General features: G+C 41.7%; 41 protein-coding genes. 10 read left to right on the top strand and 31 right to left on the bottom strand.

The genetic code is table 11. The annotated features are described in order from the left end of the window. The coding region (locus tag H8Z82_RS13850) for a LacI family DNA-binding transcriptional regulator (protein WP_186995427.1) at window positions 1-915 on the bottom strand (915 nt) is incomplete at its 3' end. Window positions 916-1,346: 431 nt separating this feature from the next. Here H8Z82_RS13850 and H8Z82_RS13845 point away from each other — a divergent pair. After that, the gene (locus tag H8Z82_RS13845) at window positions 1,347-3,782 is read left to right on the top strand and encodes a GH36-type glycosyl hydrolase domain-containing protein (protein WP_186995426.1); all 2,436 of its coding nucleotides are present in this window, start codon (window positions 1,347-1,349) and stop codon (window positions 3,780-3,782) included. A gap of 54 nt (window positions 3,783-3,836) precedes the next feature. On the opposite strand, the gene H8Z82_RS13840 is transcribed toward H8Z82_RS13845, so the two are convergent. The 3 genes from H8Z82_RS13840 to H8Z82_RS13830 all read right to left on the bottom strand — a co-directional run bounded on the left by H8Z82_RS13840 (window position 3,837) and on the right by H8Z82_RS13830 (window position 6,571). Continuing rightward, a complete protein-coding gene (locus H8Z82_RS13840; protein WP_019161165.1) occupies window positions 3,837-4,712 on the bottom strand; it encodes a LysR family transcriptional regulator in 876 nt (291 codons plus the stop codon). Window positions 4,713-4,849: 137 nt separating this feature from the next. Beyond that, window positions 4,850-5,860 (bottom strand): GGGtGRT protein, encoded by a 1,011-nt coding sequence (locus H8Z82_RS13835; protein ID WP_117844979.1) that lies wholly within the window; start codon window positions 5,858-5,860, stop codon window positions 4,850-4,852. Between the two features lie 18 nt (window positions 5,861-5,878). Further along, window positions 5,879-6,571 (bottom strand): iron-sulfur cluster assembly scaffold protein, encoded by a 693-nt coding sequence (locus H8Z82_RS13830; protein WP_019161164.1) that lies wholly within the window; start codon window positions 6,569-6,571, stop codon window positions 5,879-5,881. A 252-nt stretch (window positions 6,572-6,823) separates the two neighbouring features. Here H8Z82_RS13830 and H8Z82_RS13825 point away from each other — a divergent pair, with 252 nt between their 5' ends. Next, entirely contained in the window at window positions 6,824-7,564 is a 741-nt protein-coding gene (locus H8Z82_RS13825; protein WP_186995425.1) for a TraX family protein, read from the top strand. 110 nt (window positions 7,565-7,674) lie between these two features. On the opposite strand, the gene H8Z82_RS13820 is transcribed toward H8Z82_RS13825, so the two are convergent. The 11 genes from H8Z82_RS13820 to H8Z82_RS13770 form a co-directional block, all read right to left on the bottom strand. Continuing rightward, window positions 7,675-8,343, bottom strand: coding sequence for an LbetaH domain-containing protein (locus tag H8Z82_RS13820; RefSeq protein ID WP_173743425.1), 669 nt, complete (start codon window positions 8,341-8,343; stop codon window positions 7,675-7,677). 2 nt (window positions 8,344-8,345) lie between these two features. Beyond that, window positions 8,346-10,451 carry a DNA topoisomerase gene (locus H8Z82_RS13815; protein ID WP_186995424.1) on the bottom strand — a complete coding sequence of 702 codons (2,106 nt, stop codon included), beginning with the start codon at window positions 10,449-10,451 and terminating at the stop codon, window positions 8,346-8,348. Window position 10,452: 1 nt separating this feature from the next. Continuing rightward, a complete protein-coding gene (locus H8Z82_RS13810) occupies window positions 10,453-11,208 on the bottom strand; it encodes a formate/nitrite transporter family protein (RefSeq protein ID WP_019161160.1) in 756 nt (251 codons plus the stop codon). A gap of 170 nt (window positions 11,209-11,378) precedes the next feature. After that, window positions 11,379-12,416 (bottom strand): selenide, water dikinase SelD, encoded by a 1,038-nt coding sequence (selD, locus tag H8Z82_RS13805; RefSeq protein ID WP_186995423.1) that lies wholly within the window; start codon window positions 12,414-12,416, stop codon window positions 11,379-11,381. Window positions 12,417-12,519: 103 nt separating this feature from the next. Further along, window positions 12,520-12,756, bottom strand: coding sequence for a DUF3343 domain-containing protein (locus H8Z82_RS13800; protein ID WP_186995422.1), 237 nt, complete (start codon window positions 12,754-12,756; stop codon window positions 12,520-12,522). Between the two features lie 85 nt (window positions 12,757-12,841). Continuing rightward, entirely contained in the window at window positions 12,842-13,927 is a 1,086-nt protein-coding gene (gene asd, locus H8Z82_RS13795; protein ID WP_173743430.1) for an aspartate-semialdehyde dehydrogenase, read from the bottom strand. A 150-nt stretch (window positions 13,928-14,077) separates the two neighbouring features. After that, entirely contained in the window at window positions 14,078-15,457 is a 1,380-nt protein-coding gene (argH, locus tag H8Z82_RS13790) for an argininosuccinate lyase (RefSeq protein ID WP_019161156.1), read from the bottom strand. A 110-nt stretch (window positions 15,458-15,567) separates the two neighbouring features. Then, window positions 15,568-16,191: an epoxyqueuosine reductase QueH gene (locus H8Z82_RS13785; RefSeq protein WP_186995421.1), complete on the bottom strand. Its 624-nt coding sequence runs from the start codon at window positions 16,189-16,191 to the stop codon at window positions 15,568-15,570. Window positions 16,192-16,194: 3 nt separating this feature from the next. After that, a complete protein-coding gene (gene asd / locus H8Z82_RS13780) occupies window positions 16,195-17,079 on the bottom strand; it encodes an archaetidylserine decarboxylase (protein ID WP_186995420.1) in 885 nt (294 codons plus the stop codon). Window positions 17,080-17,099: 20 nt separating this feature from the next. Continuing rightward, window positions 17,100-17,720, bottom strand: coding sequence for a CDP-alcohol phosphatidyltransferase family protein (locus tag H8Z82_RS13775; RefSeq protein ID WP_186995419.1), 621 nt, complete (start codon window positions 17,718-17,720; stop codon window positions 17,100-17,102). A 3-nt stretch (window positions 17,721-17,723) separates the two neighbouring features. Beyond that, the gene (locus H8Z82_RS13770) at window positions 17,724-18,761 is read right to left on the bottom strand and encodes a lysylphosphatidylglycerol synthase transmembrane domain-containing protein (protein ID WP_019161152.1); all 1,038 of its coding nucleotides are present in this window, start codon (window positions 18,759-18,761) and stop codon (window positions 17,724-17,726) included. A gap of 199 nt (window positions 18,762-18,960) precedes the next feature. Here H8Z82_RS13770 and H8Z82_RS13765 point away from each other — a divergent pair, with 199 nt between their 5' ends. Continuing rightward, complete coding sequence (locus tag H8Z82_RS13765) at window positions 18,961-19,728, top strand: ABC transporter ATP-binding protein (RefSeq protein WP_019161151.1); 768 nt, start codon at window positions 18,961-18,963, stop codon at window positions 19,726-19,728. Further along, window positions 19,721-20,512: an ABC transporter permease gene (locus H8Z82_RS13760; RefSeq protein ID WP_334298261.1), complete on the top strand. Its 792-nt coding sequence runs from the start codon at window positions 19,721-19,723 to the stop codon at window positions 20,510-20,512. Before H8Z82_RS13765 ends, H8Z82_RS13760 begins: the two co-directional genes overlap by 8 nt. A 136-nt stretch (window positions 20,513-20,648) precedes the next feature. Here the strand turns inward: H8Z82_RS13760 and H8Z82_RS13755 are convergent, their stop codons facing one another. Beyond that, window positions 20,649-21,587 (bottom strand): nucleotidyltransferase family protein, encoded by a 939-nt coding sequence (locus tag H8Z82_RS13755; RefSeq protein ID WP_186995428.1) that lies wholly within the window; start codon window positions 21,585-21,587, stop codon window positions 20,649-20,651. Window positions 21,588-21,837: 250 nt separating this feature from the next. On the opposite strand from H8Z82_RS13755, the gene H8Z82_RS13750 reads away from it, so the two are divergent. Further along, window positions 21,838-23,418 (top strand): hypothetical protein, encoded by a 1,581-nt coding sequence (locus tag H8Z82_RS13750; protein ID WP_186995417.1) that lies wholly within the window; start codon window positions 21,838-21,840, stop codon window positions 23,416-23,418. Between the two features lie 65 nt (window positions 23,419-23,483). Here the strand turns inward: H8Z82_RS13750 and H8Z82_RS13745 are convergent, their stop codons facing one another. The 3 genes from H8Z82_RS13745 to H8Z82_RS13735 are packed head-to-tail and all read right to left on the bottom strand — an operon-like array spanning window position 23,484 to window position 26,095. Then, window positions 23,484-24,221 (bottom strand): hypothetical protein, encoded by a 738-nt coding sequence (locus tag H8Z82_RS13745; protein ID WP_019161147.1) that lies wholly within the window; start codon window positions 24,219-24,221, stop codon window positions 23,484-23,486. 30 nt (window positions 24,222-24,251) lie between these two features. Beyond that, window positions 24,252-25,298, bottom strand: a complete 1,047-nt coding sequence (locus H8Z82_RS13740; protein WP_147641555.1) for an acyltransferase — start codon at window positions 25,296-25,298, stop codon at window positions 24,252-24,254. A 53-nt stretch (window positions 25,299-25,351) separates the two neighbouring features. Then, window positions 25,352-26,095, bottom strand: coding sequence for a DUF3825 domain-containing protein (locus H8Z82_RS13735; protein WP_019161145.1), 744 nt, complete (start codon window positions 26,093-26,095; stop codon window positions 25,352-25,354). 281 nt (window positions 26,096-26,376) lie between these two features. Here H8Z82_RS13735 and H8Z82_RS13730 point away from each other — a divergent pair, with 281 nt between their 5' ends. The 4 genes from H8Z82_RS13730 to rfbD all read left to right on the top strand — a co-directional run bounded on the left by H8Z82_RS13730 (window position 26,377) and on the right by rfbD (window position 30,760). Further along, window positions 26,377-27,558: a MerR family transcriptional regulator gene (locus H8Z82_RS13730; RefSeq protein ID WP_186995416.1), complete on the top strand. Its 1,182-nt coding sequence runs from the start codon at window positions 26,377-26,379 to the stop codon at window positions 27,556-27,558. A gap of 176 nt (window positions 27,559-27,734) precedes the next feature. Next, window positions 27,735-28,631, top strand: coding sequence for a glucose-1-phosphate thymidylyltransferase RfbA (gene rfbA, locus H8Z82_RS13725; protein ID WP_019161143.1), 897 nt, complete (start codon window positions 27,735-27,737; stop codon window positions 28,629-28,631). 155 nt (window positions 28,632-28,786) lie between these two features. Next, window positions 28,787-29,815: a dTDP-glucose 4,6-dehydratase gene (gene rfbB, locus H8Z82_RS13720; protein ID WP_173743444.1), complete on the top strand. Its 1,029-nt coding sequence runs from the start codon at window positions 28,787-28,789 to the stop codon at window positions 29,813-29,815. Window positions 29,816-29,818: 3 nt separating this feature from the next. Further along, window positions 29,819-30,760, top strand: a complete 942-nt coding sequence (gene rfbD, locus H8Z82_RS13715; protein ID WP_186995415.1) for a dTDP-4-dehydrorhamnose reductase — start codon at window positions 29,819-29,821, stop codon at window positions 30,758-30,760. A 105-nt stretch (window positions 30,761-30,865) separates the two neighbouring features. Here the strand turns inward: rfbD and H8Z82_RS13710 are convergent, their stop codons facing one another. From H8Z82_RS13710 to H8Z82_RS13700, 3 genes are read right to left on the bottom strand one after another with little or no spacing between them, the layout of a single operon-like run. Beyond that, entirely contained in the window at window positions 30,866-31,057 is a 192-nt protein-coding gene (locus tag H8Z82_RS13710) for a hypothetical protein (protein WP_207724680.1), read from the bottom strand. Between the two features lie 25 nt (window positions 31,058-31,082). Beyond that, window positions 31,083-33,050 carry a TRAP transporter permease gene (locus tag H8Z82_RS13705; RefSeq protein ID WP_019161139.1) on the bottom strand — a complete coding sequence of 656 codons (1,968 nt, stop codon included), beginning with the start codon at window positions 33,048-33,050 and terminating at the stop codon, window positions 31,083-31,085. A gap of 5 nt (window positions 33,051-33,055) precedes the next feature. Continuing rightward, a complete protein-coding gene (locus H8Z82_RS13700) occupies window positions 33,056-34,057 on the bottom strand; it encodes a TAXI family TRAP transporter solute-binding subunit (protein WP_019161138.1) in 1,002 nt (333 codons plus the stop codon). A gap of 181 nt (window positions 34,058-34,238) precedes the next feature. Between H8Z82_RS13700 and H8Z82_RS13695 the strand changes: the two genes are divergently transcribed. Beyond that, window positions 34,239-34,853 carry a cytidylate kinase-like family protein gene (locus H8Z82_RS13695; RefSeq protein ID WP_186995413.1) on the top strand — a complete coding sequence of 205 codons (615 nt, stop codon included), beginning with the start codon at window positions 34,239-34,241 and terminating at the stop codon, window positions 34,851-34,853. A 175-nt stretch (window positions 34,854-35,028) separates the two neighbouring features. Here H8Z82_RS13695 and H8Z82_RS13690 read toward each other — a convergent pair whose 3' ends face one another. From H8Z82_RS13690 to H8Z82_RS13650, 9 genes are all read right to left on the bottom strand, one after another. After that, window positions 35,029-36,423, bottom strand: a complete 1,395-nt coding sequence (locus H8Z82_RS13690) for a glycine--tRNA ligase (RefSeq protein WP_022380971.1) — start codon at window positions 36,421-36,423, stop codon at window positions 35,029-35,031. Window positions 36,424-36,496: 73 nt separating this feature from the next. Beyond that, window positions 36,497-37,249: a DNA repair protein RecO gene (recO, locus tag H8Z82_RS13685; protein WP_186995412.1), complete on the bottom strand. Its 753-nt coding sequence runs from the start codon at window positions 37,247-37,249 to the stop codon at window positions 36,497-36,499. 20 nt (window positions 37,250-37,269) lie between these two features. After that, window positions 37,270-38,178, bottom strand: a complete 909-nt coding sequence (gene era, locus H8Z82_RS13680; RefSeq protein WP_186995411.1) for a GTPase Era — start codon at window positions 38,176-38,178, stop codon at window positions 37,270-37,272. Window positions 38,179-38,244: 66 nt separating this feature from the next. Then, complete coding sequence (locus H8Z82_RS13675; protein WP_186995410.1) at window positions 38,245-41,169, bottom strand: insulinase family protein; 2,925 nt, start codon at window positions 41,167-41,169, stop codon at window positions 38,245-38,247. Between the two features lie 50 nt (window positions 41,170-41,219). Further along, complete coding sequence (locus H8Z82_RS13670) at window positions 41,220-41,819, bottom strand: DUF6553 family protein (protein WP_186995409.1); 600 nt, start codon at window positions 41,817-41,819, stop codon at window positions 41,220-41,222. Window positions 41,820-41,871: 52 nt separating this feature from the next. Then, on the bottom strand, window positions 41,872-42,987 hold the full coding sequence (gene glf / locus H8Z82_RS13665; protein WP_173743451.1) for a UDP-galactopyranose mutase: 1,116 nt from the start codon (window positions 42,985-42,987) through the stop codon (window positions 41,872-41,874). A gap of 165 nt (window positions 42,988-43,152) precedes the next feature. After that, window positions 43,153-44,769 (bottom strand): sodium/proline symporter PutP, encoded by a 1,617-nt coding sequence (gene putP / locus H8Z82_RS13660; protein ID WP_330607977.1) that lies wholly within the window; start codon window positions 44,767-44,769, stop codon window positions 43,153-43,155. A 332-nt stretch (window positions 44,770-45,101) separates the two neighbouring features. Then, entirely contained in the window at window positions 45,102-47,579 is a 2,478-nt protein-coding gene (locus H8Z82_RS13655) for a leucine-rich repeat protein (RefSeq protein ID WP_186995407.1), read from the bottom strand. A 1,153-nt stretch (window positions 47,580-48,732) separates the two neighbouring features. Beyond that, the coding region (locus tag H8Z82_RS13650) for a leucine-rich repeat protein (RefSeq protein WP_186995406.1) at window positions 48,733-50,757 on the bottom strand (2,025 nt) is incomplete at its 5' end.

Raw genomic sequence — 50,757 nt, 5'->3', positions numbered from 1 at the left:
CAGCTTCTCCGCAGCTATCCTGCCAATTGCCGCTGTGTCCTGACAAAGGGTGGTGAGCTTTGGCTCCAGAATTTTCGCAATATCAATTCCATCATAACCTGCAATAGAAATATCATCAGGAATTCGTAATCCTCTTTCTCTGATCTCGTTAATTCCTCCAATAGCAGCATAATCATCCGGATAAATAATACAGGTAGGAGGATCCGGAAGTTCCAGCAGTTCACCGGTTGTCCGTGCTGCACTGTCTGCATCTCTGTATGGGCTTTCTTTTACATATTCATCCGGAATCTGAACCCCCAATCTCTGCACAGTTCTGTAAAAACTGGTGAGACGCATCCTGGTAACAGAGGTATTGTCACCGTGGATATAGGCAATCTTTCTGTGACCCTGCTCGTAGATATAGCTCACCAGCTCCTCCATACCCTGACTGTTGTTGGAAACCACTGCAATATTCCCGTCAAAAACATGGTCAATCGTCACCACCGGAATCTCTGAGCGGATCAGTTCCTGCACTTCATCTGTATAAAAGTCAACACAGGCGATCACCACTCCGTCTACCCCTCTATAGCGACAATGTTCATAATAGCTTAACTTCTGTCCTGAGATTTTACCGCTGGTAAAGGTAATATCATAACCTCTCTCCTCTGCAGTCCGTTTAAAGCTTTCAAGCACATGATTAAAATAATTATGGGTAAGTCCGCTGCGTGCTTCATCTACAAACATAACTCCAATATTGTAGCTTCTCTTTGTCTTTAATGTTCTGGCAGAGGAATTGGGCAGATATCCCATTTCCGAGGCAGTTTTCAAAATCAGTTTCCTCGTCTCTTCACTGATATCTGAATAACCGTTCAGCGCTTTGCTTACGCTTGCCACAGAAACATTACATTTTTTTGCAATTTCTTTCATGGAAACCATATTTACGCCTCAATCTGTCACTATACACTCCGTGAACAGTAACTCCTTTCCTTCTAAAATTTTCGTAATCGTTTTCGTGCTTTTATTTATATCTATTGTATAACTACTCACACAATTTTTCAAGATAATATTTTCTATTTTTGTGCAATATTTACTATTTTCGTATGGTTGCACAATTTTCCCATCCTATTTTTTCCTTTTATTACAAATCAGTTTCATCATTTTAACGAAAATTCATCTATTATTTTGGACAGTTATTTTTCCTGAAAACAGTTGATTTTCTTATTTTATTCCGCTATACTAAGGAAAAACAGCAGAATATCTCACGATTCCATGTCGTTCCTTTCTGAACTTATTCGTTTTCGTGATTTAATTTTCTGTATTTTCAGTAAACATGTTATATCTCACTACAACAAATAGGAGGATTTTTTATGAAATTCGGTTATTTTGATGACCAGGCAAAAGAATATGTCATCACTACCCCTGACACCCCTCTTCCATGGATCAACTATCTGGGAACTCAGGATTTCTTCTCCCTGATTTCCAATACCTGCGGAGGCTACAGCTTTTATAAGGATGCCAAGCTTCTGCGCATCACACGCTACCGTTACAACAATATTCCGGTAGATTCCAACGGCAAATATTATTACATCCATGATGGCGAAGATATCTGGAATCCAGGTACAATGCCTTCCAAAACACCTGTGGATTCCTATGAATGTCATCACGGAATCGGATACAGCCGTTTTCTCTCTTCCAAAAACGGATTAAAGGCTGATCTTCTGGCTTTTGTACCGGTAAATACTTCCTGTGAAATCAATAAACTGACTCTTACCAATACCACTGACAAACCCAAGACTTTCTCTCTTTTTTCTTATGTAGAGTTCTGTCTCTGGAATGCAGTTGATGACAGCACAAACTTCCAGCGAAACTTAAGTATTGGTGAAGTTGAAATCGAAGGCAGCACAATTTATCACAAAACAGAGTACCGCGAACGCCGCAAACATTACAGCTTCTTCAGTGTAAACTGTCCGGTAGACGGATATGACACAAGTAGAGATGCTTTCCTAGGACATAATAACGGAAATGCTTTCCCTGACGCTGTAAAGAAAAACAAAGCAGGTAATTCCGTAGCCAGCGGCTGGTACCCTATTGCAAGCCATCAGATTAATCTTACACTTTCCGCCGGAGAATCCCGTGATCTGGTTTTCGTTCTTGGCTACAGCGAAAATCCTCAGGATCAGAAGTTCCTTGCTCCTAATGTAATCCGCAAGGATGGGGCTCACAAAATCCTGGAACAGTTCCAAACAACACAGCAGGTTGATGCAGCATTTGCAGAGCTGAATGCTTACTGGTCCAAGCTGCTCTCCCGTTACCATGTAGAAAGTAAGGACGAAAATGTAAACCGTATGGCCAATATCTGGAATCAGTACCAGTGTATGGTAACTTTCAATATGTCCCGTTCTGCTTCCTATTACGAATCCGGCACAGGCCGCGGTATGGGATTCCGTGATTCCTGCCAGGATCTTCTTGGTTTCGTACACCTGATCCCGGAACGTGCAAGAGAACGTATCCTGGACATCGCAGCTACTCAGTTTGAAGACGGAAGCGCTTACCATCAGTATCAGCCTCTTACCAAAAAGGGAAATCTTGATATCGGAAGCGGTTTCAACGATGACCCCCTTTGGCTGATTGCTGCAGTTTCCGCATATCTGAAGGAAACCGGTGATTTCTCTATTTTAAACGAAATCGTTGACTTTGACAACCAGAAAGAAAAAGCAGCTCCACTGTATGAACATCTTCGCCGTTCTTTCGAATATACCAGCACTCACCTGGGACCACATAAGCTGCCTCTCATTGGACGCGCAGACTGGAACGATTGCCTGAACTTAAACTGCTTCTCCACAGAACCTGGAGAACCTTTCCAGACAACCGGGCCTTCTGAAGGACCAGTTGCCGAATCAGTCTTTATTGCAGGAATGTTTGTGAAATACGGTAAGGAATTTGCTCAGATCAGCCGTCATATGGGAGATAACGAAACAGCCACAAAGGCAGAACAGGAAGTAGCTGCCATGTATCAGGCTGTATTGGATGCAGGCTGGGATGGTGAATGGTTCCTCCGCGCATATGACGCACAGTCCCAGAAGATTGGATCAAAGGAATGCAAAGAAGGACAGATTTTCATTGAGCCCCAGGGCTTCTGCGTTATGGCAGGAATCGGTGTCAAAGAAGGACTTGCTGAGAAAGCTCTGGATTCTGTCAAAGAGCGTCTGGATACAAAATACGGTATCATGATCCTGCAGCCGGCTTATACCCAGTATTATCTGAATCTGGGAGAAATTTCCTCCTATCCGCCAGGATATAAAGAAAATGCAGGTATCTTCTGCCACAATAATCCATGGGTATCCATTGCAGAAACAGTGATTGGCCGCGGCAACAGAGCCTTTGAAATTTATAAAAAGACCTGTCCTTCCTATATTGAAGACATCAGCGAAATCCACTGTACAGAACCTTATGTTTATTCTCAGATGGTAGCAGGCGCTGACGCAGTTTACCATGGTCAGGCTAAAAACAGCTGGCTCACAGGTACTGCAGCATGGACTTTCTGGAATCTTTCCCAGGCTATTCTGGGTGTACAGCCATCTTATGACGGATTATGCATCGATCCATGTATTCCGGAAGGCTTTGGAGATTTCACACTCACCAGAACCTTCAGAGATGCTGTTTATCATATTGATGTGAAAAACCCGGATAATGTACAGAAAGGGGTTAAGAAAATCAATGTGGATGGCAAGGAATATGAAGGCTGTCTGATTCCTTTTGAAGAAGGCAAAAAAGAATATCACGTAACTGTATACATGGGCTAAAATCCCAAAACAGCCATATCATTTTCTGTGATATGGCTGTTTTTTGTTACTTTATTATATCATCTCCGGCAGGATTTTCTGAATGCATTCAATAAATTTCTGTGCTGCAGGAGTAATACTTTCCGCATTACGCAATGCAATTCCCAGTTCTCTGGTCACAGAAGGTTCAAGAGGAAGGGTCTTTATCGCTTCCTGAGTATGGCCGATCACAAGTTTCGGAAGAATACTCACACCAAGATGGCTGGATACCATTGAGAGGATTACATGGTCATCTTTTGATGAAAACTTGGTATCCGGAGTAATATCAGCGATTTCCAGTGCTTCATGCACATCATAATCTACGCCTTCAGCAGAAATAATAAAGGACTTCCCGGCCATTTCTGAGATAGGAAAAGCCTCTCTTCCCATTGTGTCATAATCCTCAGGAACTACTGCCAGCAAAGGATCTTCATACAACGGAATCCAATCCAGGCAACCAATGTTTCTTTTACTCAGCAGCCCAAAATCTGCCTGGTTATTTTCCACCCACTGCACAATATCATCTGTACCACCCTCCATCAAGGCAATATCGATACCTGGATATTCCTGCTGAAAAGCATGGATGATCTCCGGTAGCCAGTTTCGTGCTATGCTTGCAAAAGAAGCAATGGTAAGCCGTCCTGTTGTCAATCCATTCAGAGAACTGATGGTCTGCTCCAACTGTTCATTAATGGACAGTAGCTGACGTACCAGAGGCAGGATGGTCTCTGCATTGGTGGTAGGAATTACCCCTTGTTTGGTTCTGATAAAAAGAGGAAAACCAAATTCAGCTTCCATCCCTTTCAGAATATGACTCACACCAGGCTGAGTATACCCCATCCGCTCTCCTGTTTTTGTAAAATTTTTAGTATCTGCCACATCGGCAAATAAAGCATATTTATTAATCTCCACTCCGAATCCCCTCATTTTCCGGTCGCAAACTATACATTTTAGCGCAAAAAGGGGAGCTACTCAATTAAGAATAACTCCCTTTTTATTATTTTTATTACTCCGTTTGGACACGATAAATGCTTATTTTAAGCTATTTATTAGAATTTACCAGCTTTAGCAGCTTCCTCAATGGAAACAGCTACTGCAACTGTCATACCAACCATCGGGTTGTTACCAGCGCCGATGAGACCCATCATCTCTACGTGAGCCGGTACGGAAGAAGAACCAGCGAACTGTGCATCAGAGTGCATACGTCCTAATGTATCTGTCATACCGTAGGAAGCTGGACCTGCTGCCATGTTGTCTGGGTGAAGTGTACGTCCTGTACCACCGCCGGAAGCAACAGAGAAGTATTTCTTTCCTGCTTCAAGACGTTCTTTCTTGTATGTACCTGCAACCGGATGCTGGAAACGTGTCGGGTTTGTGGAGTTACCTGTGATAGAAACGTCAACGTCTTCTTTCCACATGATAGCAACACCTTCCGGAACGCTGTTAGCGCCGTAGCAGTTAACTTTTGCACGAAGACCTTCAGAATAGGATTTTCTGAATACTTCTTTCACTTCGTTCTTGTATGGATCGTATTCTGTCTCTACATATGTAAAGCCATTGATACGGGAAATGATCTGAGCAGCATCTTTTCCAAGACCGTTCAGGATAACACGTAATGGTTTCTGACGAACTTTGTTAGCTTTCTCAGCGATACCGATAGCACCCTCAGCAGCTGCAAAGGACTCATGTCCAGCCAGGAAGCAGAAGCACTCTGTTTCTTCTTCAAGAAGCATTTTGCCAAGGTTACCATGTCCAAGACCTACTTTACGTGTATCAGCAACGGATCCAGGAATACAGAATGCCTGAAGACCTTCTCCGATAGCTGCTGCTGCGTCTGCTGCTTTCTTACATCCTTTTTTGATTGCGATAGCAGCACCTACTGTATATGCCCAGCAAGCGTTCTCGAAACAGATCGGCTGAATGCCTTTGATCTGATCGTATACATTAAGACCTGCGTCTTTTGTGATTTTCTCAGCTTCTTCGATAGAAGCAATGCCATAGCTGTTTAAAACAGAATTGATTTTGTCAATTCGTCTCTCATATGATTCAAATAAAGCCATTTCCTGTTACCTCCTAAATTATTCTTTTCTTGGGTCGATAATTTTAACAGCGTCTGCAACACGGCCGTACTGACCTTTTGCTTTTTCCCATGCAGTATTCGGGTCATCGCCTTTTTTGATGAAATCAGTCATTTTTCCAAGGCTTACGAACTGATATCCGATAATCTCATCATCTGCATCAAGAGCAATACCTGTTACATAACCTTCTGCCATTTCAAGGTAACGAGGTCCTTTTTTCAGAGTTCCATACATTGTACCAACCTGAGAGCGAAGTCCTTTACCAAGGTCTTCGAGTCCAGCGCCTACAGGAAGTCCGTCTTCTGAGAATGCAGACTGTGTACGTCCGTAAACGATCTGAAGGAAGAGTTCTCTCATAGCTGTGTTAATCGCATCACAAACTAAGTCAGTGTTCAGTGCCTCCATAACAGTAAGACCCGGAAGGATCTCAGAAGCCATAGCTGCAGAGTGAGTCATACCTGAACATCCGATAGTCTCAACCAGTGCTTCCTGGATGATACCTTCTTTAACATTTAATGTAAGCTTGCAGGCACCCTGCTGTGGTGCACACCAGCCAACACCGTGTGTAAGACCGGAAATGTCTTTGACTTCTTTTGCCTGTACCCATTTAGCTTCTTCTGGGATTGGAGCGGCGCCATGATGAACGCCCTGTGCAACTGGGCACATTTCTTCTACTTCGCGTGAATAAATCATTGTAAAACTCCTTTCAAGTATAGATTAACTTCATGTTGTTATACCCGGCACTGTACAGAACTGCTGAATGAACTGTACAGGGTAAATCTCTGAGGTCTGCTGAATGACTTCAGAGGAGTATGCCTAACAACCTAGTGTTATTTTCTCACAAAAGTGCTGATTCGTCCAGTCATAAATTGTAAAATTTTTAACCATCTTTGATTTTTTTGTGGTAAAATAGTTCTAATTTCTATTAATGAAGGGATTTCTATTATGACGACAAGGTTACCTGCTTCCTTTCTCCCTGAACGATTTCGGGTTCTGAATGGAAGTGCTTTAAAATTAATCGCCATCACCCTGATGCTCATTGACCACACCGGTGTGATGATTCTGTACAATTACCCCGCCACAACTGCAACTCTTTTCAGTTTCGGTGGTGTAGATTACAGCTGGTATCGAATTTTCCGGGATATCGGAAGAGCCGCTTTTCCAATTTTCTGTTTTCTGTTAGTGGAAGGATTTTTGCATACACATAATCGTAAGAAATATGGCCTGAATCTGTTTTTATTTGCATGTATCTCTGAGATTCCATGGAACTTCATGTTTACCAATACCTGGAGATATGAGAAGCAGAATGTATTTTTTACCCTGTTTCTGGGATACCTGGCATTCTGTGCGTTGGAATACTTCTGGGATAATCAGAAAATGCAGCTTGTCTGCGTACTGGCACTGCTGGCTGTCTCCGTATTCCTAAAGGCAGATTACGGATGGCGGGGATTTGTATTCCTGCTGATCATGTACTGGTTCCGCAACGACAAAACAGCTCAGGCCATCATCGGAAGCTGCTGGCTTTACTACGAATGGAAGGCATGCTTTGCTTTTCTTTCCATTAATATGTATAATGGCGAACGTGGATTTATCAGAGGAAAGTTTTTAAAGTATTTCTTTTACTGGTTTTATCCGGTGCATATTGCCATTCTGGTAATCCTGAGGAAAGTTTTATTTCATATGTAATATCAATTACAACAGATGTCTTCTATATCTGACAGACAAAAAAATATAAAAGAGCAGGCTGTATGACTGAAATAATATCATTCCTACAGCCTGCCTCTTCTATTTTTTAATTATCTCTTTTCCACAACTTCTGTTTTTGACTTGTAAATATGATTTGCAGGTACGCAGCCTCTTACTGAAGAAAGCGGATAAATATTGCAGCAGCGTCCGATCACAGTTCCGGGATTTAATACGGAGCCGCAGCCTACTTCTACGTTATCTCCAAGCATGGCGCCAAATTTCTTCAGACCTGTTTCAATCTTCTCCTCACCATCTTTTACAATTACCAGTTTCTTGTCAGATTTTACATTGGAGCAGATGGAACCTGCGCCCATATGGGATTTGTAACCAAGAACTGCATCACCTACATAATTGTAGTGCGGAACCTGTACCTTGTTGAAAAGTACAGCATTCTTTAATTCTGTAGAATTACCTACTACCGCACCCTCACCTATGATCGCTTTTCCACGGATAAATGCACAGTGGCGTACTTCTGCTTCTTTACCAATAATAACCGGACCGTTGATGCAGGCCGTAGGTGCTACTTTGGCACTTTTTGCGATCCATACATCTTCTGACGGGTGGTCGTATTCTTCCTCACTTAAGGTCTGTCCCAGTTTCAGAATGAAATCTCCGATCTCCGGTAATACTTCCCATGGATAGTTTTTTCCTTCAAATAAATCCTTTGCGATTGTTTCGTTAAGATCCAGAAGATTTGCAATTGTATAATCTTTTAACATTTTTATTTTCCTCTTTTCTTTCCTGCCGGTTCTTTATAGTTCACTGCTGCAGCATCAAAGAAGCGCCGCAGATAAGCCTGATAATTATTCTTTTCCACCTGCTGGGTCTGAATACGCACAAAATGTTCCAGCTTGTCCATGTATTCCTGTTCTGTAATGCTTCCCTCTGCCACATAATTAAGTCCTTTTTCCCAGCTGGCAGTCAGTTCCGGATTCAGAAGCTGCCGGATAGAGCAGTTTACCACATCAAAGATCATCTCTCCAAGAAGTGTCGGAGTGATGACCTGGGTTTTCTTGTTCAGTGCCAGATATTTGATATTGCACAGCTTCTTAAGAATCTCTGCTCTGGTGGCACTGGTACCAATTCCGCAGCTCTTGATCTGAGCACGTAATTCCTCATCCTCAATAAGCTGTCCGGCATTCTCCATTGCAAGAATCATGGAACCGGAATTATAACGCTTTGGTGGTGATGTCTCACCCTCCTTAATACTCAGGCTGTCCACGGAAAGTATATCACCTTTTTTCAGATTCTGCAATGCGGTAAGAAGGCGGGTATCACATGCCATATCTTCTGAAGAATTATCTGAACCATTCTTTCCATTATCTGGATCAGAATCTTCATTTCCGTTATTCCCCGCCACACCGGTTCTGTTTCCGCCACTCATGGCATCTGCTACTTTCCGCTTCGCAAAAGAATTTGTGGCAACTTTTAAATATCCTTCATCCAACAGTACTTTAAACGAGGAAAAGAAGCTCTCATTCTGAATCTTTGTTACAAGGCTGACCTTCTGATATACAGCAGGAGGATAAAAAATACATACAAACCTTCTGACAATGGTCTCATATACACGCTGCGCAGTAAGAGAAACACCTCTTAATGCATTTAATCCCTGCCCTGTGGGTACAATTGCATAATGATCTGTAATCTGCTTATCATTAACATATCTGGTCTTTGCCAGATTTTTGTAATTTCCCTGTTCAATAATGTGCTGTGCGATTTCCGCTGTATGTTCATAATTTCGCAGCCCGGAAATATTCTTATAAATCTCCTTTGCAGCCGCAGTCGACAATACACGGGCATCCGTTCTGGGATAAGTGACCAGCTTCTTCTCATACAGTTCCTGTACGATTTTTAATGTCTCATCCGGACTGATCTTGAACAGCTTGGAGCACACATTCTGAAGCTCCGCCAGGTTAAATAAAAGCGGCGGATTCTTGTTCTCTTTTTTTCGCTCAATTTTCTCTACTGTACACTGTAGAGGCTGACTTACCGACAGCTCCTGTATCAGTTTTTCAGCATAGACTTTCTCTTTAAATCCGTTCTCTTTATACAGATAAGGAGTCTGGAAATATCTGCTGCCTTCCACAGCTCTCCATTCCCCCTCAAAGTTTTCTCCCTCAAGGGCAATGCTGCTGAGTACGCGGTAAAACGGAGTTTTTACAAATGCACGGATCTCACGCTCTCTTCGCACTACCATTCCAAGTACACAGGTCATAACCCGTCCTACGGAAATGGCCTGATATTTCGTATTTAAATAATTTGACACGCTGTTTCCATAACGCAGTGTCAGTACACGGGAAAAATTAATTCCCATGAGATAGTCTTCTTTCGCCCGAAGATAGGCTGAAGCAGAAAGATTGTCATAAACTGACAGATCCTTTGCCTCTCTGATTCCTCTCATAATCTCTTCTTCTGTCTGAGAATCAATCCAGACTCTCTTTTCTTTTTTTCCATGAACACCTGCCATCTGTGCCACCAGACGGTAGATGTATTCTCCCTCCCGTCCGGAGTCAGTGCACACGTAAATAGTGTCCACATCCTCACGGTTAAGCAGTCCTTTTACGATCTCAAACTGCTTCTGCACTCCGGGGATCACTTCATATTTAAATTCGCGCGGCAAAAAAGGCAGGGTATCTAAACTCCACCTTTTATATTTGATATCATATTTTTCCGGGTAGCTCATGGTAACCAGGTGTCCCACACACCAGGTCACCACACTGTCCTGAGATTCCAGGTAGCCATCCCGTCTTTGTCCGTTGATTTTCAAAGCTTTTGCGAATTCCTGTGCCACACTGGGCTTTTCGGCTATGTATAAAGCTTTTGACATATTATTTATCTGCACTCATCTTTCTAAGCGGCCATGCCAGTAATAAGGCACCACCCACCATATTTCCTAATGTTACAACTACCATGCTCTTAATCATGGCTCCGATGGATAATCCAGGTACCAGACAGTATGCGGTAACAAAGATTCCCATATTTGCGATGCAGTGCTCAAATCCACTTACAACGAATCCTGAGATACACATGGTAATCATCAGAAATCTTCCTGCATCACTCTTTAATTTCATACCACAGAGTACACCGAGACAGACGAAGAAGTTACAGAGTACCGCTCTGAAAAACATCTGTCCAAGAGGGATACTCAGTTTATTTCCAATGAACCCTGCAAAATAATCTGCAGTTCCTGATGCCCCTGCCCATACAAACAGCAATGCTAAAATTGCACATCCAACAAAGTTTCCGAGGTAGCTTACGCCCCATACCTTGCCAGCTTCTTTCCAGCTTACCTGTTTATCAAAGGCTCCGAATGCCATTACCATATTATTACCGGTAAAAAGTTCACCGCCTACGAAGCTGATCAGAAGTACTGCAATCGAGAATACCAAAGCTCCCAGAAATTTTCCCCATTCCGGCGTGGTCTTGGAAAAAACATTTCCAACTACATTACTGTAGATCATGGCCATATCAATAAAGAATCCCGCCATAACCGCGCGTACAAAGTACTTGAAGAAGTTGGTGTTTACCAGGTTACTCTTGGCTTTCGCCGCGTTTGATACTTTCTGCACATCCTCAAAATTCATAATAACACCTCCGCAATGTTTTTAATAAAAACATTATAGCACTTTGACAACTTTATCACAATCTTTATTTGTTGTAATAGTTCACTAAATATATTGTCATTTTTTGGTTATTATTAAATTTAAATAAAATATTCAGATATTGATTTTTTATATCAATAACATCAGGCAGTCTAATCAAATATTACATATTTATCCTGCAATTCTGTAACAGTACCGATAATTCCTCCGGAAATATCCATTTTTCCCAGTTCAGCAGCAAGCTGATCCGCCTCATCTGACGGCACTGCGAGAAGTAGTCCCCCTGAGGTCTGAGGATCAAAAACCACATCCTCCTTCCAAAGCTCCCTGATCTCACTTCGGATTGCCTCTCCTGCAAACTCCCGGTTTCTATATGCACCCTCAGGAACCAGTCCCATCTGGGCATATTCAGCCACACCATCCATAACAGGAAGTTTCCCGGAATGAATCACCAAAGTCTTTCCACTGCCCTTTGCCATCTCCAGGCTATGTCCTGCCAGACTGAATCCAGTCACATCTGTGCAGCTGTGAATCGTATATTTTCCAGCAATCTCCGCTGCATATTTATTCAGCTTTGCCATCACCCTCTGCACTCTCTCTGTTTCCTCTGCTGATGCCATTTCTGCTTTGATCGCCGTATTTAAGATACCACTTCCCAGAGGCTTGGTGAGAATAAGGATGTCTCCTGCTTCTGCGCCATAATTTTTCCACATTTTATCCGGATGCACATAACCTGTTACACAAAGTCCGTATTTCGGTTCTTTATCATTGATGGTATGTCCTCCTGCAAGAACTGCACCGGCTTCCATTACCTTATCAGCTCCGCCTCTGAGGATCTGTTCCAGCACTTCCGGTCCCAGGCAGTTTGGAAAAGCCACCACATTCAGGGCCAGCTTGGGAATCCCCCCCATAGCGTAAACATCACTCAGTGCATTAGCCGCTGCAATCTGACCATACATATAGGGATCATTTACCACTGGTGGAAAAAAATCCACTGTCTGGATCATTGCAAGCTCATCTGATATTTTATATACTGCAGCATCATCTGAAGTCTCCGGCCCTACCAGAAGCATGGGGTCTGTAAACTTTGGCAGTTTTTCCACCACCTGTGCCAGAACCTTAGGGCCGATTTTTGCGCCACAGCCTGCCGCACTGGCAAGTTGGGTAAGATATACTTTATTATTTTTCATCAAGATAGCTTCTCCCTTTCTCAAAACCAGTATATTTTTCCAATGTCAGGCTCACTGACAGCTATATTTTAACATAAACCACTCTGCGCGTCAAAGCTGTATGTCACATCAGGATCTGGTATATTCCTTCATATTCCAGGTCTTCCTCCCTGAGGTATTTTTCTACAGTATCCTGATTTTGTCTGCTGCACTTCCACGCCAGTCCACAGGAAGCTGAGATTTCTCTGGGTACAGGGATAATCCTGCCTTCAAATCCTGTTTTCTTTCCTCTGCTCTCCATAGCCATGGCCTGAGTAGTGGACACAAAGGTAATGATCACTGTTAAATTTTTTTCTCTCATATCTGCTCTTATTCCTATCTTCCACCATTGTATCATATGGTCAGAAAAGGGATGTCATACAATGACATCCCCTTTATTTTTCTTATTATTTTGCCTGAATATATCCCTTTGCCTTCAGAGTCTCTGCACAGAGAACAGCTCCGCCTGCAGCACCTCTGACTGTATTGTGGGAAAGTCCTACAAATTTCCAGTCATACACAGTATCCTCACGGAGACGTCCTACAGATACTCCCATACCATGCTCAAAGTTTACATCTTCTGTAACCTGTGGACGGTTGTCCTCTTCCAGGTACTGGATGAACTGCTTCGGAGCACTTGGAAGCTCTAATTCCTGCGGAAGTCCTTTAAACTCTACTAATGCTTTGATCAGCTGCTCTTTTGTAGGATTCTTGCGGAATTTAACAAATACAGCTGCTGTATGTCCGTTCAGTACAGGTACACGGATACACTGGCATGTGATCACCGGCTCTGTAGCAGGTTTGATCACGCCGTCTTCTACTTTACCCCAGATTCTTAATGGCTCTTTCTCGCTCTTCTCTTCCTCGCCGCCAATGTATGGGATAATGTTTCCAACCATTTCCGGCCAGTCCTTAAATGTCTTACCTGCTCCGGAGATTGCCTGATATGTAGTAGCAACTACTTCATATGGCTCGAACTCTTTCCATGCAGTTAATACAGGAGCATAGCTCTGGATAGAACAGTTTGGTTTAACCGCGATAAATCCACGTGTTGTTCCAAGACGTTTCTTCTGAGATTCGATTACATCGAAGTGTTCCGGATTGATTTCCGGCACTACCATCGGTACATCCGGTGTCCATCTGTGAGCACTGTTGTTGGAAACAACCGGTGTCTCTGTCTTCGCATATTCTTCTTCGATTTTCTTAATCTCTTCTTTTGACATATCTACAGCAGAGAATACAAAATCAACAGTAGCAGCAACTTTCTCCACTTCATTTACATTCATAACTACAAGCTTTTTCACAGCTTCCGGCATCGGTGTGTCCATTTTCCATCTTCCGCCTACAGCTTCCTCATATGTTTTTCCGGCGCTTCTCGGGCTTGCAGCTACGGTTACTACCTCAAACCATGGATGATTCTCAAGAAGTGAGATAAATCTCTGTCCTACCATACCTGTGGCACCTAAGATACCAACTCTCAGTTTTTCACTCATAATATAATCTCCTCTTTGCGTGTCATCTGACTCTATTTTCCTGCGTCAGACCTTCTTTTTCAGATGTCTCTATTTCACGCACATCTGTCGCTCTTGTACATACTATAACAAATTAAAGTAAAATGCAACCCTTTTTTATGTTTTTTCAAATTAATTCTGTTCCAGATATTTCCGGTTCTCTGCAATTACCTTTTTCATAACTTCAGATCCCGGGGCACCAATAGTCATACGTTTCTCTACACAGGTTTTCATACTGATAGCTTCATAGATATCCTGTTCAAATACAGGACTGATAGCCTTGTATTCTTCCAGTGGAAGTTCATCCAGTGAAATCCCTTTGTCAATGCAGGTAAGGACCAGACGTCCTACAATACCATGGGCATCCCTAAAAGGTACACCGTGATTTACCAGATAATCTGCTGCATCTGTAGCATTGGTAAATCCGTTCTTTGCACTTTCTTCCATATTTTTTTTGTTAAACTGCATAGTTGAGATCATTCCTGTAAACAATGCCAGACAGCCTTTCACTGTGTCAATGGCATCAAAAGTAAGTTCTTTATCTTCCTGCATGTCTTTATTATACGCAAGCGGAATTCCTTTCATAGTGGTAAGGATAGAAGTCAGAGCTCCATATACACGCCCTGTTTTTCCTCTTACCAATTCTGCAATATCCGGATTCTTTTTCTGAGGCATAATGCTACTGCCTGTACTGTAGGCATCATCAATTTCCACAAAACGATACTCATTGGAATTCCACATAATGATTTCCTCGCAGAAACGGCTCATATGCATCATTATGGTAGAAAAGGCTGACAAAAGCTCAATCACATAGTCTCTGTCTGAAACAGAATCCATACTGTTTCTGGTAGGTCCGTCAAAGCCCAGAAGCTGTGCGGTATATTCTCTGTCCAGCGGATATGTGGTTCCTGCCAGTGCTCCTGCTCCTAAGGGACAGGTATTCATTCTCTTGCGGATATCGGAAAGTCTGCTTCTGTCACGGACAAACATCTCAAAATATGCTCCTACATGATGTGCCAGAGTAACAGGCTGCGCCTTCTGCAAATGAGTAAAGCCCGGCATATATGTATGGATATTCTCCTCCATGATCTTCTGCAGTGCTTCAAGAAGCTTCTTTACCAACTCATCTGTCTCATCAATCTCATCCCTCACATACAGTTTCATATCCAGTGCCACCTGGTCATTACGGCTTCTTCCTGTATGAAGCTTCTTACCGGCATCTCCGATTCTGTCAATAAGATTTGCCTCTACAAAACTGTGAATATCTTCATATTCAGATGTAATCTCAAGTTTTCCAGATTTTACATCTGCAAGAATTCCATCCAGACCATTTTCAATCTGTATTTTTTCCTCTTCTGTCAGGATTCCTTGTTTTGCAAGCATTGCTACATGTGCTTTGCTTCCTCTGATATCCTGCTCATAGAATTTCTGGTCAAAAGAAATTGATGCATTAAAATTATATACCAGTTTGTCTGTTTCTTTGGTGAAACGTCCGCCCCAAAGCTGTGCCATAGTATTTATTCCTCGTTTCTTTCTGAATTTTAGTACTTTTGTGCATTAGTGTATCATATTTTTTTCAGATTGCAAAGTAATTCATTTTGATTCTTTCAGTTTGTAACTAATTATTTATTTGAAGCTTCTCTTCTGGAATATACACATCCGCAGTAATTCTGCCGGTAAAGATCATATTCATGAGAAAGCTCTATGGAACGCTTATATCCATTTTTTTTCTTAAAATCGGAAGGAAGATGTGTTACATGATAGATCTCTGCCAGCTCTTCTCCGATTTCATTGATCCTGGCTGCATTTTTTAGCGGACTGATAGACAGAGTGGTCGTGAAATAATCATATCCACCTTCCTTTGCCAGCTTTGCTGCTTCTTCCATACGCTGACGATAACACCTAAAGCAGCGTTCTCCTCCTTCCGGTATGTCTTCCAGTCCTTTTGCCATCCTGAAAAATTCCTGTGGATCATAGCGCCCCTCTATCAGTTTGACCGGATGCTCAAATTCCATAGAATTTACCAGGCGGGTAATTTCCTGTACCCGTTTCCTATACTCTTCTTCAGGGTAAATATTGGGATTGTAATAAAACACTGTAATATCAAAATATTTTGACAAATATTCCAATACATAGCTGCTGCAGGGTGCACAGCAACTGTGAAGGAACAGGCTTGGGACTTTATTCTCTTTCTGTATCTGTCCTATGAGCCTGTCCAGTTCCTTTTGATAATTTCTTATATTCATGAATTATTCTCCTGTTTTGCGCTTTCTGGTCTCACCGATACGCTCTCCCATTCTGACAACCGTTTCATATCCATTTTCGGTATTTTCAATCAGATCATAGTCCAATCTTACCTTTCCATGCTGCAGAAGAAGAATAATCGTGGAACCTCCGAATTCAAACCAGCCTTTTTCCTGTCCCTTTTTTACTGAAACAGATTTTTTCTCCACATTGGTGATTTTTCCCACCATCATGGCACCTACTTCCATCATAAGTACAGTCCCGAATTTCTCTGTTTTCAGCAAAGTATATTCTCTGGCATTTTCTCTGTAAATAGGATATACCTCATTTGCTACAGGATTTACAGTATGAAAAATCCCCGGTACCACTACATTATCAGATTTTTTACCTTCTGCAGGATAGCAGAAATGATGATAATCATCTACTGTCAGTCTGAATACCAGGGCATATCCGCCCAGATATCTTTCTGCCAGACTTTTATTACGAAGCAGCTGCTCCACTGTGTATTCTGTATCTTTAATCCAGAAACGGGAATTTTTATCAATCCTGTAAACAGAAAGCTTACCATCGCAGGGACTGACCAGCACCTTTTCCCTTTCATCAACAGGACGTTCTCCCAGGCGTAATCTGCGGGTAAAAAAATCATTCCAGGAAGAAAATTTCTGCTTTTCACAGATACTCAGATCAATTTTGTTTTTTTCCACAAAATCTCCCACAAACCTGGCCGAAAATCCCGTATTTAACAACCTGCCTGCCATTTTAGATACCCAGGGGCTGACCAGCACTCTGAGACAAAGTCTTCCACCCCGGTCATTATACAGATGACGCAATAATTTGTCCTGACCATTTTCCTCAACAGTTACATTTCCCACTCTGTCAATATATTTCATTGGTATATCTCTCCTGTTTACTATATAAAACGGAACATCTTTGCAAGTGCCAGTGCTACCACAACTACCAGAAGAATACGCACCGGATTCTGTGGTTTCTTTACCTTAATATTTAAAATAAAAAGAAGGCCTACTATAATTACCGCAATATGTATCACAATCAGAAAATGAATCATATAATATCTTCTCATCAGATACAGAAAGGGCAGAATGATCGCCATGGATGTGATCGGCAGTCCCTGATAGTATTTCCGGTTTTCTTCCGTCTGTGTCTGTCTCTTAGCTTCTGTCACATTAAAATATGCCAGACGGATCACAGATGCTATACTGTAAAATATCAGGGAAGCCACTCCTGCAGGCGTATTTACACCCAGGCAGTAACAGATCATTACCGGAAAAACTCCAAAACAGACTACATCACAGAGTGAATCAATTTGAATCCCAAAATTCTTCTCATCCTCTGTACGGTTCTTTTTAGTTCTGGCTATTTTTCCATCAAACATATCACAAAGTCCTGACAATGCCAGACAGAAAATGGCCATTTTGAAGTTCCCCTCCAGAGCCATTGTAATTCCAAACACGGAAATTCCCAGACTGATATATGTAAGAACCACCGTATAATCATAAAATCCTAAAAACATGTTTTACCCCCTATTTTCTTCCTGTACTTTTCGTCCTATTACCAGATGTGCCACACAGGTCATCACTGCACTGATGAGCATCTGTGCATAATAGGAAATTCCTCTGCTCAGCAGCATGGCCGGAAGTAATGTCTCCCCAAAAACCGGTGCAAAGATAACCAGATACAGTGATTCACTGATTCCCATACCTCCCGGCAAAGGAAGCATGTCTACAGATACCGAAATCACTGACTGTAAAATTGTCAGAGTCACGATCCCATATTCATGAAATCCCAGGGAACGATATACCCAGTAAGTAACTGTAAACAAAATAATACGCTGTACAAAAGTGATCAGAAACACTTTCAGAATCACCAGCTTATGTCCTGCCCAGAATGCTGCTGTCGCATGATACTGGTCCATGGAATTTTCCAGTTTCTCCAGTCTGCTTTTTCTGGGTTTCAGGAATCTGAAATGTTCCAGCAGTTTCATTCCCTTTACCATGAGCCATTTGGCAAGTCCAGGTGCAAACACCAGAATCATCATAAAGGAAACACAGAACACATTCAGTCCCACACCAAGATAAAATACCCACATATACTGTCCTAAATATCCTGTCAGAAATCCTTTTCCGAATATCCATAACAGAATACCGATCAGCACCAGAACTGCTTTATAAGTGATCGTAACGATCATCAATACCAGCGTGGTCACCGGTATAGGAAGTTTATCTTTCTTCATGTAATAAATCTGCATGGGCTGTCCCCCTGTGGCAGAAGGAGTAATGCAGCTAAAAAAGAACCCCACAAAGGAATACAGGGCACAATGCCCCATTTTAACCCCTGCTCCCAATGTCCTCATCATATAGAAAATGATCACGGATTCTCCCAGAATAAAGAGTACCACACAGATCACACTGATAATCAGATACACCGCATTTGCCTGTTGCACTGTAGAAATAATTTCTCCCAGATCCTCTCCCTTAAACACCATATATACAGTCAGAGAAAACACAAGGATCAGAAAGATAAAATTAAAAACCGCCTTTTTTTTATCTGTCATAATTTCTGTACACTTTCCTGCATATTTTATGCTCTGTTACCGTAACTTCCAGTGCATTCACAAATAATGAACTACACTATAGTTACACTAATCGTCTTATTATATCATACCTTCATGGGTCTGCATATCATAAAATATATATGCAACCCAATATCTCTTTCACTTATATTTGTCAGAAAGATTTTTAATGGAGGTAAAAATGAAACCACTGCTGGAAGTATCAGATGTCTGTCTTTCATACCACAGTATTTCCGGGGAAACCAGAGTCCTTTCACATATATCCTTTTCACTATTTCCAGGAGAATTTCTCGCAGTTGTAGGTCCCTCCGGCTGTGGAAAATCCACTCTTCTAAACCTGATATGCGGATTACTGAAGCCTGAACAGGGACAGATTCTCCTGAACGGAGAACCAGTGTTTGCCGGAGACTGCCGCATTGGATATATGTTGCAGAAAGATCACCTTCTGGAATGGCGGAAAATTTACAAAAATGTAATTCTGGGACTGGAAATACGCAAAGAACTCACTGCCGAAAAACTGGCCTATGTAAATCAGATGTTACTCACCTATGGCCTGGACAAATTCCGCAATGCATATCCTTCTCAGCTTTCAGGAGGAATGCGCCAGCGTGCTGCACTGATCCGCACTCTTGCCCTGTCTCCTATGCTTCTTCTGCTGGATGAACCCTTTTCCGCGTTGGATTATCAGACCCGTCTCAAGGTCAGTGATGATATCGGTAAAATCCTGAAAAAAGAGAAAAAAACAGCAATCCTTGTCACTCATGATATTTCAGAAGCGATCAGTATGGCAGACAGAATACTGATCCTCTCTCCCCGACCCGCCACAGTTCAGAAAGAGCTTTCCATAAATCTGTCTGTTCCAGACCGCACTCCCCTGTCTTCCCGCAATGCACCAGATTTTAAAACTTACTTTAATCTTATCTGGGAGGAATTAAATCATGATGCCTGAACCATCCTATTACCAGCAATTATTTCTTCGCCGCATAAAACGGGAGAAACAACTGATCGTGCTGTGGAGAACCGCTGTTTTTCTTTTGTTTCTCCTTATCTGGGAGTGTTCTGCCAGATATGGTCTTATTGACTCTTTTATTTTCAGCAGTCCCTCTCTGATCTGGAAAAGCTTTATGGAAATGTGCCGGGATCTGTCCATTTTTTCTCATCTGGGAATTACAGTTACAGAAACCCTGATCAGTTTTTTCATAGTAGTGATCCTGGGTGCCGGACTGGCAGTGCTTCTCTGGTGTTTTCCCAGATTGGCCCAGGTCACCGAGCCTTATCTGGTAATACTGAACAGTCTTCCTAAATCTGCACTGGCACCCCTTCTTATTGTATGGCTGGGTGCCAATGAGCGAACCATTATTGTATCCGGAGTATCTGTTGCAATCTTTGGTTCCGTTTTAAATCTATATGCCGGATTTCAAAATACTGATCCAGATAAGCTTAAACTTATTGAAACCCTGGGTGGCGGAAAAAAAGAAAAATTCCAGAAGATCATACTCCCCTCTTCCCTTCCTCTGCTCCTCAGTGTGATGAAGGTGAATATCGGTCTTTGCCTGGTGGGAGTAATCATCGGTGAGTTCATCGGTGCCAGGCAGGGGCTTGGCTATCTGATCATCTATTCAAGCCAGACTTTCAAGCTTACCTGGGTTCTGATGTCCATCACTCTTCTGTGTATCATTGCTCTGATTTTGTATGGAATTCTGGGGCTCATTGAGAGATATGTTACAAAGTAAAATTCTTACCTCTTCTTATCTTTTAACGAAACTCATCCTGCATTTTCTTCAAAGTTTTTTATGATACAGAAAACCGGGACAACAGATCATGAGACCATTCTCATGTCCTGTTGTCCCGGCCATCCAGTGCCATTTATTATTTCAGATCTGAAAAAAGTTCTTCCTGATATACACCTGCATCTATCAATTTACCAAAGGATTCTATTACATAATCCTTATCCTCTTTATAAGTTACACCAAACCATCTGTCACTGGAATCCAGCACCTTTACAGATACTTTCCCTGCCTGAAGCAACTCATCAATATAAATGGGAAGCAGATACTCTGCCTTCAGAATATTCTCTTTGGAGGTATTCTGGAAAAATTCCCTGAATCCATCTTCCAGAAGCTGTACAAACTCCGGTGTCAGCCCCCACATATTCATGGAAACATAAGATTCCGGATCTACCGGTGTCAGTCCCCCCTGGTGCTCTACAGCTGCACCCTCAGCAGTTTTTACAATATTGTGAGTTTCATGTACTGCTGTCAGATATCCTGACTTATTGGTTTCACAGATACCACGGGTAACAGTACCATTTTCACTTAGCGTATTCTTCAGGATAAAGCCTGCCATACACAGCTGTTCTGCCTTATCCGGAGTATAACCTTCCAGAAAATCATGAAGCTTTACAAAGGCTTCCTTTCCATAATAATCATCTGCATTTATAACTGCAAATGGCTCATGAAGTACCTCTCTGCAGGCCAGAACTGCCTGTCCTGTTCCCCAGGGTTTCGTTCTCTCTGGCACAGTTTCTACTCCATCCGGGAGATGATCAAGTTCCTGATATGCATAAGCAATCTCCACACCCAGATCATCACAGATTTTCTGGATACGGTCACCAATTGCTTCTTTAAATGCTTCCCTGATATCCTTGCGGATAATAAACACAATCTTATTAAATCCAGCTTCTATGGCATCATGAATGGAATAATCCATGATGATCTCACCATGTCTGCCAACAGGTGCCAGCTGCTTAATTCCACCGCCAAAACGTGAACCGATTCCTGCAGCCATAATAACCAATGTTGTTTTCATTTCCACACGTTTCCTCATTTCTTCATTTTATGTGTAATTCTATTTACAGTTTAATCGAAATAGATACAAAATGCAATACCTACAATATTTCCGCAAAAAGCTGTAGATTCTTGCAATATTTTCTGATAAAATAAACTTAATCCTAACGAGTGTCTATTAATTATCGGATTTTATAAATAAATTTTTTCTGCCAATAATTAATACTCCCTATGGATATCTCTTATTCACTTTAATTAAAAGGAGGTTCTTTATGAAAAGAAAAAAATGGTTACAGAAAACTGCAGTTCTTTGTACTGCTATGGTTTTAAGCGCAACATCCATACCTTCTGCTGGTTTTGCCGCAGACAGTTATGCTGATATCGAAAAAAGTGCCCTGGCAAAGATAGCCAGCGAATTTGCTGCTTCCTATGCCACCTCTCTGGAGCAAAGCCAGGATCTTGTCTCCGGGGTCAAAGGCGATATTACTGTAAATATAGAAGATTCCGGACGGTCACTTCTGGGATTTGTCGCTCCCTTCGATGTATCTTGGCTGAATAATGCCTCTGTTACCATCAACAGTTCTTTCAAAGATAACAAAGAAGGCGGTTCCATGGCACTTCTCGTAAACGACAGTCAGGTCTGCACCCTGGATTTTTATTTTGACCCGGATACCGAAGATATGTACATGAAAGTTCCGGAACTTTCTGATAAATATATGAAAGTAAATCTTAAGGAAGCAGAAGATGACGAAACTCTTGAGGCATCCACAGAAAGCCTGAGTGACTCTGTAACGCTTCTCAACAATATGACAGAAGTCATGCCTGAAGCTTCTGTAGTAGAATCCTTACTTAACAAATACGGTACCATCCTTATTGATAATGTGAAGAGTACTGACGGTACTTCCGATACCCTTACTGCCGGAGATATCAGTCAGGACTGTACTGTATATGAAGGTACTCTGGACTCTGAGGCTGCAGTCAGAACTCTTACCGCCGTTCTGGAAACTGCAAAATCAGACAAGGAAATTGAAGCAATCCTTGAAAAATGGGCTGCTGTACTTCCTGACAGCCAGGATCTGAAGGAACAATTCCAGGAAGCAGTTGACAGCGGTCTGGACGCACTTAAGGAAGATTCCTCAGATGAGGCTTCCCAGGATGAATATTTTTCTTCTAAAACCTGGGTCAACGAAGACGGAAAAATCATTGGCCGTTCCCTTACCATGCATGATGCTTCCGGGGATACTCCTGTTTTCACCTGGCAGATGCCAATGAACGATTCCTCTTATGGATATCTGTTGGAAATCTATGCTGAAGACGAAGTTTATGCACTTTCCGGAAAGGGCACCATTGAAAATGACATATTAAATGGTTCCTACCAGTTCAGCATGAACGATGAGCCTGCTGCAAATATTGAAGTAAAGGATTATGACACAGTGGAAGCTAAAAAAGGCAACATCAATGGAAGCTACTCCATTTCCTTTATAGCGGATGAGTCTGATGACAGCTCTGATGTTTCTCCTCTGACTAATTTTTCACTGGATGCAGATATTGCAAGCACTGCAGAATCCGGTTCTGTCAAGCTTGGTATTGTCAGTGCAGGTGCAACACTGGGTTCTGTTTCATTGGTTTCCGGCAAAGGTGACGGAGTGGATATTCCTGATCTCGCCTCTTTAAAAGATGTGTGTGATGTGTCCAACGATGATGATATGACTGACTATGTATCATCCATGGATTTCACAAAGCTTATGGACAATCTCACTGCCGCAGGTGTACCGGATGAAGTGATCACCTATATTTTAAGTGGTGGAAGCTCAGACACTGATACAGAAATCGATAATGAATCCATCAACTAATATCTAAATGCAAAAAGCTGACAGTTTCTAAATTAGAAACTGTCAGTTTTTTACTGTTACAGCTATTACTCCTCACTTATAAGGCTTTCCATCCATTTTGCTGCATTTTTCTGGTTAGGTGCAGAAGCAGGTACCACAATCGTAATACTATCATAGCTTAATCCAAATTCCTCTGCCAGTCTGCTGTCTTTGATGGTAATATGTGTCTGATCAGACTGTGTTCCGAATTCCCCGAAAACATGATCACCAAGCAATTCTTCCAGGTTCAGGAAAATACCATCTGTATTCAATGAATCATATAACTGCTCCGGCATCAGCATAACATCCAAAGTCCCCGCCTGAACCTGTGTCATATATGCGGTCTGGGCATAATAGTCCAGATTGCCTCCTGTTTCATCTGTAGTAATATTCACACTGATCTGTACTTTACTATATTTATCCTCTGTCACACCCAGAAGCTCTTCCACCTGTTTTTCTATATCATCTGTATCACTCAGCTGGGAATTAACAGCTGCAATTGACAATACCGTTTTTGTTTTTGCATTTATATACCAGTCTTTTAACACAAATGCAAGCACGATAGCTGCCAGAATCCCAAACATTACCGGCTTATAATACATCCAGATATATTGAAGTTTTTTTCCGGGTCCCATTCCCTTTAATTTTTCTTTTTCAAGCAGGCGTTTTTCCTTCCGTGACAGATCTGATTCATTTTTATAGACCGGGTTAAGCACACTTTCATCATGCCCTGTCTGTTTATCTTTGGTTGCTTCCAATATTTTTTCCTGATTATTTTGTGCCATTTGATCTCCTTTTGTCTGAATATACCTGTATTATAATGGACTGCCTTTACGCCACAGGCCAAACTGCTTGGATAATATATCAACTATATCATATTTTTCCCAGAATGAACAGATCCGATAAACCAGTGCAATCATCCCTATTGTAAACACGCATACAGCAAAAGGACGAATCCACAGATAAGCCAGATTATCTTCAAAATTCCCGGCAACTGCCAACACCCGCATCATGTCTCCCACTGCCAGATGAAAAAGGTAAACCGGAAAAGCCAGTTTTGCCCCTACAGCAGTCAAAACCTCCGGCATCCGGATCCGGGTTCCCCAGAGAACAGTCAGAAGAAAAATACTGATACAGATCAAAATAGAGCCTACATATATTTCTTTTGCCCCAAACTGTGAGGATTCCCATATTGTCATCCCAATACCCACTGTCATTATCAAAATCAGAGTAATATAACCAATCTTTCTGCGAAACCAATATAGATATTCATGGAACATCTGACCCAGAAGATAAAAGGACATACCTGTAAAAAGCCAGTTTCTGTATTCCATAATACGATAGGAATATCCAAAAAAGCTGCTGAAATACCCTCTCCATAAGAGTCCACCCAGCAATACCGGGATACACAAAAATGCAATTTTACGCAAATGAAATCTCTCTATCAAATAATCCAGCATATAACAATAAATCAATGCCGGCAAAAACCACAAGTGTCCACGTAGCGGAGAAGTACTGTTATACAAAAGCAGCTTCATAATATTCTGTCTGTCTGTAACTTCCCTGATCCATCTGTAAAGATTTTCCCCTGTTACCAGTCTTTTACTGATTTCCCAGATAAAATAAAAAGCCATTGAAAAAATCATCAGTTTTACAATATGAAATATTTTTCCCGGGATTCTGTCAGAAGCATCTTTGCCATTATAATAACAGAAATAACCGGATATCATAAAGAAAAACGGAACTGCAAATCTTGACAAAGCTTCTATAAATACACCGGTTTGTCCGGGCAGGTCAATATGGATAAAAATAACCATACATGCTGCAATTGCCTTCATACCATCTAAACATTTGTTTCTCATAATTCTTACGCTTCCTTTACAGCATGACAGTATAGCAAAGGCCTTTTTTTCTGTCAAGACGGTAACAGCCAGCTCCTGTCCTGTCTTGCCAGAAGCCTGGCATTATGATAGGCCATTCTGAGAGTCAGGCAGGTTCTCCCCAGATATCTGCCTCCATCAGAGGTTTTCATACAGGCCAGAGCCAGGTCTGGTTTACCGGGATGACGCAGGCAGATAGGAAGCAAAAGCTGTATGGAATGATTATAATACTGGGGAATGGCAGTTTTATAATCTGCTTCCAGCATTCTCCTAGTCTGCTTCAGTGCACCGTCAAACAGCTGCAGACGCATACTACTCTCCCGCACCTCTGTGGGAAGCCGCTCTGCATTGTCTGTATCCCCGAAAATATGATCATATTGGGGTATAATGGGAAGCTTGGTATCAAATACCAGTTCTGAAGGATCATTCACATAACATGCCCGCTCCGGCAGATCAGTAATCCCTTCCTTCACTAAATGATAATCCGTATAAAAGCCGTCCAGAAACCATCTCTGCCTGTCCGGAACCAGATTGGGAATAAAAAAAGCATAGATTGGCTGATAATAATGATTAAAGAGTCCTGTATTAAAGATTGCATATTTTTCCTTTTCCCAGACCTTTCCCTCCTCATAAAGTCGTTTAAATGTATGCTCCAGATATCCTTTCAGGATTCCATTATCTTCTGTGCCGGAATAACTCCACCGCTCCGGTACAATCCCTGCAAGATTCACAATCTGCCGGTTATAGTCCCCACAGTAGGTAAAATCAAATAAATTCATGCATTTCCTCCTGCTTTATTGATCATTCACTTTTAAACCCTGTATCATTATATTGTATTTTGGAAAATTTACGGCAGAACTGCCAGATCAGAATTCGTACTCTTTTGTAAGTCCTTTTGACTAACCATAGCACATTTTTTCTGAAATAACAAGAGCTTTCCAACTGCAGTCTTATTATTGCCCTTATTATTATTTCATATTATAATGAGAATTGTGTGAGCTGCTTCGCAACGGAGCAATTGGTAGATATCAGGGAAAACTCAGAAAGGAAAAGATTTAATATGAAAAAAAAGGGTTACTACTCTTCCGGTGAATTTGCACGTATGGCCCATGTAACGCTTCGTACCATACGTTATTATGACAAACAGGATCTTTTAAAACCATCTTTTGTAACGGAATCAGGCGCCCGTTTTTACACAGACAGCGATTTTGCCAGACTCTCACAGATTCTGCTGCTGAAATATCTGGGCTTTTCACTGGACGATATCCGCGAAATGATCATCGATGACACAGATTATCATTTCATGGAAAATTCTCTGAATATTCAGCTGAAGCTGGTCAGAGACCGGATCGAACAGATGCAGCTGGTGGAAAAAGCAATCCAGGACACTACAGAAGCAATCCGCTCCAGACATGTTATTGACTGGAATCAGATGCTTGATCTGATTCACCTGACCGGTATGGAAAAAAGTATGAAAAACCAATATCAGAATGCTTCCAATATTTCTTCCCGTATTAATCTGCACAGCCTCTATTCCCAAAATAAGCAAGGCTGGTTTCCATGGATTTATGAACAGTGCCAGATTGGTTCCCATATGAAAATCCTGGAGCTTGGCTGTGGTGACGGAGCACTTTGGACACAGAACCTTTCCCTTTTACCAGCCAATATTTCCGTCACCCTTTCTGATCTGTCCTCCGGAATGCTTTGGGACGCAAGACGTGCTCTGGGCCGTAAAGACAACCGCTTCTCCTTTGAGGCTTTCGACTGTTCAGAAATCCCTTACGAAAATAACAGCTTCGATCTGGTAATCGCTGATCATGTACTTTTCTACTGTGAAGATATTCCCGCAGTATGCAGAGAAATCCACCGTGTCCTTGTTCCCGGCGGAAAATTCGTCTGCAGTACTTATGGCAGCCGCCACATGCAGGAAGTCAGCCAGCTGGTACAGGACTTTGACAGCCGAATCGTCCTGTCTGCAGACAAACTTTATGAACGTTTTGGCAGAGAAAACGGAAGGCAGATCTTATCTCCCTATTTTTCCCACATTTCCTGGAAAAACTATGAGGACTCCCTTCTGGTCCCTGATGCAGAACCTCTGATCTCCTATATTCTTTCCTGCCACGGAAATCAAAATCAATATCTCCTGGACAGATATAAGGATTTTCGCTCTTTTGTATCAAGAAAAACCAGAGATGGTTTCTTCATTACCAAGGATGCTGGTATCTTTTTTTGTGAAAAATAACCAAAATTTAATTTTTTTGTAAAAAGTGCTTGAAGGTGACGCTAGGTCACCTTTTATAATACAATTATCATAAACCGGAGAAAGTTGGGAAATCTCCGGTAACACAGAAAGCTATATACATCCAGTGCAGCCCTGTATATGAACAGCTGTACTGACAAGGAAAAAGGAGACTACTCATGAAAGGTATTATTTTAGCAGGCGGCTCCGGCACACGCCTTTACCCGCTCACAATGGTAACATCAAAGCAGCTTTTACCCATCTATGATAAACCAATGATCTACTATCCAATGTCTGTACTGATGAACGCAGGAATCCGTGACATCCTGATCATCTCCACTCCACAGGATACCCCTCGTTTTGAGGAGCTTCTGGGTGACGGACATCAGTTTGGTGTTCACCTTACCTACGCTGTACAGCCAAGCCCGGACGGACTTGCACAGGCATTTATCATCGGCGAGGAATTTATCGGTGATGATACAGTTGCCATGGTTCTCGGCGATAATATCTTCGCAGGACATGGACTGAAGAAAAGACTGAAAGCTGCTGTAAAGAACGCAGAATCCGGCGAAGGTGCTACTGTTTTCGGATACTATGTAGATGATCCGGAGAGATTCGGTATTGTAGAATTTGACCATGAAGGCAAGGCTATCTCAATTGAAGAGAAACCGGAGCATCCGAAGAGCAACTACTGTGTCACAGGTTTATACTTCTATGACAATCGCGTCGTAGAGTATGCAAAAAATCTGAAACCAAGCGCCAGAGGCGAACTTGAGATCACAGACCTGAACCGCATCTATCTGGAAAAGGGCGAATTAAACGTAGAGCTTCTCGGACAGGGATTCACATGGCTGGATACCGGTACACATGAAAGTCTTGTGGAAGCTACCAACTTTGTAAAAACAATGGAGAGCCACCAGCACCGTAAAATCGGATGTCTGGAAGAGATTGCATATCTTAATGGCTGGATTACAGAAGATGATGTACTGAAGGTTTATGAGGTACTGAAGAAAAACCAGTATGGTCAGTATTTAAAAGACGTTCTGGATGGTAAATATTTAGACGTACTTCACTGATTCAGAATCTGTTTTCTGATTTTGCCGCATTTTTTTCAGTTAAACAGAAATTGAACTATATCAATCCCTTCTTCCCGTAATCTGTCAGCAATTCTGTTTCTGACAGATTACAGCAGAAGATGCAATTATAATTTCAAAATCAAAGGAGAATTTTAATGAACATTATCGTAACCGGCGGTGCCGGATTTATCGGAAGCAACTTTATTTTTCACATGTTAAAAAAATACCCGGATTACCGCATCATCTGTCTGGACTGTCTTACCTATGCAGGAAACCTTTCCACTCTTGCACCTGTTATGGACAATCCTAACTTCCGTTTTGTAAAAGAAAGCATCACAGACCGTGAGGCAGTTTACAAACTTTTTGAAGAAGAACATCCTGATATGGTTGTTAACTTTGCAGCTGAGAGCCATGTAGACCGTTCCATCGAAAATCCAGAAGTGTTCCTTACCACAAATATTATCGGCACTGCTGTTCTTATGGACGCATGCCGCAAATATGGTATCAAACGTTATCATCAGGTATCCACTGATGAAGTTTACGGAGATCTTCCATTAGACAGACCTGACCTGTTCTTTACAGAGGAAACTCCCATCCATACAAGCAGCCCTTACAGCTCTTCCAAAGCTTCTGCAGACCTTCTGGTTCTGGCTTACCACAGAACTTACGGACTGCCTGTAACCATCAGCCGCTGTTCCAACAACTACGGCCCATATCATTTCCCGGAAAAACTGATTCCGTTAATGATCGCCAATGCCTTAAATGACAAACCACTTCCTGTTTACGGAAAGGGTGAAAATGTCCGTGACTGGCTGTATGTAGAGGATCACTGCCGCGCCATCGACCTGATCATCCACAAAGGACGTGTAGGGGAAGTTTACAATGTAGGTGGTCACAACGAAATGACAAACATTGATATTGTTAAGATTATCTGTAAAGAGCTTGGCAAGCCTGAAAGTCTGATCACCTATGTAGCAGACCGTAAAGGTCATGATATGCGCTATGCCATCGACCCCACCAAGATCCACAACGAACTTGGCTGGTTACCGGAAACAAAATTTGCAGACGGTATCAAGAAGACCATCAAATGGTATCTGGATAACAAAGAATGGTGGGAAACCATCATCTCCGGTGAATATCAGAACTATTATGAGAAAATGTACGCAAACCGTGGGGAGGCATAATTTATGAGAGTTTTTGTAACAGGTGTAGGCGGTCAGCTTGGACATGATGTTATGAATGAACTTGCGAAACGAGGCTATGAAGGTGTGGGAAGCGACATTGCTCCTTCCTACAGCGGAATTGCAGACAGCACTGCTGTCACAACCATGCCTTACGTACAGATGGATATCACAGATAAGTCATCTGTGGAAAAAGTTATCAAAGAAGCAAAAGTGGATGCAGTAATCCACTGTGCTGCATGGACAGCTGTAGATGCTGCTGAGGATGAAGAAAATCAGCCGAAAGTTCGTCTGGTAAATGTAACCGGAACTCAGAACATCGCTGATGTGTGCAAAGAACTTAACATCAAAATGCTGTATCTGTCCACTGACTATGTATTCGATGGTCAGGGAACCACTCCATGGGAGCCTGACTGCAAGGACTATAACCCATTAAATGTCTATGGACAGACAAAGCTGGACGGTGAACTTGCCGTATCCGGTACTGTTGATAAATTCTTTATCGTCCGTATTGCATGGGTATTCGGCAAAAATGGCAAGAACTTTATCAAAACCATGATCAATCTGGGAAAAACACATGATACTCTTTCCGTAGTCAATGATCAGATCGGTACACCTACTTATACCTATGATCTGGCAAGACTTCTGGTAGATATGATTGAAACTGAAAAATACGGTTATTATCATGCAACCAATGAGGGCGGATATATCAGCTGGTATGATTTCACAAAAGAAATCTTCCGTCAGGCCGCTACCATGGGACACCCGGAATATCTCCCGGAAAACATGACAGTAAACTCCGTCACAACTGCAGAGTATGGAGTTTCCAAAGCAGCACGCCCATTTAACAGCCGCCTGGATAAGAGCAAGCTGACAGCCAATGGCTTCACTCCTCTTCCAACCTGGCAGGATGCACTGGGACGTTATCTAAAAGAACTGGATTTCTAACAAGACGGAGTAATTTCCTATAACATAAAAAATCAGCTGGCAGCCGGCATATATTATACCGATTGTCAGCTGTATTTTTTAATACTCTTTTTCTGTTTTCTTCTGCTATTCTTTTTCTCTGCTGCGCTCCATATATTTTTCCATATCCAGTATTTTCTCTGATTTTGCAACGATCAGGGATGCTGCCACATCACCAAGACTATTGCTCATGGCACGCATCATGCCCAGAAGTGAGTCCATGCCCATGACCAGAATAGAGAAAAACATGGATAACAACATTCCTCTACTGATTTCCACATTAAAGCAATCGGAATTTTATCTCTTAGGACACTGCTTTCGTTTTGTTCTGCTGTATTTTCTGCCATGCACATCCGGCAACGATCAGAAGCAGTCCCAAAATATCCGTCATAAGCGTTGGATTGATAAGCATCAGTCCTCCTACAGCCAGCATAACGCGGACAATTGCAGGCATCTTCGTAAACAGATATCCTTCCAGTGACGCTGACAGACCAAATACACCGATCAGTGAAGTAATAAAGATCTGAACTACACTGACAGCAGTGGTATCGATCAGAAGCATGGACGGATTAAAGCAGAATACATAAGGTACAATAAATACTGCAATCGCCAGTTTCGAAGCTGTAAACGCAGTCTTCATTGGGTTCGATTTTGCAATGGCAGAACCTGCATAAGCAGCAAGTGCTACCGGAGGTGTAATATCTGCTACAATACCGAAGTAAAATACAAAGAAGTGGGCTGCCATAATCGGCACTCCCATACGTACCAGAATCGGTGCGCAGGTTGCTGCCATGATACAGTAGTTTGCAGTAGTCGGAACACCCATACCAAGAACAATACAGCAAAGCATTGTCAAAAGAAGCGCAATGATCAGTTTTCCGTTTGCAACACTGATAATTCCGTTAATCAGGTCATTCGCAAGGCCTGTCATAGTAATGGAACCGGAAATGATACCTGCAACACCGCAGGCCACAGCTACAGAAATAACGCCTCTGCCACCTGCTTCCAAAGCATCAAGACACTTGGAAACACTGATTCTGTTCTCTTTATCAAACAGACTTACTATAATAGAAAGAACGATTGCATAGCTTGCTGCTTTCTGCATGGTCATATAGTTTCCTGATACCCAGATAACCAGCATAACCAACGGTAATAACAGATAAATCTTACGGATCAGAATCTTAAATACAGGAAGTTCTTCTTTCGGAATACCGGAGAGGCCCAGCTTCTTAGCTTCCAGATGAACTGCAATAAAGATTCCTGTGAAATACAGCAATGCCGGCAGGATTGCCCTGACAATGATCTGTGAATAGGGTACTCCTATAAAATCAGCCATAAGGAATGCAGCAGCTCCCATAATCGGCGGCATAATCTGTCCACCTGTAGAAGAAGCCGCTTCTACTGCACCTGCAAACTCCGACTTATATCCAGTTTCTTTCATCATAGGGATAGTAACAGAACCTGTGGTAACTGTATTACCTACAGAAGAACCAGAAACCATTCCGCAAAGAGCAGAACTGATAACTGCTACCTTCGCAGGACCACCTGCATATTTTCCAGCCACGCAGTTTGCAAGCTGGATAAAGAAATTAGAGATTCCTGTTCTCTCCAGGAACGCACCAAAAATAATAAACACTACAATATACTTAGAGCATACATTTACAGGTGTGGAAAAAATACCCTCTTTTGTATAAAAAAGGTTACGTACCAGGAATTTCACCCTGCCAAAAAACGCCGGGTTTGTAAGTCCTACAGCCAGGGCATAGATCAGGAAAAAGCCGGCTACAATCAGGATTGGCAAACCAACACAACGTCTGGTAAGCTCAACAAGTGCCAGAATGCCAATAATGCCGATGATAATCTGATAGGTTTCAAATCTGGTACCCTGATTAATAATTTTATTCGCACTAAAAGTGAAATACAGAAACGCTCCTGTGCCAAGCAGCATAAAAATAATATCGCTTATCGGCATATAATTCTCTCTGATGTCACCCTTCTTTGCAGGATAAGTCAGAAACCCGATCAGAACGATCAGTCCCAGGAAAGAAGTCAGTCGAATTTCTTCCAGGAAGGTTGCAAAAAGTGTTACATAGATACACCACAGTGAGAAGGCGATGAGAATTCCGCGGATAGCAATCTTATATTTTCCTGTCCATATACGGATATTAGACTCACGGTCATATTTTTTCATAACCGCATCTACATCAGCTCCCTCAGACTCTGACTGTCCCACCGGAGATGTATTTACTTTTTTACTGTTATATTCTTTCATACCGGTTATTCCCCTTTCGTGTCAACTGTAATTCCATGCTCTGCATAATAACGTGCAGCACCTTCATGGAACGGTATCGTCATACCTGTAGTGGCATTCTCCAAGGAAAGCTCCTCTCCCTTTGCATTCTCGGATGCAATCTCATCTGCATGGTCAAAAATAGCAGCCGTCATATCATACACTGTATCATCGTCCAGATTCTCAGATACAACAATTGTTGCCTTAACGGTGATTGTCTCTACCGGTTCATCCTGTCCCGGGTAAGTACCTGCCGGAATCTGATAAGTGGTATAGTATGGACAATCATTTAGAATAGATTCACGAATATCTCCGTCAATGTTGATCAGATATACTCCATTCGTTGTTGCAAGCTCTGTAATTGCTGTTGTAGGTGCTCCTGCAACAATAAATGCAGCATCAATCTTTCCATCCTTTAATGACTCCTTACTGTCTTCAAAGGAAAGATACTGTGGATGAATGTCATCAAGAGTAATACCTCCTGCATTTAACACATCCAGTGCATTAAAATACACACCTGAGTTTGCTGCACCGATTGATACGCTCTTTCCCTTCAGATCCGCTACTGTTTTAATATCAGGATCCATGGTGAACAACTGAACTGTCTCAGCATAAAGACCACCCAAAGTTCTGAAATCGTGAGTCGCACCATCCTGCTCAAAGGCTCTTACGCCATTCCATGCGTAAGCCATAACATCAGACTGTACAAATCCAAGCTGAAAATCCCCGTCCTGAACAGACTGCAGATTTGCCTTTGATCCACCAGTAGAAACAGCTGTAACCTTCACATCTGTGTTATTCGTAATATACTGGGCAATTACACCACCATAAGAATAATAGGTACCTGCCGTACCTCCGGTACCGAATGTCAGGCGGGTTTTACCCTGTCCACAGCCACTCAAAAGACTGACTGCAAGAGCCAGAGACACAACCAGGCCAATGAGTCTGCCTGATTTTCTTTTGCTTCCGATAAGCTCTTTTTTTCGCATAGATTCATCTCCTTCTTTCAAATTATATAAACATGTCAAAATATTATATCATATTTATTTAAAAATGAAAATATTTATTGAAGACTGGCACAAAAAACGTTACAATGAAACTAAGAGTTACTGTTCACTCCGTTATCAGTAACAAATAATATACAAACTTAACCTGATGGAGGTAACTATTATGGCTAAAAAAATATATCCAGTCATCACGATCAGTCGTGAATTCGGTGCCGGCGGACACAGCATTGCAAAAGTGCTCTCAGAACGACTGGGCATCCCTTATTATGATAAAGATTTTGTAAAAGAAACTGCTTCCAGAAGCGGATATTCTGAAGAAGATATTGAACGTGAAGGTGAAAATTTAAGCCGGAGCGCCAGACTTCTGGACAACTTTCTTGGAAATTCCATGAACTATTCCAGCTCCCATGATGCCATTTTCCGCGCACAGAAAGAACTGGTTCTCCACCTTGCACAGCAAGACTGCATCCTGATCGGACGTTGTTCCAATCTGATCCTGCGCGAGGCCGGAATCCCAAGTCTGGATGTCTTTCTTCATGCAGATGTTGATTTTCGTACAGAACATGTCCGCAGGTTAGGCTTAAGCGGAAAGGAAGATCCGCGAAAATACCTGAATAAAATAGATGATATGCGTGAAACCTACTTTAAGACATATACGAAACATAATCTTGGTACATACCGCGACTACGATCTGTGTCTGGATACCGGAACTTTAGGCTTTGATGCATGTATTGATATTGTTGAGAAACTTGCCCGTCAAAAAGCTCAGAAAGACTAATATCGCCACAATTTTTCATAAAAATCATCAAAAACAAAGATGCCGCTGATCATTATATTTTGATTCAGCGACATCTTTGTCTTTTATTATAGCATCTTTACAAAAATTAATATTCCAGACTTAAAAGCAGTAAAGTACCTAATCTGGTGTACCCACAAATTACTCCCTAAATCAATTAGAATGTAAATTTGTCTGCGAAATATGCATCCAGTTCATCGATCTTCACACGAACCTGCTCCATAGTATCACGGTCACGGATTGTAACTGCTCCGTCATTTTCGGACTCAAAATCATAAGTTACACAGAACGGAGTACCGATCTCATCCTGTCTTCTGTAACGTTTACCGATATTTCCACGGTCATCATATTCACAGTTATATTTCTTGCTTAACTGCTGATAGATCTTCTCTGCGCCCTCATTAAGCTTCTTGGAAAGAGGAAGCACACCAATCTTAACAGGTGCAAGTGCAGGATGGAAATGAAGAACTGTACGAACATCATTCTTCTCTGCATCCAGAACTTCTTCGTCATATGCGCTGCACAGGAATGCCAGTACCACACGGTCAGCTCCAAGTGACGGCTCGATTACATATGGAATGTATTTCTGTTTCTTCTCATCGTCAAAGTATGTCAGATCCTGTCCTGATACGTTCTGATGCTGTGTCAGGTCATAGTCTGTTCTGTCAGCGATTCCCCAAAGCTCGCCCCATCCGAATGGGAACAAGAACTCTACGTCAGTGGTAGCTTTGCTGTAGAAGCTTAATTCTTCTGCATCATGGTCACGATAACGAACTTCTTCATCCTTCAATCCAAGAGAATGTAACCAGTTCAGGCAGAAGTTCTTCCAGTATGCAAACCACTCAAGGTCTGTATCCGGCTCGCAGAAGAACTCAAGCTCCATCTGCTCAAATTCACGTGTACGGAATGTGAAGTTACCCGGTGTGATCTCATTACGGAAGGATTTACCGATCTGACCGATACCAAATGGGATTTTCTTACGGGATGTTCTCTGAACATTCTTAAAGTTTACGAAAATACCCTGTGCTGTCTCAGGTCTTAAATACACTGTATTCTTAGCATCCTCAGTAACGCCCTGGAAAGTTTTGAACATCAGGTTAAACTGACGGATATCTGTAAAATTATGTTTGCCGCATGTAGGACATGGTACATTGTGATCTTTGATGAAGTTCATCATCTCTTCCTGAGACCATCCATCTACAGAGCTCTCAAGTTCAATGCCATTCTCCTGGCTGAAGTCCTCAATGATCTTGTCTGCACGGAAACGTTCATGACATTCCTTACAGTCCATCAGTGGATCAGAAAAGCTTCCCAGATGTCCGGAAGCCACCCATGTCTGTGGGTTCATCAGGATTGCACAGTCAACACCTACATTGTATGGGGATTCCTGAATAAATTTCTGCCACCATGCACGCTTTACATTATTTTTTAACTCTACGCCCAGATTACCATAGTCCCATGTATTTGCAAGACCACCATAAATTTCAGAACCCGGGTAAACAAATCCTCTTGCTTTTGCCAGAGCAATGATTTTGTCCATTGTTTTTTCCATGACTATTCTCCTCGTCTTTTATTTATATGACTAACGCTATTATAGCTGTATCTCTTTTCTTTTGCAAGGTTTCTCAACTCATTATTTCCAGAATTTCAAGGCTTTTGAACTTTTTATCTGTATTTTTCGCTATATATTTATGTATGAAACGCTCTAATTCCGCCAGTACTTCCTCCTTCACAGTGAAGGTATAGAGTTTTCCCAGGTCTGCCACTGCAGCATACCGCATGACATAAAGGGCTGACTGAGAGATTCTTCCCCCATCTTTCACCTGTCTCAGACATTCCTTGCACAATATCCCATGTGCCTCCTGAGAAAAGAAAAGTTTCTCTTCTTCTCCAGGCTGTTTTCCACAGCCTGTACAGTTAAAAAGAGAGGGACCCACTCCCTGAACAACCATCATCCTCAATTCAAAAATACAGCGAATCAGCCGGTCCTCAATGTGTGGATTCAAAAGGGCTTTCACCGTCACATACAACAAATTCATGGCATCCTTCTCATCGGTTCCTTCCTGTCCAAAATAGTCTGCCAGTTCCAGGAAATAGAAACCATAATAGATACCCGGCTGTTTTTCTGCCAGTTCTGCAAAATGATGAGTGATAGATACCTGATTCAGATTGTAGCTTGTCCTGCCCTCATAAAGAGTAAAAATACCAAAAACAAAGGGAGTTGCAGCTGCCAGAAAAGGGCTGTTCGGGCGGCGTGCGCCTTTTGCAAAAGCAGAAATTTTTCCTCTCTCTCTTGTGAGAAGAACAATCCGCTTGTCATATTCTCCCACAGGCATGGCTGAAAGTACCACTCCCTGCACGGTTATCAGATCACTCATTGATTTATCCTTACATATTCTCAGATTTCTTTTTTGTCATATCCGAAGTTCTTGATAAGGAAATCACTGTCCCTCCAGTCCTTTTTTACCTTTACCCAAAGCTTCAGATTAACCTTTGATTCCAGCATCCGCTCAATCTCATATCTTGCATTGCTTCCGATTTTTTTCAGCATGGCACCCTGTTTGCCGATGATGATTCCCTTATGAGACTCTCTCTCGCAGATGATAGTCGCATCAATATCCACGATCGAATTTTTTCCGGGACGTGTTTTCATCTGATCAATGGCAACTGCGATCCCGTGGGGAATCTCTGCATCTAGGGCATGAAGAGCCTTCTCACGGATGACCTCAGCCACGATCTGGCGCTGAGGCTGATCTGTGACCGTATCCTCATCATAAAACATTGGTCCATATGGAAGATATTTCAGGATACAGCCAATAATATCCTGGGTATTCTGTCCCCGCAGTGCGGAACATGGAATGATCTCTGCAAAATCGCATACCTTACGGTAGGTATCAATAGCAGGAAGTATTTCCTCTTTAGATACTGTATCGATCTTATTGATGATCAGGATCACAGGTACTCCGATTCCCTGAAGCTGTTCTGCTATATGTCTCTCCCCGGCTCCGATAAAGGTACTTGGCTCCACCAGCCACATAATGGCATCCACTTCCTTCAGTGTTCGTTCTGCCACCTGGACCATATATTCTCCCAGCTTGTTTTTTGCTTTATGGATACCCGGGGTATCAAGAAATACAATCTGTCCTTCATCACAGGTATAGACTGTCTGGATACGGTTTCTGGTTGTCTGTGGTTTCTTGGATGTAATGGCAATCTTCTGACCGATCAGGTGATTCATCAGAGTAGACTTTCCTACATTTGGGCGTCCGATGATCGCTACAAATCCGGATTTAAAATTTTCGTTCATTTTGTTCTTTTCCTTATAAATTATTACTTTTCCATCTATATCTGCAACATAATATCATGTTTACTCTCAACAGTTGACCAGTGATTTCACTTCCATCAATACATCAGAAGCCTCAGATACCTTGCTCTCGCTTCCTACAACACAGATCTGGTCTGCTGCCAGAACTGCTTCTATGATCTCAGCCAGCCCATGGATATCCTCCACAGATGCATTCAGGATCTGATCTCTCTCTTTCTGGATCATCTCTTCTGTCACACCGCAGAAATAGGCTGTCTTTGAAACAGAGCCTTTCATCTGAGGTGTTTTGGGCACATCCTTGCCACTGATAGTACCGATGATATATTTTGTCATCTCTCTTTCATCTGCCTGGAAACCTCGGATATACTCCGGAATTCCCTTATATACATCCAGCGTACGTTTCAGATGAGGATCACGGTAGGACACCAGATAGCTCTCTCCATTTCTCTTAAATCCGCTCATACAGCCATATGCGCCGCCTTTTACACGCAGATTGATCCACAGATAGTCATAACTTAAGATAACTTTCAGAATTTCCAGTGCACCTGTATATTCCAGACCTTTTTTCTTAAAGTTACCAGTCTGGGCCACATACTGGACCTGTCCTGAAGTCTTAAAGCCTTCGTTCTTCTTTGTGCAGGTCAGTTTGTCCTGTGATCTCTCCACAGGATCTGTGCAAAGTCCCTCTTTTACAGAGAATGCCAGCTTCTTAACAGTTTCCAGTGATTCCTTCTCTCCTGTATAGCTGATTATAAAGTTCTCAGGACGAAGGATCTCCTTCATCAGTCTGCGAAGTTCTTCTACAGTTTCTTCTTTTCTCTGGTCAAAATCTTTCTCCAGCTTCTCGATAAACTGATAATATCCGATTCCTGCCATCTCATCCTGAAATGCAGCCATAGGTGAAGAATATGCTGTCGCTCTCAGCACAGCAGTGGAATGTCCTGCACCTGTCAGATTTACCTGAGCACGGGATTTCACAGACGCAATAATCTCATAGAGACGTTTTGTATCTTCCAGTTTTGAACTGTTCAGGATCTCCTGGATCATTTTGAAAAGAAAATCCAGTTTTGTATAAAGCGCCTTTCCCCTTACAGAGAACATAGCCTGAAACTCTTCTGTTGAATCAGCTCTGTCAAAAACCTCTACTCCGCAGTTGATACCGCCTGTATTGGCATTGATCTCATTGAACAGCTCTCCGTATGTGTGCTCCTTTGTATCCACATATCCCAGCACAGATTTCAGCAGTCCCAGATAAGGGATCTGTTCCGGTGCAATACTGTCCGTCTTAAACATCAGATCTACATATCCGATACCATTTGTACATACCTCATGATAAAGGAACAGGCTGTCATCTACAGATAATTCTTCATTTACAAAGTTCCCGGCCTCTTTCTTAATATCACTTCTCTTTAACATAGGAATACATTCCAGTGCTTCCGGATCCTCCTCAGATTCCTGGTATGCTTCCAATGCTTTGGTCTTCTCAACCATTGTATTCAGCTCTTCTTCAGAAAGGCTGCTTCTGTATACTTCCAGTTTCTCTTCCAGCTCTTTCTCACGCTGAGCTGCCAGTCCCTTCTTTGGCACAAGAGTAAGAATGCAGCCATGAGAATTCTCAAGAAGATATCTGCGGATCAGCTCTTCAAAGTATCCTTCATTTACTGCTTTCTTCAGATTCTCAAATACCCTGAGCATCTGCACCTGTGCAAAAGGAGCTTTACTCTCATACAGCCAGTCTCCCAAAATATCAAGACTGTACATCAGTCCCTTTGGATAAGAGGAGAAGTCTGCCTCACGGTAACGGAATTCAAAATAATTGATTCCCGCTTCCACTGCTTTTTTATCAATTCCATTCTTAACAATATTTCCAAGTACCTGTCTGATCACAGATACGAACTCTTCTTTTTTGTCAGGATTGGATCCCTTTGCGATCACTGTAAAATATGGCTGAAGAATTCCGTCATCATAAGAGCCATAGACATCCTTGCCCAGCTTTGCATCCAAAAGTGCCTGCTTCAGCGGTGCTCCCGGTGCACTTAAAAGAGCATAGTCAAGGACTTCAAATGCCATTGCCATCTGGCTGTCCCCGGCATTTCCGGCGATCATATTATAAGAAAGATAGGTATTATCCTCTTCTCCCTCATTCTCTGCAATAGGATACTCCAGAGTCACATCCCGGCATTCATCAAATGCCCTCTGTTCCCGGATCACAGAATCCACATCCAGGTATTCAAAATGAGACAGGTAATGCTCATCAAGGAAGTTAAGCTTCTCATCCATATCCATATTTCCATAGAGATAAATATAACTGTTGGACGGATGATAATAGGTTTTGTGGAAATTCAGGAAATCCTCATAGGTAAGATCCGGGATATTTTTCGGATCACCGCCTGACTCACAGCCATAAGTGGTATCAGGAAAGAGATGGTTCATGATCTCACGCTCCAGAACCTCATCCGGAGAAGAAAATGCCCCCTTCATCTCATTGTATACAACACCATTATATTTCAGAGGTCCTTCCGGCTGTTCCAGATGATAGTTCCAGCCTTCCTGACGGAAAATCTCTTCTCTCTTATAAATATTCGGATAGAATACCGCATCCAGATAAACATGCATCAGATTCTGAAAATCCTGATCATTACAGCTTGCTACAGGATAGCAGGTTTTATCCGGATAAGTCATGGCATTCAGGAATGTGTTCAGAGAACCCTTTACCAGTTCCACAAAAGGATCCTTTAATGGAAACTCCCTGGATCCGCAGAGCACACTGTGCTCCAGGATGTGTGCCACACCTGTGCTGTCCTTAGGTGGTGTGCGAAATGCGATATTAAATACTTTATTCTCATCATCATTCTCGATCAGCATAACTCTTGCGCCGGTTTTTTTATGGCGAAGCAGCCATCCCCTGGAATGAATATCTGTAAGATTTTCCTCCATTATCACTTCATATGCTGTCAAATTCTCTTTGTTCATTTCTGCCTCCAAGTTATTTTTTATTACTGCCCCCTCTGTTCACAGTAACTTTATTTACCTGTTTTTGCGTCCAGTCCACCTTCACCCGGAAAATGCTTTTCATAAGCTTCCCTTGCTGCCCTGGTAATAATCCCCAGTTCTTCCTGCATATCAAGGTTTACAGGAAGCTGTACAGCAGTCTCATAAACATCTATCTGTAATTTGTTTTTGGCACCTTTTTCTCCGATGGGAACAATTCCGCAGATTATGGTATTATAATTCTTATCCTTTTCACACAATTCCATGTACGTTTTCACCATATGGCAGCATTCTTTGTACAAAAGCTCCTGGCGAAGTGCATCTCCCTGCTGAAATTCTCTGAATTTCAATTTTTCCAGATGTTTACCGATTTCTTTTTTTGCACTTTTCATGCCAAAGAATCTCCTGCCTGCATCCCTGTTGTATTCCAGAGACATCCACAGTCCCAAATATCCGTCAGCACGTCCATCTCCAGTCTCAGAAACAGCACTGTAGCGAATATCCCAAAGTTCCTTTCTAATGGCATTCCCCTCTGTGTCCTCTCCTGCTGCAATGGACTGATCCAAAAACATTTTTCTTTTCATAGGATCATGTTCTTTATAATAAAGGGCAATCAGCTGTGTATCTTCCATAAATCTTTGTTCCTTTCGTTTTCATTTATATATTTATTATTCTCAGTCTTTTTTATTCTTCCTCATAGGCAAGCTCAGTTTCTGCCATTGCAAGAGCTTCTTCAATCACCTGATCCATATCCATATAGCGATACATACCCAGTCTGCCTCCGAAAAGTACTTTTTTCTCCTCCAGGGCTTTTCGCTCGTATTTATCAAATAATTCACTGTTCTTGGGATCATTTACCGGATAATAAGGTTCCCTGCCTTTTTCCCAGGCAGCCGGATACTCTCTGGTGATCACTGTCTTTGGCTGAGTTCCAAATTCAAAATGCTTATGCTCAATGATCCTTGTATAAGGCACCTCATAATCTGTATAATTGACCACAGCATTTCCCTGATAGTTACCCATTTCCAGGGTTTCTGTCTCAAAACGCAGGGAACGGTATTCCAGTTCACCATAGCAATAGTCATAAAATTCATCGATCATACCTGTAAAAAGAACCTTTTCAGCCTGATCCATCAGTTCCTTTTTATTTGCAAAAAAGTCAGTATTCAGGCATACCTGCACACCCTCAAGCATTTTTTTGATAATGCGGGTGTAGCCACCCTTAGGGATACCCTGATATGGATCCTTAAAATAATTGTTGTCATAAGTATATCTAAGAGGAAGTCTTTTAATAATAAATGATGGCAGATCCTTGCACTCTCTTCCCCACTGTTTCCGTGTATATCCCTCTATCAGCTTCTCATATACATCCTGTCCTACCAGGGCCAGAGCCTGCTCTTCCAGGTTTTTAGGATGAGTAATATGCATTCTGGCTATCTGCTCCTGGATCTTTGCCTTAGCCTGTGCAGGAGTCTTTACCCCCCACAGCTGATGAAATGTATTCATGTTAAAAGGAAGATTGTATAATTCATCTTTATAAACAGCAATCGGGGAATTTACAAAATGATTAAACTCAGCAAACTGATTGATATACTCCCATACATCCTTTCTGGAAGTGTGGAAGATATGTGCTCCATATCTGTGCACCTGAATTCCCTCTACCTCTTCCGTATAAATATTTCCCCCAATATGTCCTCTCTTATCAATAACCAGACAGGTTTTTCCCTTTTTGGTAGCTTCATGTGCAAAAACTGCACCGAAAAGTCCCGCTCCTACGATCAGATAATCATATTTTTTCATGTTATACACCTTCTTGTTTTTTAATTCAGGCGGACAAAATCATCCGCTTCGCTACTTGCTCATAACCGAATAACTACTCCGCAGTTTGATTCGGTAAAAAAAGCAGCAGCACAATTTCTCGCGCTACTGCTATTATAACAAATTCCTCTAAAATTGGATAGCCCTTTATTTCATAGAAGCCACTTCATCAAACACATCTGTGATCTCTTTAGACGGTGCTTTTGTTGCAAGACTGAAGACAATGATCATTACCAGACTTACTGCAAATCCCACTGCAAGAGAATATAATCCCGTATAGGTACCAAGGGTCTGTCCGGATACAAATGGAATGTAGTCCCAGATAATAACAGTCAGACCGCCGGAAACAATTCCTGCCACAGCTCCTGCCAGATTAGTACGTCTCCAGAACAGAGACATTACCACGACGGGGCCAAAGGCTGCTCCCAGTCCTGCCCAGGCATTTGATACCAATCCCATAATACTGCTGTTTGGATTCCAGGCAATTACAAAAGCAAGAACAGAAACAATAATAACTGTAAATCTGGCAACTGTTAAAACCTCTTTGGAATCTGCATCCTTCTTTACAAACTGATGATACAAATCCTCAGAAGCTGCTGATGCAGTTACCAGAAGCTGGGAATCCGCTGTGGACATAATCGCCGCTAAAATACCACAGAGGAAAATTCCTCCGATAAACGGAAGTGCAAGGTCATTGGAAAACAGTTTCCCGATCATCTCTATAAACACACTTTCAGAGGAAGATGCCCCCTCTGTTCCCAGAACTTCCGGTAACAGGTAAGCACGTCCGATCACACCGATAAAGCATGCTGCAGACAGAGAAAGAATATCCCACACAATAGCGATCACACTGGATTTTTTCAGCTCTTTTTCACTCTTCACAGCCATAAAACGGGTAAGGATATGGGGCATTCCACAATATCCCAGTCCCCATGCAAGCTGTGAGAAAATCTCAATAAAAGTATAATTACGTTCTCCGTTCTCAAATGCATTAAGGAAAGCTGCGGATCCTCCCGGTGCCCCGCTCTGGTTCAGCAGATCCGCCAGATTTCCCGGAAGCATAAAATAAGCAACCAGCGGTACAACAAGAAGACCTATCAGCATCAGTGTTCCCTGTACAAAATCAGTTACACAGACTGCCATAAATCCACCCATAAAGGTATAGCAGAGAATAACTCCGGCTCCTATTGCCAGTGCTATATGATAATCAATTCCAAATACGGTATTAAACAGTTTACCACCTGCTGCCAGTGCTGATGCCGTATACACCAGGAAAAAGACCACAATTACAATTGATGAGATCAGAAGCAGGATTCGCTTCTTATCCTGAAAACGATTTTCAAAAAATGCAGGAATCGTCATGGAATTATTGGCTGCTATGGTATATCTGCGGAGCCTTCTGGATATACACAGCCAGTTCAGTACAGTTCCGATAAAAAGTCCCACTGCGATCCAGATCTGTCCGGTTCCCAGTGAATAGATAGCACCCGGAAGCCCCATCAGAAGCCATCCGCTCATATCAGATGCCTGCGCAGACAGAGCTGCCACCCAGGCATTCAGCCCTCTGCCTCCCAGAAAATAATCCTCTGAGTTATTTGTTTTCTTCATATAAACCACACCGATCACTATCATAAGTAACAGATAGGCTACAAATGCGGACAATATGATCATAGTATTACCACTCACTTCTCTTCTCCTCCTTATTACGCAGGCATCTTTTACTTTTTCTGTCTCTGCCTGTTTTTCATTTCTACACTTTAACATATCAAATCCCAAAAAATCAATAGCGATTCTGTTTATTTATGTTTATCATTACATTTTAGAATGTCAAATATGTTTTATATCACACATTTTTATAATTCCTCTCCGTCGCAGTGCATCCTGCCCGGAGGGCTTTTTTATGTTATAGGAACCTTACGGAGTAATTTCCTATAACCGAGTAGGAGGCGGTGATTAACCGCCGTCCTCTCACAGCGTACGTACTCTTTCTTTCCATATCTGATTGAATGACCTAGACGCTTTCACATTAGAAATGTGTGCTACCAGGTACGCAATGCAACAGGCACAGTGATAACACTGTGCCTGAAATACATTCTCTATTTAACAATCACCTTAACTATATTGGAATAAGCTCCCGTCGTGGCATAATTTCCATTCTCGTCACGGACGATTCCACGCATTTTAAAATAATAGGTATTATCTTTCTTTAAAGCCTTTGTGATGAAGTTCTTATCACCGTCTGTAAACTTCATCAGACGCTGATAACCTTTATCTTTTGCATTACGATAATAAATCACATAACTGCATTCCCCATCCTTATATGCTGCAAAAGCGCCACTCCAGTCAAGTCTTACCTTATGGCCGGAAACAGCCTTTCCTTTCAAAGACGGTGTTCCAGGCGCAGTAAAGCAGATTACCTGACTTTCACTATAATCCGAATAATAATTCTTTCCGTTTACACGATTGTAGGCACGAACAATGATCTTGTAACGCTGTCCTGCAGCCAGACCTTTCACTGTCATAGAAGTCAATGAATTCTTAACGTTTACACGTTTGATATTTTTTCCGGTTCTACTGTCCTGCACATAAACCACATAACCATCCGGACGAATTTTTTCTGACATCCATTTACAGGTAATGGATGAATCCGTTCTTCCTGTCACCTGTACCCCTCTCACCATTGCAGGGCGAAAAACATTTACCTTTTTAATCTTTGATGGAATACTGTAATACTTCTTATTTCCATCTTTTGAATATCCCCGCACACTCAAATAGTAAGTACCCTTCTTTACATTTTTAAAAGTAACATTTATGGTACTCTTGTCTTTCAGCTCGTATTTTTTTATACTCGGAACAGATTGAGAAACCTTCAATCCATTCCAACCATAATAAAGAAATTTTTCTTCCGGTTTGATTCCAAGTACATAATCGTATGCATATGCATGTTTATCCAGGTTTTTCAAAGTCACCGTTACTGTTGAACCCTTTACAGTAACTTTGGTGATTTCCGGCAGCACAGGCGTATTTACTTTAACCGTTGCTTTTTTCGGAGGACTCCATATTGTCCATGTTTTATCTTTTTTTAAGCCCCGGACTCTGATATAATAATCTCCTGCTTCCGAAAGATATGGAATTTCTACAACAGCATCCTTCATTTCAAAAGTTCGTATACTTTCTTCCCAAGTAGCAATCAAAGTACCAGGTATCAGTAACTCCACATCCTCTCCTTCATATGGCTCACCTTCTGCAACCTGATCCACTCTGTATTCATACTTCATAATATCAGTATTTTTTCCGGCGACAGATACATTGATTACATTTCCTGCTACAACTGGTTTGTTCACTTGAAGCACAGATATTTCTGTTACCTTTCCATTATTCTTGAAATTGATTCCCATTGAATCAGCATAGGCCTCCGCATAAGAACCTTTTTCTCCAATAATCGTAATACTATTTTCAATCCCCCAGAAAGCGGTTGCAGAGATTTCCTTTACATTTGAAGGAATATAAAGTTCTTTTAAGCTGTAGCAATTCTTAAATGCACCGTCATCAATTGACTCAACACTTTTTCCTATTTCCACCTTCTTCAACTTTGGACAATCACTATAATCACTGGCTCCTATACGACGATATCCATTCCCCGTATGCACATATTCCAGATTTTTACAATCACTTGCTATAAACTCCCCATCAATCTCAGTAATATGATCTGGTATAATAAGCTCACGAAGCATAGAACAACGGAACATACACAAATCATAGCTTCCTATTTCCTGTATTGTATCTGGGAATTCTACCTTTTCAATATCTTTTCTTGCCTGTGAAAACATAGTTACCGGTGTACCATACAGTCCTCTCTCTACAGAAACATTTCCCCTTAATCCTTCGGCATGATAATAAGGGCTGTGCCACTCAAAAATACCAGCCCAATACGAAACATTATCGACCTCTACTTCCTCCTCACCATCTTCATTTACGGGACGTTCTCTTACTACCAGATTTATTTTTTCATTATCCTTAAGATCATTGTAAATATAGGTGTAGCGATAGCACTCAACGGTAAGCCCCTCACAGCCATCGAAGATATTTTTTCCCACCTCAAAGAAGGCTGATTCTACAGATACTTTTTTTAATTTCGTACAATTCTGAAAAGCTTTGTCTGCTACAGAGTATACAAACAAGTCTTTCGTTCCGTCACTGACGTATTCTTTCAGCGTAAGATCCTCAGGCACTTCCTCTGTGTAGCCTACAATTCCACAGGTATCCCTTCCGGTATCTTTGCGGTATATCACTCCTTCGTAAACAAACTGATTCGAAGACAACTCTGTTTCCGCTGAAACAACAGGCTCTGAAGTCATATCCGGCACTTCCGATACGGATTCTGTTCCTACTCCGTCATCAAAAACATTCTCCAGCAAATCTTCTTCCACAAACGAATCTGCACTCCCGTCTGCCTGTCCAACTTCACCGCCATCTGTAAATGCTTCACTTCCGAATGCAGAAACAGGTGTCAAAGACATTGTCATTGCTAGTACCGTTACAAGAAAGGTTCTTTCCCACTTTTTTCTCAACATACTTTTGCTCCTTTCTAAAAATCACTCTGGAATATCTCCATATAGACTAACGCTCCCATTCACACTTAAAGACGCATGTAATGGTGTCTGATTGAAATGCAGTCGATTTTAATATTTTACTTTTGCTCTTACTACTCACTTTTGCAAAATACATTGTGCTTCCTATCCTTGCCATAGCTACAGCATTTGTAAAACCTGATGCTGGATTATCAACTTCAGCTGCAAGTGTTGAACCACAACTAAAACGTAATTCCTTCTATGACATTGTTCCGGCCATAAGTATACCTTATAACATATGAGTATTACCATTCATTAGTAAAGTGATTTTAATATCTTATATCGTTTCCCTCCTTTACTCCTTTATTAATTCATATGTGTTATATGAATATACTATATATATATCACTTTATAAGCATTATGTCAATATATTATTAGTTTATTTACAATTATTTTATAATTGTTTCGTAACAATTTATTTTTATTTAATTAATATTATTCAATCAGAAGTAAGACAAATTTGCCAATTTAACTTATACTGGCTTTCATAGGTCGAGTAGGTGCACCCCTTACGGTCGTACACCCATCACAGAATTCCGGACGTGTGGCTTTCCCGCATCCGGCTCTTTGCGAAACGAATCGTTCACATTATCATCATTATCATTCGTATATAATGACATATATCCGGGGTCTTACCAGTGGATAGCTGTTATCCAGCATATTTAGAATTCTACCTAGTTATAGCTTTTCTTCTGGCTTCTCCGGTTCAGGCAGTAGAACAGGCTTCTCATGATGTTATATCAGAATGCCGTTATATTTTCTGTATTATCCGTAATTCCATAATAATGGTAATAATCAGTTAGTATCTGGTTAAGTTTTGCAATCATCTCTTTTAATCTGCATGTTCTCATCTTCACTACCCTCATGCATAAGCTCATATAAGATTTCTGTCCGTCAGACCAGAGATTTGCCCATGAGTTAGTATGTTCCCCACATCCAGCTTCCTTCAGATTCTATCTCACGATGGATATCCTTGCATTCGGCTATATCCTTCCCACTACCGGGCGGATTCCGAACATGCACCGATTAGAAATGTGTGCTACCAGATACGCAATGCAACAGGCACAGTGATAACACTGTGCCTGAAATACATTCTCTATTTAACAATCACCTTAACTATATTGGAATAAGCTCCCGTCGTGGCATAATTTCCATTCTCGTCACGGACGATTCCACGCATTTTAAAATAATAGGTATTATCTTTCTTTAAAGCCTTTGTGATGAAGTTCTTCTCACCGTCTGTAAACTTCATCAGACGCTGATAACCTTTATCTTTTGCATTACGATAATAAATCACATAACTGCATTCCCCATCCTTATATGCTGCAAAAGCACCACTCCAGTCAAGTCTTACCTTATGGCCGGAAACAGCCTTTCCTTTTAAAGACGGTGTTCCAGGCGCAGTAAAGCAGATTACCTGAGCTTCATTATAATCCGAATAATAATTCTTTCCGTTTATACGGTTGTAAGCACGAACAATGATCTTATAACGCTGTCCTGCAGCCAGACCTTTCACTGTCATAGAAGTTAATGAATTCTTAACGATTACACGTTTGATATTTTTTCCGGTTCTACTGTCCTGCACATAAACCACATAACCATCCGGACGAATTTTTTCTGACATCCATTTACAGGTAATGGATGAATCCGTTCTTCCTGTCACCTGTACCCCACTCACCATTGCAGGGCAAAAAACATTTACCTTTTTAATCTTTGATGGAATACTGTAATACTTCTTATTTCCATCTTTTGAATATCCCCGCACACTCAAATAGTAAGTACCCTTTTTTACATTTTTAAAAGTAACATTTATGGTACTCTTGTCTTTCAGTTCGTATTTCTTTATAGTTGGAACAATCTGGCTGAAGCCATCGTTACTGGATTCTTTTGGTTCGACTCCCAATACATAATCGTATGCATCTGCATGTTTATCTCTGTTCTCCAAAGTTACCGTTACTGTTGAACCATTTACAGTAACTTTACCGATTTCCGGCTGAGCCGGTGTGTTTACTTTAACCGTTGCTTTTTTCGGAGGACTCCATATCGTCCATGTTTTGTCCTTTTTTAAGCCGCGGACCCTGACATAATAATCTCTTGCCTCCAGAATGTATGGAATTTTCACAACAGTATCTTTCGTTTCAAAAGTTTGTACTCTTTCCTCCCAAGCAGCAATCAAAGTACCAGGTATCAGTAACTCCACATCCTCTCCTTCATATGGCTCACCTTCTGCAACCTGATCCACTCTGTATTCATACTTCATAATATCAGTATTTTTTCCGGCGACAGATACATTGATTACATTTCCTGCCACAACTGGTTTATTCAATTTAAGCACGGAAGTTTCTGCTGTCTTCCCGTTACTTCTGAACTTAATTCCCATGGAAGAAGCATAAGTCTCTGCATAAGAACCCGTCTCTCCAATAATCGTTATACTGTCTTCAATTCCCCAAAAAGCGGTTGCAGATATCTCCTTTACATTTGAAGGAATATAAAGTTCTTTCAAGCTGTAGCAATTCTTAAATGCACCGTCATCAATTGCTTCAACACCTGTTCCTATTTCCACTTTCTTCAGATTCGGACAATCACTGTAATCACTGGCTTCTATGCGGCGATAGCCATTCCCTGTATGCACATATTCCAGATTTTTACAATCACTTGCTATAAACTCTCCATCAATCTTTGTAATGTAATCCGGAATAATAAGTTCACGAAGCATGGTACAGCGGAACATGCACAGATCGAAGCTTCCTATTCTCTGTATTGTATCCGGAAATTCTACTCTCTCAATATCTTTTTTTGCCGCTATAAACTCAGTTACCGGTGTACCGTACAGCCCTCTTTTTACAGAAACAGCCCCTCTTAGTCCTTCAGCAAAATAATAAGGTTTGGGCCACTTAAAACCAGCCCAATACGAAACATTATCGACCTCTACTTCCTCATCACCATCTTCATTTACGGGACGTTCTCTTACTACCAGATTTATTTTTTCATTATCCTTAAGGTCATTGTAAATATAGGTGTAGCGATAGCACTCAACGGTAAGCCCCTCACAGCCATCGAAGATATTTTTTCCCACCTCAAAGAAGGCTGATTCTACAGATACTTTTTTTAATTTCGTACA

Origin of the sequence: Blautia difficilis (assembly GCF_014297245.1) — a bacterium.
Classification (GTDB): domain Bacteria; phylum Bacillota; class Clostridia; order Lachnospirales; family Lachnospiraceae; genus Blautia_A; species Blautia_A difficilis.
The sequence above is the reverse complement of the archived record's forward strand: the minus strand, read 5'-3'. Positions and strand labels throughout refer to the sequence as shown.

Bases quoted from the DNA above. Each gene is read 5' to 3' on its own strand.
- H8Z82_RS13655 (WP_186995407.1), bottom strand. From the start codon at position 47,579: ATGTTGAGAAAAAAGTGGGAAAGAACCTTTCTTGTAACGGTACTAGCA.
- era (WP_186995411.1), bottom strand. From the start codon at position 38,178: ATGAACGAAAATTTTAAATCCGGATTTGTAGCGATCATCGGACGCCCA.
- H8Z82_RS13760 (WP_334298261.1), top strand. From the start codon at position 19,721: ATGCCTGAACCATCCTATTACCAGCAATTATTTCTTCGCCGCATAAAA.
- H8Z82_RS13695 (WP_186995413.1), top strand. From the start codon at position 34,239: ATGGCTAAAAAAATATATCCAGTCATCACGATCAGTCGTGAATTCGGT.
- H8Z82_RS13745 (WP_019161147.1), bottom strand. From the start codon at position 24,221: ATGGCACAAAATAATCAGGAAAAAATATTGGAAGCAACCAAAGATAAA.
- H8Z82_RS13765 (WP_019161151.1), top strand. From the start codon at position 18,961: ATGAAACCACTGCTGGAAGTATCAGATGTCTGTCTTTCATACCACAGT.
- H8Z82_RS13775 (WP_186995419.1), bottom strand. From the start codon at position 17,720: ATGTTTTTAGGATTTTATGATTATACGGTGGTTCTTACATATATCAGT.
- H8Z82_RS13735 (WP_019161145.1), bottom strand. From the start codon at position 26,095: ATGAATTTATTTGATTTTACCTACTGTGGGGACTATAACCGGCAGATT.
- rfbA (WP_019161143.1), top strand. From the start codon at position 27,735: ATGAAAGGTATTATTTTAGCAGGCGGCTCCGGCACACGCCTTTACCCG.
- rfbD (WP_186995415.1), top strand. From the start codon at position 29,819: ATGAGAGTTTTTGTAACAGGTGTAGGCGGTCAGCTTGGACATGATGTT.
- H8Z82_RS13675 (WP_186995410.1), bottom strand. From the start codon at position 41,169: ATGAACAAAGAGAATTTGACAGCATATGAAGTGATAATGGAGGAAAAT.
- glf (WP_173743451.1), bottom strand. From the start codon at position 42,987: ATGAAAAAATATGATTATCTGATCGTAGGAGCGGGACTTTTCGGTGCA.
- asd (WP_173743430.1), bottom strand. From the start codon at position 13,927: ATGAGTGAAAAACTGAGAGTTGGTATCTTAGGTGCCACAGGTATGGTA.
- H8Z82_RS13810 (WP_019161160.1), bottom strand. From the start codon at position 11,208: ATGAATTTTGAGGATGTGCAGAAAGTATCAAACGCGGCGAAAGCCAAG.
- H8Z82_RS13730 (WP_186995416.1), top strand. From the start codon at position 26,377: ATGAAAAAAAAGGGTTACTACTCTTCCGGTGAATTTGCACGTATGGCC.
- H8Z82_RS13690 (WP_022380971.1), bottom strand. From the start codon at position 36,423: ATGGAAAAAACAATGGACAAAATCATTGCTCTGGCAAAAGCAAGAGGA.
- H8Z82_RS13770 (WP_019161152.1), bottom strand. From the start codon at position 18,761: ATGACAGATAAAAAAAAGGCGGTTTTTAATTTTATCTTTCTGATCCTT.
- H8Z82_RS13835 (WP_117844979.1), bottom strand. From the start codon at position 5,860: ATGGCTTTATTTGAATCATATGAGAGACGAATTGACAAAATCAATTCT.
- H8Z82_RS13820 (WP_173743425.1), bottom strand. From the start codon at position 8,343: ATGTTAAAAGATTATACAATTGCAAATCTTCTGGATCTTAACGAAACA.
- H8Z82_RS13815 (WP_186995424.1), bottom strand. From the start codon at position 10,451: ATGTCAAAAGCTTTATACATAGCCGAAAAGCCCAGTGTGGCACAGGAA.
- rfbB (WP_173743444.1), top strand. From the start codon at position 28,787: ATGAACATTATCGTAACCGGCGGTGCCGGATTTATCGGAAGCAACTTT.
- selD (WP_186995423.1), bottom strand. From the start codon at position 12,416: ATGAAAAATAATAAAGTATATCTTACCCAACTTGCCAGTGCGGCAGGC.
- H8Z82_RS13830 (WP_019161164.1), bottom strand. From the start codon at position 6,571: ATGATTTATTCACGCGAAGTAGAAGAAATGTGCCCAGTTGCACAGGGC.
- H8Z82_RS13800 (WP_186995422.1), bottom strand. From the start codon at position 12,756: ATGAGAGAAAAAAATTTAACAGTGATCATTACCTTTGTGTCCACTACT.
- H8Z82_RS13750 (WP_186995417.1), top strand. From the start codon at position 21,838: ATGAAAAGAAAAAAATGGTTACAGAAAACTGCAGTTCTTTGTACTGCT.
- recO (WP_186995412.1), bottom strand. From the start codon at position 37,249: ATGAGTGATCTGATAACCGTGCAGGGAGTGGTACTTTCAGCCATGCCT.
- argH (WP_019161156.1), bottom strand. From the start codon at position 15,457: ATGGCACAGCTTTGGGGCGGACGTTTCACCAAAGAAACAGACAAACTG.
- H8Z82_RS13785 (WP_186995421.1), bottom strand. From the start codon at position 16,191: ATGAATATAAGAAATTATCAAAAGGAACTGGACAGGCTCATAGGACAG.
- asd (WP_186995420.1), bottom strand. From the start codon at position 17,079: ATGAAATATATTGACAGAGTGGGAAATGTAACTGTTGAGGAAAATGGT.
- H8Z82_RS13845 (WP_186995426.1), top strand. From the start codon at position 1,347: ATGAAATTCGGTTATTTTGATGACCAGGCAAAAGAATATGTCATCACT.
- putP (WP_330607977.1), bottom strand. From the start codon at position 44,769: ATGTTAAAGTGTAGAAATGAAAAACAGGCAGAGACAGAAAAAGTAAAA.
- H8Z82_RS13700 (WP_019161138.1), bottom strand. From the start codon at position 34,057: ATGCGAAAAAAAGAGCTTATCGGAAGCAAAAGAAAATCAGGCAGACTC.
- H8Z82_RS13670 (WP_186995409.1), bottom strand. From the start codon at position 41,819: ATGGAAGATACACAGCTGATTGCCCTTTATTATAAAGAACATGATCCT.
- H8Z82_RS13705 (WP_019161139.1), bottom strand. From the start codon at position 33,050: ATGAAAGAATATAACAGTAAAAAAGTAAATACATCTCCGGTGGGACAG.
- H8Z82_RS13740 (WP_147641555.1), bottom strand. From the start codon at position 25,298: ATGAGAAACAAATGTTTAGATGGTATGAAGGCAATTGCAGCATGTATG.
- H8Z82_RS13755 (WP_186995428.1), bottom strand. From the start codon at position 21,587: ATGAAAACAACATTGGTTATTATGGCTGCAGGAATCGGTTCACGTTTT.
- H8Z82_RS13825 (WP_186995425.1), top strand. From the start codon at position 6,824: ATGACGACAAGGTTACCTGCTTCCTTTCTCCCTGAACGATTTCGGGTT.